This is a genomic window from Halomonas sp., assembly GCF_014859505.1.
In the GTDB taxonomy this organism is placed as follows: Bacteria; Pseudomonadota; Gammaproteobacteria; order Pseudomonadales; family Halomonadaceae; genus Halomonas.
This window is the reverse complement of record NZ_JACUUD010000002.1, coordinates 1-55,612: the sequence shown is the minus strand read 5'-3', so window position 1 is coordinate 55,612 and position 55,612 is coordinate 1. Positions and strand designations below refer to the sequence as shown.

Annotated in this window: 51 protein-coding genes and 1 riboswitch (1 of these 52 cut by a window edge); of the genes, 31 read left to right on the top strand and 20 right to left on the bottom strand. The window is 68.4% G+C overall.

Annotated features, from left to right (window positions below):
* Positions 1–108: riboswitch (TPP riboswitch) on the top strand (it extends 11 nt beyond the left edge of the window).
* The 15 genes from IBX53_RS00630 to IBX53_RS00560 all read left to right on the top strand — a co-directional run bounded on the left by IBX53_RS00630 (position 98) and on the right by IBX53_RS00560 (position 14,552).
* The gene (locus IBX53_RS00630) at positions 98–1,504 is read left to right on the top strand and encodes a sodium:solute symporter (protein WP_290903790.1); all 1,407 of its coding nucleotides are present in this window, start codon (positions 98–100) and stop codon (positions 1,502–1,504) included. Its footprint overlaps the riboswitch before it by 11 nt.
* Positions 1,501–2,196, top strand: a complete 696-nt coding sequence (locus IBX53_RS00625) for a TenA family protein (RefSeq protein WP_290903787.1) — start codon at positions 1,501–1,503, stop codon at positions 2,194–2,196. The genes IBX53_RS00630 and IBX53_RS00625 overlap by 4 nt, the downstream gene beginning before the upstream one ends.
* Positions 2,197–2,303: 107 nt before the next feature.
* Positions 2,304–3,989, top strand: coding sequence for a dihydroxy-acid dehydratase (gene ilvD, locus IBX53_RS00620; RefSeq protein ID WP_290903785.1), 1,686 nt, complete (start codon positions 2,304–2,306; stop codon positions 3,987–3,989).
* A gap of 265 nt (positions 3,990–4,254) precedes the next feature.
* Positions 4,255–5,646, top strand: coding sequence for a F0F1 ATP synthase subunit beta (gene atpD, locus IBX53_RS00615; protein ID WP_290903836.1), 1,392 nt, complete (start codon positions 4,255–4,257; stop codon positions 5,644–5,646).
* Between the two features lie 14 nt (positions 5,647–5,660).
* The gene (locus IBX53_RS00610; RefSeq protein ID WP_290903782.1) at positions 5,661–6,056 is read left to right on the top strand and encodes a F0F1 ATP synthase subunit epsilon; all 396 of its coding nucleotides are present in this window, start codon (positions 5,661–5,663) and stop codon (positions 6,054–6,056) included.
* A complete protein-coding gene (locus tag IBX53_RS00605; protein ID WP_290903780.1) occupies positions 6,053–6,361 on the top strand; it encodes an AtpZ/AtpI family protein in 309 nt (102 codons plus the stop codon). The genes IBX53_RS00610 and IBX53_RS00605 overlap by 4 nt, the downstream gene beginning before the upstream one ends.
* Positions 6,351–6,653 carry an ATP synthase subunit I gene (locus IBX53_RS00600; RefSeq protein ID WP_290903778.1) on the top strand — a complete coding sequence of 101 codons (303 nt, stop codon included), beginning with the start codon at positions 6,351–6,353 and terminating at the stop codon, positions 6,651–6,653. Before IBX53_RS00605 ends, IBX53_RS00600 begins: the two co-directional genes overlap by 11 nt.
* Positions 6,644–7,366 (top strand): F0F1 ATP synthase subunit A, encoded by a 723-nt coding sequence (locus tag IBX53_RS00595; RefSeq protein ID WP_290903776.1) that lies wholly within the window; start codon positions 6,644–6,646, stop codon positions 7,364–7,366. Before IBX53_RS00600 ends, IBX53_RS00595 begins: the two co-directional genes overlap by 10 nt.
* Positions 7,363–7,650, top strand: a complete 288-nt coding sequence (locus IBX53_RS00590; protein WP_290903774.1) for a F0F1 ATP synthase subunit C — start codon at positions 7,363–7,365, stop codon at positions 7,648–7,650. The genes IBX53_RS00595 and IBX53_RS00590 overlap by 4 nt, the downstream gene beginning before the upstream one ends.
* Positions 7,651–7,653: 3 nt before the next feature.
* A complete protein-coding gene (locus tag IBX53_RS00585) occupies positions 7,654–8,424 on the top strand; it encodes a F0F1 ATP synthase subunit delta (protein WP_290903772.1) in 771 nt (256 codons plus the stop codon).
* Entirely contained in the window at positions 8,414–9,946 is a 1,533-nt protein-coding gene (locus IBX53_RS00580; protein WP_290903770.1) for a F0F1 ATP synthase subunit alpha, read from the top strand. The genes IBX53_RS00585 and IBX53_RS00580 overlap by 11 nt, the downstream gene beginning before the upstream one ends.
* A complete protein-coding gene (locus tag IBX53_RS00575) occupies positions 9,930–10,826 on the top strand; it encodes a FoF1 ATP synthase subunit gamma (RefSeq protein ID WP_290903768.1) in 897 nt (298 codons plus the stop codon). The genes IBX53_RS00580 and IBX53_RS00575 overlap by 17 nt, the downstream gene beginning before the upstream one ends.
* 195 nt (positions 10,827–11,021) lie before the next feature.
* Entirely contained in the window at positions 11,022–11,798 is a 777-nt protein-coding gene (locus IBX53_RS00570) for a fumarate reductase cytochrome b subunit (RefSeq protein ID WP_290903765.1), read from the top strand.
* Positions 11,795–13,783, top strand: a complete 1,989-nt coding sequence (locus IBX53_RS00565; RefSeq protein ID WP_290903763.1) for a fumarate reductase flavoprotein subunit — start codon at positions 11,795–11,797, stop codon at positions 13,781–13,783. The genes IBX53_RS00570 and IBX53_RS00565 overlap by 4 nt, the downstream gene beginning before the upstream one ends.
* 64 nt (positions 13,784–13,847) lie before the next feature.
* Positions 13,848–14,552 carry a fumarate reductase iron-sulfur subunit gene (locus IBX53_RS00560; protein ID WP_290903761.1) on the top strand — a complete coding sequence of 235 codons (705 nt, stop codon included), beginning with the start codon at positions 13,848–13,850 and terminating at the stop codon, positions 14,550–14,552.
* A gap of 105 nt (positions 14,553–14,657) precedes the next feature.
* On the opposite strand, the gene IBX53_RS00555 is transcribed toward IBX53_RS00560, so the two are convergent.
* The 4 genes from IBX53_RS00555 to senA form a co-directional block, all read right to left on the bottom strand.
* Positions 14,658–16,145 carry an ABC transporter permease gene (locus IBX53_RS00555; protein WP_290903759.1) on the bottom strand — a complete coding sequence of 496 codons (1,488 nt, stop codon included), beginning with the start codon at positions 16,143–16,145 and terminating at the stop codon, positions 14,658–14,660.
* Positions 16,145–16,798 (bottom strand): ATP-binding cassette domain-containing protein, encoded by a 654-nt coding sequence (locus tag IBX53_RS00550; RefSeq protein WP_290903757.1) that lies wholly within the window; start codon positions 16,796–16,798, stop codon positions 16,145–16,147. The genes IBX53_RS00555 and IBX53_RS00550 overlap by 1 nt, the downstream gene beginning before the upstream one ends.
* Positions 16,798–17,670, bottom strand: a complete 873-nt coding sequence (locus IBX53_RS00545) for a putative selenate ABC transporter substrate-binding protein (protein WP_290903755.1) — start codon at positions 17,668–17,670, stop codon at positions 16,798–16,800. The genes IBX53_RS00550 and IBX53_RS00545 overlap by 1 nt, the downstream gene beginning before the upstream one ends.
* Before the next feature lie 78 nt (positions 17,671–17,748).
* A complete protein-coding gene (gene senA / locus IBX53_RS00540) occupies positions 17,749–19,110 on the bottom strand; it encodes a selenoneine synthase SenA (protein WP_290903752.1) in 1,362 nt (453 codons plus the stop codon).
* 32 nt (positions 19,111–19,142) lie between these two features.
* Here senA and senB point away from each other — a divergent pair, with 32 nt between their 5' ends.
* Positions 19,143–20,138, top strand: coding sequence for a selenoneine biosynthesis selenosugar synthase SenB (gene senB, locus IBX53_RS00535; RefSeq protein ID WP_290903750.1), 996 nt, complete (start codon positions 19,143–19,145; stop codon positions 20,136–20,138).
* Here senB and selD read toward each other — a convergent pair.
* Positions 20,128–22,476 carry a selenide, water dikinase SelD gene (gene selD, locus IBX53_RS00530; RefSeq protein ID WP_290903748.1) on the bottom strand — a complete coding sequence of 783 codons (2,349 nt, stop codon included), beginning with the start codon at positions 22,474–22,476 and terminating at the stop codon, positions 20,128–20,130. The two genes, senB and selD, sit on opposite strands and share 11 nt — an antisense overlap.
* 137 nt (positions 22,477–22,613) lie before the next feature.
* On the opposite strand from selD, the gene egtD reads away from it, so the two are divergent.
* The gene (egtD, locus tag IBX53_RS00525) at positions 22,614–23,576 is read left to right on the top strand and encodes an L-histidine N(alpha)-methyltransferase (protein WP_290903745.1); all 963 of its coding nucleotides are present in this window, start codon (positions 22,614–22,616) and stop codon (positions 23,574–23,576) included.
* A gap of 39 nt (positions 23,577–23,615) precedes the next feature.
* Here egtD and IBX53_RS00520 read toward each other — a convergent pair whose 3' ends face one another.
* From IBX53_RS00520 to dsrO, 3 genes are read right to left on the bottom strand one after another with little or no spacing between them, the layout of a single operon-like run.
* The gene (locus IBX53_RS00520; RefSeq protein WP_290903743.1) at positions 23,616–26,711 is read right to left on the bottom strand and encodes a molybdopterin dinucleotide binding domain-containing protein; all 3,096 of its coding nucleotides are present in this window, start codon (positions 26,709–26,711) and stop codon (positions 23,616–23,618) included.
* A complete protein-coding gene (gene nrfD, locus IBX53_RS00515) occupies positions 26,704–27,900 on the bottom strand; it encodes an NrfD/PsrC family molybdoenzyme membrane anchor subunit (RefSeq protein ID WP_290903741.1) in 1,197 nt (398 codons plus the stop codon). The genes IBX53_RS00520 and nrfD overlap by 8 nt, the downstream gene beginning before the upstream one ends.
* The gene (gene dsrO / locus IBX53_RS00510; RefSeq protein WP_290903739.1) at positions 27,881–28,660 is read right to left on the bottom strand and encodes a sulfate reduction electron transfer complex DsrMKJOP subunit DsrO; all 780 of its coding nucleotides are present in this window, start codon (positions 28,658–28,660) and stop codon (positions 27,881–27,883) included. The genes nrfD and dsrO overlap by 20 nt, the downstream gene beginning before the upstream one ends.
* Positions 28,661–28,889: 229 nt before the next feature.
* Between dsrO and IBX53_RS00505 the strand changes: the two genes are divergently transcribed.
* The 3 genes from IBX53_RS00505 (at position 28,890) to IBX53_RS00495 (ending at position 32,470) form a co-directional block, all read left to right on the top strand.
* On the top strand, positions 28,890–29,567 hold the full coding sequence (locus IBX53_RS00505) for a response regulator transcription factor (protein WP_290903733.1): 678 nt from the start codon (positions 28,890–28,892) through the stop codon (positions 29,565–29,567).
* 6 nt (positions 29,568–29,573) lie between these two features.
* Positions 29,574–30,905, top strand: coding sequence for a HAMP domain-containing sensor histidine kinase (locus tag IBX53_RS00500; RefSeq protein ID WP_290903731.1), 1,332 nt, complete (start codon positions 29,574–29,576; stop codon positions 30,903–30,905).
* A gap of 83 nt (positions 30,906–30,988) precedes the next feature.
* Entirely contained in the window at positions 30,989–32,470 is a 1,482-nt protein-coding gene (locus IBX53_RS00495; RefSeq protein ID WP_290903729.1) for a hypothetical protein, read from the top strand.
* 96 nt (positions 32,471–32,566) lie between these two features.
* Here the strand turns inward: IBX53_RS00495 and IBX53_RS16230 are convergent, their stop codons facing one another.
* On the bottom strand, positions 32,567–32,845 hold the full coding sequence (locus IBX53_RS16230) for an XRE family transcriptional regulator (protein WP_367171528.1): 279 nt from the start codon (positions 32,843–32,845) through the stop codon (positions 32,567–32,569).
* 501 nt (positions 32,846–33,346) lie between these two features.
* Between IBX53_RS16230 and IBX53_RS00485 the strand changes: the two genes are divergently transcribed.
* The 7 genes from IBX53_RS00485 (at position 33,347) to IBX53_RS00455 (ending at position 40,334) form a co-directional block, all read left to right on the top strand.
* Positions 33,347–33,625, top strand: a complete 279-nt coding sequence (locus IBX53_RS00485) for a carbon starvation induced protein CsiD (RefSeq protein WP_290903834.1) — start codon at positions 33,347–33,349, stop codon at positions 33,623–33,625.
* A gap of 84 nt (positions 33,626–33,709) precedes the next feature.
* The gene (gene lhgO / locus IBX53_RS00480) at positions 33,710–34,906 is read left to right on the top strand and encodes an L-2-hydroxyglutarate oxidase (protein WP_290903725.1); all 1,197 of its coding nucleotides are present in this window, start codon (positions 33,710–33,712) and stop codon (positions 34,904–34,906) included.
* Positions 34,907–35,070: 164 nt separating this feature from the next.
* Positions 35,071–36,030, top strand: coding sequence for a TAXI family TRAP transporter solute-binding subunit (locus IBX53_RS00475; RefSeq protein WP_290903723.1), 960 nt, complete (start codon positions 35,071–35,073; stop codon positions 36,028–36,030).
* 32 nt (positions 36,031–36,062) lie between these two features.
* Complete coding sequence (locus IBX53_RS00470) at positions 36,063–36,560, top strand: DUF1850 domain-containing protein (protein WP_290903721.1); 498 nt, start codon at positions 36,063–36,065, stop codon at positions 36,558–36,560.
* 10 nt (positions 36,561–36,570) lie between these two features.
* A complete protein-coding gene (locus tag IBX53_RS00465) occupies positions 36,571–38,595 on the top strand; it encodes a TRAP transporter permease (RefSeq protein ID WP_290903719.1) in 2,025 nt (674 codons plus the stop codon).
* Between the two features lie 91 nt (positions 38,596–38,686).
* Complete coding sequence (gene purE, locus IBX53_RS00460) at positions 38,687–39,196, top strand: 5-(carboxyamino)imidazole ribonucleotide mutase (RefSeq protein WP_290903717.1); 510 nt, start codon at positions 38,687–38,689, stop codon at positions 39,194–39,196.
* Positions 39,197–39,218: 22 nt separating this feature from the next.
* Positions 39,219–40,334 carry a 5-(carboxyamino)imidazole ribonucleotide synthase gene (locus tag IBX53_RS00455; protein WP_290903715.1) on the top strand — a complete coding sequence of 372 codons (1,116 nt, stop codon included), beginning with the start codon at positions 39,219–39,221 and terminating at the stop codon, positions 40,332–40,334.
* Between the two features lie 100 nt (positions 40,335–40,434).
* On the opposite strand, the gene IBX53_RS00450 is transcribed toward IBX53_RS00455, so the two are convergent.
* From IBX53_RS00450 to IBX53_RS00440, 3 genes are all read right to left on the bottom strand, one after another.
* Positions 40,435–42,459 carry a PhoX family phosphatase gene (locus tag IBX53_RS00450; protein ID WP_290903713.1) on the bottom strand — a complete coding sequence of 675 codons (2,025 nt, stop codon included), beginning with the start codon at positions 42,457–42,459 and terminating at the stop codon, positions 40,435–40,437.
* 160 nt (positions 42,460–42,619) lie between these two features.
* Positions 42,620–43,171, bottom strand: a complete 552-nt coding sequence (locus tag IBX53_RS00445) for a DUF2231 domain-containing protein (protein ID WP_290903711.1) — start codon at positions 43,169–43,171, stop codon at positions 42,620–42,622.
* A complete protein-coding gene (locus IBX53_RS00440) occupies positions 43,168–44,568 on the bottom strand; it encodes an ethylbenzene dehydrogenase-related protein (protein ID WP_290903708.1) in 1,401 nt (466 codons plus the stop codon). The genes IBX53_RS00445 and IBX53_RS00440 overlap by 4 nt, the downstream gene beginning before the upstream one ends.
* Positions 44,569–44,733: 165 nt before the next feature.
* Between IBX53_RS00440 and IBX53_RS00435 the strand changes: the two genes are divergently transcribed.
* Entirely contained in the window at positions 44,734–46,029 is a 1,296-nt protein-coding gene (locus IBX53_RS00435) for a ferredoxin reductase family protein (RefSeq protein WP_290903706.1), read from the top strand.
* Positions 46,026–46,874 carry a cytochrome b5-like heme/steroid binding domain-containing protein gene (locus IBX53_RS00430; RefSeq protein ID WP_290903704.1) on the top strand — a complete coding sequence of 283 codons (849 nt, stop codon included), beginning with the start codon at positions 46,026–46,028 and terminating at the stop codon, positions 46,872–46,874. Before IBX53_RS00435 ends, IBX53_RS00430 begins: the two co-directional genes overlap by 4 nt.
* A 9-nt stretch (positions 46,875–46,883) precedes the next feature.
* Here the strand turns inward: IBX53_RS00430 and IBX53_RS00425 are convergent, their stop codons facing one another.
* The 7 genes from IBX53_RS00425 to IBX53_RS00395 form a co-directional block, all read right to left on the bottom strand.
* Positions 46,884–47,651 (bottom strand): transporter substrate-binding domain-containing protein, encoded by a 768-nt coding sequence (locus IBX53_RS00425; protein ID WP_290903702.1) that lies wholly within the window; start codon positions 47,649–47,651, stop codon positions 46,884–46,886.
* Positions 47,652–47,793: 142 nt separating this feature from the next.
* On the bottom strand, positions 47,794–48,522 hold the full coding sequence (locus tag IBX53_RS00420; RefSeq protein WP_290903700.1) for an ABC transporter permease: 729 nt from the start codon (positions 48,520–48,522) through the stop codon (positions 47,794–47,796).
* A gap of 1 nt (position 48,523) precedes the next feature.
* Positions 48,524–49,225 carry an ABC transporter permease gene (locus IBX53_RS00415; protein ID WP_290903698.1) on the bottom strand — a complete coding sequence of 234 codons (702 nt, stop codon included), beginning with the start codon at positions 49,223–49,225 and terminating at the stop codon, positions 48,524–48,526.
* A gap of 13 nt (positions 49,226–49,238) precedes the next feature.
* Entirely contained in the window at positions 49,239–50,009 is a 771-nt protein-coding gene (locus IBX53_RS00410) for an ABC transporter ATP-binding protein (RefSeq protein ID WP_290903696.1), read from the bottom strand.
* A 235-nt stretch (positions 50,010–50,244) separates the two neighbouring features.
* Positions 50,245–51,264: a succinylglutamate desuccinylase gene (locus IBX53_RS00405; RefSeq protein WP_290903693.1), complete on the bottom strand. Its 1,020-nt coding sequence runs from the start codon at positions 51,262–51,264 to the stop codon at positions 50,245–50,247.
* A gap of 1 nt (position 51,265) precedes the next feature.
* On the bottom strand, positions 51,266–51,823 hold the full coding sequence (locus IBX53_RS00400) for a lipocalin family protein (protein ID WP_290903691.1): 558 nt from the start codon (positions 51,821–51,823) through the stop codon (positions 51,266–51,268).
* A 37-nt stretch (positions 51,824–51,860) separates the two neighbouring features.
* Positions 51,861–52,943 (bottom strand): tartrate dehydrogenase, encoded by a 1,083-nt coding sequence (locus IBX53_RS00395; RefSeq protein ID WP_290903689.1) that lies wholly within the window; start codon positions 52,941–52,943, stop codon positions 51,861–51,863.
* Positions 52,944–53,058: 115 nt separating this feature from the next.
* Here IBX53_RS00395 and IBX53_RS00390 point away from each other — a divergent pair, with 115 nt between their 5' ends.
* Positions 53,059–53,970: a LysR family transcriptional regulator gene (locus IBX53_RS00390; protein ID WP_290903687.1), complete on the top strand. Its 912-nt coding sequence runs from the start codon at positions 53,059–53,061 to the stop codon at positions 53,968–53,970.
* A gap of 110 nt (positions 53,971–54,080) precedes the next feature.
* Positions 54,081–54,848: a hypothetical protein gene (locus tag IBX53_RS00385; RefSeq protein WP_290903685.1), complete on the top strand. Its 768-nt coding sequence runs from the start codon at positions 54,081–54,083 to the stop codon at positions 54,846–54,848.
* A gap of 26 nt (positions 54,849–54,874) precedes the next feature.
* Here IBX53_RS00385 and IBX53_RS00380 read toward each other — a convergent pair.
* Positions 54,875–55,612: zinc-dependent peptidase (locus IBX53_RS00380; RefSeq protein ID WP_290903683.1), on the bottom strand; the 738-nt coding region annotated here is incomplete at its 5' end.

Sequence of the window (55,612 nt, the reverse complement as noted above, 5' to 3'; positions counted from 1 at the left end):
GGGGAGTCCCGCCGCATCCGCCGCATCCGCGGGGGCTGAGAGGGCCAAGCGCCGACCCTGGACCTGATCCGGTTCATACCGGCGGAGGAAGCGCGACATGCCCTACCTGACGTCTGCCGTGCTCGGCGCGGCGCTGCTCTGCTTTGCTTTCCTGGGCCTGCGAGCCCGCCGGGCCGACGGCCTGCTAGATGACTACGTCACCGCTCGCAACTCCCAGGGCGCCCAGGCCATCGGCCTGTCGTTCCTGGCCTCCAGCATGGGGGCCTGGATCCTCTTCGCGCCACCGGAGATCGGTGCCTTCGTGGGGCCGGTGGCGCTGGCCGGCTACGCCATCGGCTCGTCGCTGCCCTTCATCGTGCTGGGGCTCTACGGCCCGGCGATCCGCCGCTACCTGCCGGAAGGGCGCAGCATCGGCGAGTTCGCCGAGTCTTGCTACGGCGCCGGGGTGCGGCGCTGGGTCTCCTTCGTCTCGGTGGCCTACATGGCGATCTTCCTGGCCGCCGAGCTGACCGCCATCGGTGCCATCGCTGCGCTGCTCTCGGACGTGCCGCCGGCGCTGGTGATCCTCGGGGTGGCGGTGGTCACCCTGGTGTACACCACCCTGGGCGGGCTGCGGGCGAGCCTCGCCACCGACCGCTGGCAGGCCTGGCTGCTGCTGGCCCTGCTGGTGCTGGTGGGCGGCGTGGCCTGGTGGTGGCTGCCGCCGATGCCGGCCGGGGCGGTGATGCCCTCGATTCCTGCCGGCAGCGCGCTCTCCGTGGCGCTCACCCTGGTGATCGCCGTCACCGCAGCCAACCTCTTTCACCAGGGCTACTGGCAGCGCATCTGGGCCGCCCAGAACGACCGCGCCCTGGGCCGCGGGGCGCTGCTGGGTGCGGCAAGCAGCCTGCTGGTGGTGATGGCCATCGGGGGGCTCGGCATGCTGGCGGCGATGCACGCGCTGCCCCTGGGCGAGCCGCCGATTCCCTTCTTCGCGCTGCTCTCCGCGGCGCCGGCCTGGCTGGGCCTGCCGGCCCTGGTGCTGGCGGTGACCCTGGTGGCCTCCAGCGTGGACACCCTGCAGAACGCCATCGCTTCCATGGCGGTGGCCAGTGCCGGCCGGCGCGGACTCTCGGTGCGGGGCGCACGCCTGGTCACGGTGGCGCTGATGCTGCCGGTGGTGTGGGTGGCCCTGCAGGGTTTCTCGGTGCTGCGCCTGTTCCTGATCGCCGACCTGCTGTGTGCCGCCATCGTGGTGCCGGTGCTGCTGGGCCTGTGGCGGCGCATGTCGCCGCTCGCCGCGGTGGCCGGTGGCGTGGCGGGCCTGCTCGGCGCGGTGCTGCCGGGCTGGATCACCCTGGGCAGCCTCTCCGCCGGGGTGCTGGCCGCCACCTTCCCGGACAGCATCCCGACGCTTCCGCCCTTCCTGGGGGCGCTGCTCGCCTCCACCCTGGCCAGCCTGCTGATCGCCGGACTGCGTCCGGGGCCGAGATTCCAACTGGCAAGTGACGGAGATGCCCGATGACCACTCGCGCCGACTGGAACGCCTGGGCCACGGCACAGGAAGCACCGCGCATCACCGACTGGCTGCGCGCGATCAGCGAGCCCGACTGGTCCGCCACCGTGAACCATCCGCTGTTCGATGCCATGGCCGAGGGGCGGCTTTCGGGTGACGACTTCGCCGCCTACATGGTGCAGGACTACGGCTTCGTGGACCCCTTCACCGCGCTGATCGGCTTCGCCATCGGCCGGGCGCCGAGCATGGAAGACCGGGTGGTGCTGGGGCAGTTCATGGGCATGCTGACCAGCGACGAGAACAGCACCTTCCAGCGCACCTTCGAGGCCTTCGAGGTGCCCGACGCCCGACGCGAGGCGCCGGACTACCTGCCCGAGACCCGCGCCTTCCAGGCGCTGCTGCGCGAGACCGGCCGCGCCGGCGGCTATGCGGAGATCCTCGCGGCCCTGGTAGTCACCGAGTGGATCTATCTGGCGTGGGCGCTGAGGATCACCCGCACCGAGGGCCTCCACCCGCTAGTGGGGGAGTGGATCGACCTGCACGACAACCCGGCCTTCCAGGACTTCGTGGCCTGGCTGCGCCGCCGCCTGGACGAGGAGGCGGAGACGCTCGATGAGGGCGCCTTCGCCCGCATGGCCGAGTGCTTTCGCGAGACGGTGGCGAAGGAGCGCGCCTTCCACGATGCGGTGATGCCACGCTGAGCGGGCCGGTTCGCATGGGTTGAAGTGATCTCGTGCCTTAGCGGTTGTCAGGCCCGGAAATGCGGGCCACCCTCTGAGGTTCTCGCCATCTTCACAGGAGCCCTGCCATGAGCGATACCCCGAAGGATCCCCGCCGCCACTCCGCCCCGGTGGTGGACGGCCCCGGCAAGGCGGCCAGCCGCGCCATGCTGCGTGCGGTCGGCTTCACCGACGAGGATTTCAGTAAGCCCCAGGTGGGCATCGCCTCCACCTGGAGCAACCTCACCCCCTGCAACAGCCATATCGACGAGCTGGCCCGCCACGCCAGCGACGGCGCGGACGCCGCCGGGGGCAAGGGGGTGATCTTCAACACCATCACCATCTCCGACGGCATCGCCAACGGCACCGAGGGCATGAAGTACTCCCTGGTCTCCCGGGAGGTGATTGCCGACTCCATCGAGACGGTGGCCGGCTGCGAGGGCTTCGACGGCCTGGTGGCCATCGGCGGCTGCGACAAGAACATGCCGGGCTGCCTGATGGGGCTGGCGCGGCTGAACCGGCCCAGCGTCTTCGTCTACGGCGGCACCATACTGCCCGGCAAGGGCCACACCGACATCGTCTCGGTGTTCGAGGCCATGGGCGCCCACAGCCGCGGCGACATCGACCTGATCGAGCTCAAGCAGATCGAGGAGACGGCGATCCCCGGGCCGGGCTCCTGCGGCGGCATGTACACCGCCAACACCATGGCCTCGGCCATCGAGGCGCTGGGCATGAGCCTGCCGGGCAGCTCGGCGCAGAACGCCGTCTCCCGGGACAAGCGCGATGACTGCGAGGCGGCGGGCGCGGCGGTGCTCAAGCTGCTCGAACATGACATCAAGCCCTCGGACATCATGACCCGCGAGGCCTTCGAGAATGCCATCACCGTGGTGATCGCGCTGGGCGGTTCCACCAACGCGGTGCTGCACCTGATCGGCATGGCCAGCACCATCGGTGTCGAGCTTTCCCTGGAGGACTTCACCCGCATCGGCAGGCGCGTGCCGGTGCTGGCCGACCTGCGCCCCAGCGGCCACTACATGATGAGCGAGCTGGTGGCTATCGGCGGCATCCAGCCGCTGATGAAGCTCCTGCTCGACGCCGGCCTCCTGCATGGCGATTGCCTGACGGTGACGGGGCAGACCCTGGCCGAGAACCTGGCCGAGGTGGCGCCTTACCCCGAGGATCAGAAGATCATCGCGGCGCTGGACAGCCCCATCAAGGCGGAGAGCCACCTGCGCATCCTGCACGGCAACCTGGCCCCCGAGGGGGCGGTGGCCAAGATCACCGGCAAGGAGGGCACGCGCTTCTCCGGCACCGCCAGGGTGTTCGGCTCCGAGGAGGAGGCCCAGGCGCGCATCAACGATGGCACCGTGGTGGCCGGGGACGTGGTGGTGATCCGCTATGAGGGCCCGAAGGGCGGGCCGGGCATGCGCGAGATGCTCACGCCGACCTCGGCGATCATGGGCCGGGGGCTCGGCAGCGAGGTGGCGCTGATCACCGACGGGCGCTTCTCCGGAGGCAGCCACGGCTTCGTGGTGGGCCACGTGACGCCGGAGGCCTTCGACGGCGGCCCCCTGGCGCTGGTGGAGGATGGCGATGTGATCACCATCGACGCCGAGGCCGATACCATCGTGGTCGATCTCTCCGACGAGGAGCTGATGCGCCGCCGCGCTGCCTGGCAGCAGCCGGCGCCACGCTACACCCGCGGCGTGCTGGCCAAGTACGCGAGGACCGTCAGCTCCGCTTCCACCGGGGCGGTGACCGACCTGCCGGAGTGACCTGTCACGCACTACCCTTCCCCCCCGCCGGTTGCCCACGTCTCCTGACCGGCGCCTGACACCTTGTTCCGCGTGGAAGCCATGCTTTCGCGCGGCCCCCTCGTCAGATCCTTGCCCCGCGGACTGCCTCCCCCGGCCATAGGTCTGAAACGGGACGGGGCATTCGCTGCGCCGGTTGAAATTCCTCACCCGGGCGCGGTTGGCTCAATGGCATGAGCTATCCTGTTATCGACGACATCGGACTAACGCACAGGACGTGATGATGATGCAGCAGGAAGCCCATATTCGGCCCGAGGGTGACTCCGGCACCGTTGTCGCCATTCGCGGTGGTGTCGTGGATGTCAGGTTCGCGAAGTCGGTACCCGCTATCCGGGAGCTCCTGTATGTCGGGAAGACGGCCCTGGAGGTTGCCGGCCTGGAGGACAGGGGCATCGTGCGTTGCATGGCGCTGGGGCCGGTCAGAGGGCTTGGGCTTGGCATGCCGGTGCGGGCCACCGGCGCTCCGATCAGCGTGCCGGTCGGCGATGCCGTATTGGGTCGCATGCTCAACATGTTTGGTGCGCCTATCGATCGCAGGCCCGCGCCGGTGACGGCGGAGCGCCGCGCCATTCACCAGGCTCCGCCTCGGCTTGAAGACCGCGTCGTTCGCAGCAGGATCCTGGAGACTGGCATCAAGGCCATTGACCTGCTGTCCCCCATCGAGCGAGGTGGCAAGACCGGCCTGTTCGGTGGCGCCGGTGTAGGCAAGACCGTGCTGATTACCGAACTGATCAACAACACGGTGCAGCAGTACAAGGGCGTGAGCCTCTTCTGCGGCATCGGCGAGCGCTCCCGCGAGGCAGAGGAGCTCTACCGTGAAATGGGCGAGGCCGGCGTGCGCGACAACACCGTGATGCTGTTCGGCCAGATGAACGAGGCACCCGGGGTGAGGTTCCTGGTCGGCAAGACCGCCCTGACCATGGCGGAGTATTTCCGCGACGAGCAACAGCGCGATGTGCTGCTGCTGATCGACAACATCTTTCGCTTCGTGCAGGCCGGCTCCGAGGTCTCCGGGCTGCTGGGGCGCATGCCCTCCCGGGTGGGGTATCAGCCGACGCTGGCGACCGAACTGGCGGAGCTGGAGGAACGCATCACCTCCACCCGCCAGGCCGCCATCACCTCGGTCCAGGCCGTCTATGTGCCGGCCGACGACTTCACCGACCCCGCGGCCGCCCATATCTTCTCCCACCTGTCGGGCTCGGTCGTGCTTTCCCGCAAGCGTGCCAGCGAAGGCCTGTATCCGGCCATCGATCCGCTGGCCTCCTCCTCGGTGATGCTCACGCCCTCGGTGGTGGGACAGCGTCATTACGACATCGCCCGGGCGGTGCGCCGCACACTGGCCGAATACGAGGAGCTGCGCGACATCATCGCCATGCTGGGCATCGAGGAGCTGTCGGCCGCCGACCGGGCAACCGTTGCCCGCGCCCGCCGGCTGGAACGCTTCCTGACCCAGCCCTTCTTCACCACGGCGGCCTTTACCGGAACCGACGGCCGGCGCGTGACCACCGCCGATACCCTGGAGGGTTGTGAAACCATCCTGAGCCAGACTCATTTCGAGCGTAACGAAGGCGACTATTACATGATCGGCGCACTCTCCGATCTGGAGGCGGTGGCATGACCCAGTCGACGGAGATGCAGGTGACCCTGCGACTACCGACCAGGACCCTGCATCAGGGCCCGGCAAGTCGGCTGTTTGCCGAGGCGGAGAACGGAGCCTTTGGGATGCTGCCGAACCATGTCGATTTCGTCGCCGCTCTGGTTCCCTCGGTGTTGATCCTGACCCTGGCGGACGGCGGGGAGCATATCTTCGGCATCGACGAGGGGATTCTGGTGAAGAAGGGCCATCGTGTGGATGTCGCCATCCGGCGGGGTGTCCGGGGAGCGGATCTGGCCTCGCTGAGGGAAACCGTGCAGAGAAACTTCATCGAGATCGATGAGGATGAGCGTGTGGCCCGCTCCGCTCTGTCACGTCTGGAGGCGGGCATCGTGCGGCGGTTTGCCGACCTGCAGCGACCCAGAACGCCATGACCCGGCGGCGGAAGTCTCCGGTGGAGGACATCGGCCGTCGTGCCCGGCGCCTGAAGAGGGCACGGGATGACCCCGGAGCAAGCCCGCTGCGGGGGCTCGGGGTCTTCGGCATGATCGGGTGGTCCGTCGCGGTGCCCACGGTGGGCGGCGCCTTTCTTGGATTGTGGCTGGATCGTCGCATGCCACAGGATTTTCAGTGGACCCTCGCCCTGATCCTGGGGGGCGTGGCTCTGGGCAGCTTCATTGCCTGGGCCTGGGCCAGCAAGGAAGTCAAGGACAACGGGAGTGAGCATCATGACGATTGACTGGCATGTCCTGGTCACCGGCTTCGGCACCGGTGTCGCCGTCAGTATCCTCTACTTCGTGGGCCTGGCGCTGAGTGTCCGCCTGGCACTGCGCCTGGCCCGGCCCGTCTCGGTCCTGCTGCCCAGTGCCGCGCTGCGTATCGGCCTGCTGCTGTCGGCCGGGTGGCTGGTGACCGAGGGGGGAACCCTGGGCTGGGCGTTCGCCGGCTATGCGCTCGCCTTCTTCCTGGTGCGCTTCATCGCCACCCTGGTGGCGCGGTTACCCCGGCCAAAGGAGGCAGGATGCAACTGACACCCGACGAGACGACGGTCTTCACGCTCTGGGGCCTCGGCATCAACGAGACCGTGGTCAATACCTGGGTCGTCATGGCCGCGCTGACCGTCGCCTCGATGCTCGTGACCCGGAAACTGCGGCCGGACGTGCCGCCGAATCGCTGGCGAACGACCCTGGAGGTGATCGTCACCGGGATCCAGCGGCAGGTCGAGGAGATCTCGCCGCATTCGTCGCGCCATGTCCTCTACTTCTCGGGCACGCTGTTCCTGTTCATCGCCCTGTCGAACCTGCTGCTGGTCGTGCCGGGCTTCTCGCCACCCACGGCCTCGCTGTCGACCACCGCGGCCCTGGCCCTGTCGGTGCTGATCGCCGTCCCGCTCTTCGGCATCAGCCGGCAGGGCATCGGCGGCTACCTGAAGACCTATATCCAGCCCTCCATCGTCATGCTGCCCTTCAACATCATCAGTGAGTTCTCCCGGGGCATCTCCCTGGCCATCCGCCTCTACGGCAACGTGATGAGCGGCGCGGTGATCGCCGGGATCCTGCTGGGCCTGGCGCCGTTCTTCTTTCCCGTGGTGATGGACGTGCTGGGGCTGCTGACCGGCCTGATCCAGGCCTACATCTTCGCCATCCTGGCGACCGTCTATATCTCGTCGGCCACGGCCGTCATCAACAAGCCCGGCCAGGATCTCGACAGCGCACGTGAACATCATAAGGAGCAAGACCGATGACCGATGCAGCCATGATTGCAGCCATTTCCATCCTCACTGCGGGATTGACGGTGTCGTTCGGTGCGCTGGGCCCGGCGCTGGGGGAGGGGCGCGCCGCGGCCGCCGCCCTGAGCGCCATCGCCCAGCAGCCGGACTCGGCCTCCACCCTGTCGCGGACCCTGTTCGTCAGCCTGGCGATGATCGAATCCACCGCGATCTACTGTTTCGTGGTGGCGATGATCGTGCTGTTCGCCAATCCGTTCATGGACGCCTTCCTGCAAGCCACCCAGCCGGCGGCAGGCTGAGCCATGTCGATCGACTGGGTCACGGTCCTTGCACAGATCGCCAACTTCCTGGTGCTGGTCTGGCTGCTGAAGCGCTTTCTCTACAAGCCGATCCTCAAGGGCATCGATTCCCGCGAGGCCGAGATTGCCGAACGGATGGGGGAGGCGGCGCGCGCCCAGCAGAAGGCGGCCGTCGCCGAGGCGGACTTCGTGGCCCAGAGACAGCAGCTGCAGGCCGATCAGGCCGCCCTGACGGAACGGGTACACGAGGAAGCGAAGCAGCAGCGGGACGCCCTGCTGGCCGAGGCCCGCGAGAAGCTGGCGCAGGAGCGGCAGGACACGCAGGCGCACCTGGCCCGTGAACGGGAGCGCTTCACGACGGAACTCTACAAGGCGAGTGCCGAGACGCTCTACCAGCTGGCGGGCCGGGCGCTGCACGACCTGGCCGACGAGCGCCTGGAGGAGCACATCGCCCGGCATGTGGTCAGCCGGCTGGCGCCGCTGTCGGACGAGCTGGCCGCGGCGGCCGACAACGCCGAGGAAGCGGTGGTCACCACCCATGCCCCGCTGCCGGAGGGCGCTCGGCAGGAGGTGAAGGCCGCACTCCAGGCCCGGCTGCCCGGGCTTACCGTGCGCTTTGCCACGGATGACGACCAGTCCCCCGGGCTGGTGCTGCGCATCGGCAGCATCCAGCTCGACTGGACGGTGGACACCTACACCGACGAACTGGTCGGCCTGCTGGAAGAGCGCCTGACCAGCGGCGTGTCGGGCAGGGTGAACGATCATGGTGGATGAATCGCGGCGGCCCGACGCCCGGGACTTCATCGACCTCCTGCTGGATAGTCCGCCCCCGTCGCCGGTGCTGGCCGAGGTGGGCACGGTGGCGGCGGTGGGGGATGGCATCGCCGTGGTATCCGGGCTGGGGCGTGCCCTGGCGGACGAGCTGCTGGTCTTTGCCTCGGGGGTTCGCGGCGTGGTGCTGGACCTCGAGCCGGGCCGGTTGGGTGTCGTGCTGCTGGGTCCGTCGGAGCGGGTGAGCGCCGGCGAGGACGTGTGGCGCACCCACAAAGTGATCAGTGTGCCGGTGGGGCCGGGCCTGGTCGGCCGCGTGATCGATGCCACCGGCCAGCCCCGGGACGGCCGGGGCAAGGTGTCCGCCGTGGCCGAGCGGCCGGTGGAGGCCCGGGCGCCGGACATCCTCGCCCGCGCGGCCGTCAGTCGCCCGCTGGCGACGGGCCTCAAGGCGATCGATGCCGCGGTGCCGGTCGGCCTGGGGCAGCGGGAGCTGATCATCGGTGATCGGCAGACCGGCAAGACCTCCATCGCCGTGGATACCATCCTCAACCAGGCCCGGTCGGAGGTCCTCAGTATCTATTGCGCCATCGGCCAGCGCGGGGATGCGGTGGCCAGGGTCATCGAGACGCTCAGGGAGAGCGGGCAGCTGGCGAAGACCATCGTGGTGGTCGCCGGCGATGAAGACGCGCCGGGCCTCGCGTATATCGCCCCCTATGCGGCGATGACGATGGCGGAGTACTTCGCCGACCAGGCCCGGGACGTGCTGGTCGTCTTCGACGACCTCACCCACCACGCCCGCTCCTATCGGGAACTCTCGCTGCTGCTGCGGCGCCCGCCGGGGCGCGAGGCGTTTCCCGGCGACATCTTCTACGTGCACGCCCGGCTGCTGGAGCGGGCCGGCCAGTTCACCGAGGAGGCCGGGGGCGGTTCGATCACCGCCCTGCCCGTGGTGGAGACCCAGGCGGAAAACCTGTCGGCTTATATCCCGACCAACCTCATCTCGATCACCGACGGCCAGATCTACCTGTCGCCCCGGCTGGTGCGCAAGAACCAGTTCCCGGCGGTGGACCTCGGGGTGTCGGTGTCGCGGGTGGGCGGCAAGGCCCAGCATCGCGCGTTCCGGGATGTCGCCGGCAACCTGCGCGTCGCCCTCTCCCAGTTCGAGGAATTGGAGGACTTTGCCCGCTTCGGCACCCGGCTGGATGATGCCACCCGAGCGAGACTGAGCCGGGGCGCGGCGGTCCGGGCGGCACTGCGACAGCCCGAGCGGGAGCCGGTGCCGGCGGTGGAGCAGCTGCTGGTGCTGCTGGCGGCGATGGAGGGCATGTTCGACGGGCTGTCGGAGACCCAGGTGGTGGCCGCCATGGCACAGGCCAGGGCGTCGGTGGGCGACGCCCTGGCAGGGGTCGCGACGCGTATCGCAGACAACCAGCCCCTGGGCGACGAGGATCGCGCCGCGATCCTCGCGGTGGCCCGCAGCGCCCTGGGGATATCGGAGGATGGCCGTGACGCAGACACTTGAGGTCCTGTCCCGCCGCCTTGATACGCTGACCAGCATCCGCGGGATCGTGCACACCATGAAGACCATCTCGGCCATCAACGCCGTGCCCTATGAGCGCGCCGCCAGGTCCGTCGAGGCCTATCATCGGACGGTGCGAAGCGGACTCCGGGCCTTCGTCGCCAGAACCGGCCCCATCGCCTTGCCGCAAGCGGAACCGACCGAGAGCATCGCGGTGGTGTTCGGCTCCGACCATGGCCTGTGCGGCAACTACAACGAGCTGCTCGCCGAGAAGGTGCAGGCGGAACTCGCGCCGATGACGCCCGAAGGCTGTGCGCTTCGGGTGCTGTGTGTCGGCGTCCAGATGAATGATGCCCTGGCGGGGCAGGGACTCCGCCCCGAGAGCGTTTTCCTGCCACCGGCCTCGGCGGATGGCATCGGGCGCCTGGCGGGCAGCATCGTCACCCGGCTGGACGACATCGGGCTCGGTGAGCCTCACAACCGGGAGGTCGCGCTGGCCTTTACCCGGCGCGCCGGTCGCGGGCAGCACGAACCGGTAGTGGTGCCGCTGCTGCCCCTCGGGCAGGCGTTCCTGGCGGAACTCGCCGACCGGCCATGGCAATCCCGCTCCCTGCCCGACTATTCGATGCCCAGCGCCGAGCTATTTGCCGCGCTGTTGCGCAGCCATATCTTCGCCAGTGTCTTTCGCGCCTCGGCGGAGGCCATGGTCACCGAGAATGCCGCACGGCTGGCCCTGATGCAGCAGGCCGAGCAGTCGGTGGACGAGCGCCTGGACGAGGTGAAGGGGCAACTGAGGTCGGTGCGCCAGGATGAGATCACCACCGAGCTGCTGGACGTCATCATCGGCTTCGAGGCCTTGCGCAACAAGCCGCGCAGGACCTGAACCCGGGTCTCGCGCCACATCGGTGCTGCATGTCCGGTCGAGGATGGAGACAGCATTCACCTTGACATCGCTACCGCATGTATTTCCTGGGCTACACTTGACCAATATCAAGCCGATACCCAGCTTTAAGGGTTATTTTGAGTTGGCGTTCCGGAGGAAAAGTCCGGTCATCAATAACACCGTGAGGCCTGGTAGATGAAATCGATCACGAAGGCGAAAAGCAGGATGCCTGCCCGGCTCGATCTGTTGCAGAGCCTCAGCGGGCTTGTGCTGGCGCTGTTCATGTGGTTCCACATGTTCTTCGTCGCTTCGATCCTGCTCGGCGCCGATGCCTTCGATCGGGTAGCGGGCTGGATGGAGGGCTCGCTGATCTTCGAGCAGACCTATCCCGTCATTGTCTCCATGGCGGCCATGGGAGTCTTTGCGCTGTTCGTGCTGCATGCGCTTCTGGCGCTGCGCAAGTTTCCCTCCAGCTACCGCCAGTACCGCACCTTCCATGATCACATGAAGCGCATGGGGCATGAGGATACGACGCTCTGGTTCGTCCAGGTCTTCACCGGATTCGCCATGTTCTTTCTCGGGTCGGTTCATCTCTACATCATGATGACTCGCCCCGACACCATCGGCGCCTATGGCTCGGCCAATCGGGTGGTCTCCGAATGGATGTGGCCGCTGTACCTCCTGCTGCTGCTGGCCGTGGAATTGCACGGTTCCATCGGCCTCTACCGCCTGGCGGTCAAGTGGGGCTTTCTGACCGGCAGCAACCCCGTCGAGAGTCGCAGGAAGCTCAAGCGTGCCAAGTGGGGGGTCACGGTCTTTTTCCTGGCGCTCGGGCTGGCCTCCCTGGCCGCCTTCATCAAGATCGGCCTGACCCAGCAGGATCACTTTGGGCAGCCGGTCTTGTCATGGGCGTCATCAGTGCCGGCGGAGCACCCGATGCTGCCTGTCCCCCCCCTCGGAGAATTGTCATGAAGCTGGTCTATACCGATGTCCTCGTCATCGGCGGTGGCCTGGCGGGAATGCGCACCGCCATCGGCGTCAAGCAGCGTGGCCAGGATGTGATCGTGCTCAGCCTGGTGCCGGCCAAACGCTCGCACTCGGCCGCGGCCCAGGGGGGCATGCAGGCGAGCCTCGGCAGCAACGCCATGGGCAGGGGCGACAATGAGGATGTGCATTTCGGTGACACGGTGCGTGGCAGCGACTGGGGAGCCGATCAGCAAGTCGTGCGGATGTTCACCCATGTCGCGCCCAAGGCGATCCGCGAACTGGCCGGCTGGGGAGTGCCCTGGAACCGCGTACAGAAGGGCGACCGCGAGAGCGTGATCAATGCCGAGCGGGTGGTGATCACCGAGAGCGAGGCCGCCCACGGCCTGATCACCGCCCGGGATTTCGGTGGCACCAAGAAATGGCGGACCTGCTACACCTCCGATGGTACCGGCCATGCCATGCTGTTCACCCTGGGGGATCAGACCGTCGCCAATGGCATTCCGGTGATGGAGCGGATGGAGGCCCTGGCGCTGATCCATGACGCCGGCCGCTGCTATGGCGCCATCGTCCGCGACCTGATCACCGGCGAGCTCACCGCCTTCGTTTCCCGGGCCACCGTCATCGCTACCGGCGGATACGGGCGTATCTACAAGGTCTCGACCAACGGCATCATCTGCGAGGGCACCGGCGTGGCCCTGGCACTGGAAACCGGCCGAGCGGCCCTCGGCAACATGGAGGCGGTCCAGTTCCATCCCACCGCCATCGTTCCCGCGGGTATCCTTACCACCGAAGGCTGCCGCGGCGACGGTGGCATCCTGCGCGACGTGGACGGCTATCGCTTCATGCCCGACTACGAGCCCGAAAAGAAGGAGCTGGCCTCGCGGGACGTGGTGTCGCGGCGCATGACCGAGCACATCCGCAAGGGCAAGGGGGTCAAGTCGCCCTACGGCGACCATCTCTGGCTGGACATCACCGTGCTCGGTCGTGCCCATGTGGAGAAGAATCTGCGTGAGGTCACCGACATCTGCCGCTACTTCCTGGGCATCGACCCCGCCGTGGACTGGATCCCGGTTCGGCCCACCCAGCATTACTCCATGGGCGGGATCCGCACCGACCATACCGGCCAAAGCCAGACCCTCAAGGGGCTGTTTGCCTGCGGGGAATCCGCCTGCTGGGACATGCACGGCTTCAACCGCCTGGGGGGCAACTCAGTCGCAGAGACGGTGGTCGCGGGCATGATCGTTGCGGAATTCATCGCCGATTTCTGTGCCTCGTCTGCCAGCGACATCGATATCTCCACCAGCCTGGTCCGCGACTTTCTGGGTCGCGAGCAGGGCAAGCTGGATGCGCTGATGAAGACGTCAGGCACCGAGAGTGTCGTGGCCATCCGCAAGCGCATGGAAGAGATCATGATCGACAAGGTGGGCATCTTCCGCACCGGTGACGAACTCGCCGAGGCCGTGGACGAGCTCGAGCAGCTGCTGGAGAAGAGCCGCCATATCGGGGTGGCCTCGCAGGAGCCTGGTGCCAACCCGGAGCTGGTGGCGGCCTATCGCCTGCCGAAGATGCTCAAGGTGGCGCTCTGCGTGGCCCTGGGGGCGCGGGAGCGCAAGGAGAGTCGCGGCGCCCACTTCCGTGAGGACTACCCGCAGCGCAACGATCGCGATTGGCTGAAGCGGACCCTGGCGACCTGGCCCGACGAGGCCGACAGCCTGCCGCACCTGGATTACGAGGCCATCGATGTGATGGGCATGGAGATGCCGCCGGGATTCCGCGGCTATGGGGTCCGCAATCACATCGATCACCCCGACACCCCGGAACGCGCGGCCGAGGTCGAGCGCGTTCAGGCGGAACATGCCGATGCGGACCGTGTCGAGCTGCAGCGGGCGTTGATGCCCTTCGAAGAACTGCTGCCACCCAGGTACCGAGGCCCCAACCAACGGCTCGAGGATGACACCCATGAGCACTGATTCCCCAGTGGATTCCACCTCTCTTTCGACCTCTCATTCATCCCGGGTGGCATCAGGGCGTCGATTGACGTTCAAGATCCTGCGCCACAATCCCCGGGACCCGGATAGCCATCCCCACATGGCGACCTTCGAACTGGATGAGACGCCGGGAATGACGCTCTTCATCGCCCTGAATGCCATTCGCGATGAGTACGCGCCCTCCCTGCAGTTCGATTTCGTCTGCCGGGCGGGCATCTGCGGCAGCTGCGGCATGCTGATCGACGGGCGCCCCGGTCTGGCCTGCCGGACCCTGACCCAGACCCTCGGCGAGGAGATCACCCTGGCCCCGCTGCCGGCGTTCAAGCTGATCGGCGATCTGTCGGTGGATACCGGCCAGTGGATGCGAGGCATGAGCGAACGCCTGGAGACCTGGGTCCATGGCCAGCAAGAGATCGATCCGGATCGCCTCGAGGAACGGATGGAGCCATCGCTTGCCGAGGAAATCTACGAGCTCGACCGCTGCATCGAGTGCGGCTGCTGCGTGGCCGCCTGCGGGACCGCCCTGATGCGCGAGGATTTCGTCGGCGCCGTGGGGCTCAACAAGATCGCCCGCTTCCGCCTGGACCCCCGTGACGATCGCACCGATGCGGACTATTACGAACTCATCGGCGACGACGACGGGGTGTTTGGCTGCATGACCCTGCTCGGCTGCCAGGATGTCTGTCCCAAGGACCTCACCCTGCAGACCCAGATCGCCTTCCTGCGGCGGCGAATGATCGCCACGGGATAAGCGATATGGCCCGGGAGGCCTTCGACTGAGCCTGCTCGCGGCTGATTGGGAGGCAACAGCGCCCCCGCCGGTATCGGCGGGGGCGCGTGCCTGTCCCGGGGGCGATCAGGGCTCGCTCCGGGCGGTGTGGCTCAGGCGCAGGTGGGCGCGCAGCCGGCGAGCCAGGATGTCCACCGCGATATTGAGCAGCGCGGTGATCAGGATGAGCACCATGGCGCGGTCGAAGCGCAGCTCCTGGATGGCGCTGTCGACGTAGAAGCCCAGGGTGGCGATCCCGAGAATCCCCAATATCGCCGTCTCGCGCATGATGATCTCCCAGCGGTAGAAGAGCAGCGCCAGGAAGGGACCGTAGACCCGCGGTGCCACCTCGTAGGCGTAGCGGTTGATGCCGCCCGGGGCGTCCTGGCGCAGGTGGATCTCGTTGCTGCGGCGTCCGACCAGGTGGCCGATGATGCCGCCGTTGTGCAGCGCCAGGGCGACCACCGCCGGCAGCATCGAGGGCCCCCACAGCTGCAGCAGGATGAAGGCCAGCAGGTACTCGGGGGTGGAGCGCATCACCACCAGCACCCCATGTCCCATGGCGCCGCGCACTCGGCCGGTGAGGTGGCGCCCCGTGAAATGATGGGAGATCAGGGGAAACAGCGTCATCGCCAGGATGCCCGTCAGCACCAGGGCGATCTGGGTCAGCAGCAGGGTGTTCCAGATGCCGGGCAGGGCCTGGCCGAGCAGGAGGTCGCCGAACCAGGGCCAGAGGCCCGCCAGGCCCTCGCCGTTGCGCAGCGGGGCCGGCACGATGTCCTCGGTGAAGAAGCGCGAGACATTGCTCCACATGATCGGTAGCCCGGTACCCAGCAGGAAGGGGGAGGCCGCCAGGTAGAGGGGCAGCAGCCGTGGCCGCGCCCAGAGCCGCAGGGAGGCGATCAGGGCGTAGAAGAGCAGCAGCAGTGCGCCAACCGTGCTGTAGTGGCCCTGGGCGAAGGCGCCTGCCAGATGAAACCCCAGGGTCGGCATGCCGACGAAGCCGATCACCGCGCTCGAGCGCAGGCCGCATTCGAGTCGATAGGCGGTATAGCTGACCAGGTGTGGCCAGGCCTGGCTGATGCGGGTATAGACCAGCGCCGATAGCCGCCCGGCGCGCTGTGGCAGGCTGCGTTCCGGCTGCGGGTCGCACTCGTCGAGGATCTCGGCATAGACCTTGGCGAAGGTGCCGGCGTAGGGAATGGCGATGGCCAGCACCCCGGTGATCGGGTGCAGGCCGAAGCTCTGCAGGAAGATCAGCGCCCAGAACAGCTCATGGATGGCGCGGATGAAGGCGCAGAAGGTACGCACCCAGGCATGCCGGAAGAGCAGGGCCAGCAGCATGCCCGCCGCCGAGCCGAGCCCCACGCCGACGAAGGCAAAGGCCACGGTTCGCAGCAGGGCCTCGCCGAGGAAGTCGACGCGGGAGAAGTCGGGCTGGACCAGCCCCATGAACAGGCGGCCCAGTGCCTGCCAGGGGTCATGGGTACTGATCTCGAAATCGCCGAACAGCAGGCACACCGCGGCCGCAAGGATCAGCCCCAGGGTGACGCGACGGGTGGCGGTCAACGGCATCAGTAGAGCGGCAGCAGGTCAGTGGCGGCCAGCCTCTGGCTGGGCTGGTCGATGGCGATGGCGCCATCCTGGATGCCGATCACCCGGGTGCAGTAGCGCAGCGCCAGTTCCACATCGTGCATGGCCAGTACCGCGGTGGGGTAGGCGTCGGTCAGCGCGGTCAGGACCACCTCGGAGAGGGGACCATCGAGTGCCGAGACCGGCTCATCGGCGAGCAGCATGCCGCCGCCCTGGTGGATAACCCGCGCCGCGGCAACGCGCTGCCGCTGCCCGCCGGAGAGTTCGCCGCAGGGTGTCCAGCGCTTGTCGTCCAGGCCGAGCCGGCCGAGCAGGGCGTCGATCTCCGCCACGTCACGTCGCCGCGGGCGCACCAGGGTCAGCAGGTTGCGCCACCAGGGGTGGCGGTCGAGCCGGCCCATGTAGACGTTGTGGAACACCGAGAGTGTCGACACGAGCCCCAGGTCCTGGGGCATCAGGGCGGCTCCCTGGTCGCGCCAGCGGTCGTACATCACCGACAGCAGCGTCGACTTCCCGGCGCCGCTGCGACCGACCAGCGCCACACGTTCGCCGGGTGCCAGCGTCAGGCTCAGGGGCCCGAGCACGCGCACCTCGCCATAGGTGGCGACGGCATCCTTCAGCGCCAGCACGGTCATCAGTCGAGCAGCCCCAGGGACTGCGCAACCTCGAGGATTTCCCGGTAATCGTCGTTATCGGCCGGGATGAAGCCCGAGCGGGGGAAGCTGGCCAGCAGGTCGGGGTCGTCCATGTCGAGCAGCGCCTGCTGAAGGCGCTCGGTGAAGCCCTTTCCGAAGCGCTCGTCGACATCGCCACGCACCGTCCATTGATAGTCGGGGTAGGGCGGCGTCTCCCAGATCACCTGGACCTGGTCGAGGTCGATGTTGCCTGCCTCGAGTTCGTTCTCCCACGCCTTGTAGCTGACCACGCCGGCCTGGTAGGCGCCGGACTGCACCACCGAGATGGTTCGGCTGTGGTTGCCGCTGAAGCCGACCCGGGCGAACAGCTCGTCGGGCGAGGCGCCGAGGTGCTCGCGCAGGAAGTATTCCGGCAGCAGCCTGCCCGAGGTCGAGCTCCGGGAGCCGAAGCTGAAGGTCAGGCCGCGCAGCCCCTCGGGGGCGCTGTCACCGTCGTGGGGCGCGAGGCCGGTGGCCTGGTTGGCGATGAAGTAGCTCTTGTAGTCGGGGTCTTCCACTCCCTGGGCGATGGCGCGGGAGCCCGGCACCAGCTGGCGTGCCTGCACGCCGGTGAAGCCGCCGAACCAGGCCAGCTGCACCTGGTTGTTGCGAAAGGCGGTGACCGAGGCGGCATAGGAGGTAACCGGAATGAAGCGCACCTCGACGTCGAGTGTCTCGGCGAGGTAGTCGGCCACGGACTGGAAGCGCTGCTGCAGGCGCGTTTCGTCCTCGTCGGGAATGGCGGTGAAGACCAGGGGGGCGGCGGCCGCCACGGCAGGGGTGACGAGAGTGCCGAGGAGCAGGACCAGGGCCAGCGGCGGGCATCGGAACATGTCGGGAGTCCTTTCGGTGTGAGAAACCTGGGGCGGCGAGAACAGGTAATGATACCCAATCGGGCGAACGGTTTCGTGTCAGGGGGCGCAGGTACGGAAACCGGCGAGGATATCCCGGCGCTCCGGGGTAAAGAAGTTACGGTAGCCGTTGTGGATCAGCCGTGACCGCGTGGCCCAGGCACCGCCACGCAGTACGTAGCGGCCCTCCTTGAACCAGGGCGCCGAGTAGTCGCGGTAGAGCTCGGGCGCGAAGCCCGGGAAGGGGCCGAAGGGTGAGGCCGTCCATTCCCAGACGTTGCCCAGCATCTGGCGGCAGCCGAAGGCGCTGTCGCCCTCGGGCAGTGATGCCACGTCCAGCGGTGCCAGGCGCCAGCCGTCCAGGTTGGCCAGCCGGGCAACCGGTGGCGTGTCGCCCCAGGGGAAGAGGCGCTTGCCCGGTGCCAGGGAGCGGCCGTCTGAGCTTGGCTCCCGGCTGGCGGCGACCTCCCACTCGGCTTCGCTGGGCAGGCGGCGCCCGGCCCAGCGGCACCAGGCGTCGGCCTCGAACCAGCTGACATGCACCACCGGCTGGTGGGGGGGCAGCGGCAACCAGCGGTCGAAGCGGCGCTCCTCCCAGCAGCCGTCGTCGCCCTTGCGCCAGTAGACCGGTGCCTGCAGGCCCTGTTGCCCGCGCCAGCGCCAGCCGGCCTCGCTCCACAGCTCGCATCGTGCATAGCCGCCGTCGTCGACGAAGTCGGCGAATTCGGTGTTGGTCACCGGCGCCCGGGCGATCGAGAAGGGCGCCACCTCGACCTCCATGGGGGGCTTCTCATTGTCGAAGCGGAAGGGAACGGTCTCGTCGGAGCCCAGTTGATGGCACCCGCCGGGGATGTCGACATCCCCGGGCAGGGCCCCGGCGAGGAGCTCGGTGGCGGACTCTGTCAGGCAGCCCCCCCGCGTTGGCATGCCCAGCGCGGGCGGCGGGTCGCCCAGGGTCTGGCGGGTGTAGAGGAAGGCCTCGCCGTGCATGTCCTCGTGCAGCGTGGTGAGCTGGTAGACATAGCTCTGGGCAGCACTGGCCTCGCCGTCGGGAAGGCGCTCGAGCATGGCCTCCTGCACCCGTGCCAGGTAGTCCAGGGTGGCCTCGCGCGACGGCAGCGGTAGCGACCAACGGTCGTCATGGGCGATGCTGCTGGAATCGAACAGTCGATCGGCGCCGGCGAGCCGGTAGTCGGGCAGGCCATACAGGCCGCGCAGGGCGAAATGGTCGTGGAAGTAGCCCAGGTGGCCGAGTTCCCACAGCGGGGGATTGACGATCGCCAGCCGCGGGCCGAGTTCGCGGGACGCGAGGGTGTCCCGCATCAGCGCCAGGCTGCGCTCGCGGGCATCGGTGAGCATCGACGCCAATTCGTCGGCGGCACGGGGCGGGGTAGGCGGTGTGGTGAAAGGTGTGGGGAGCATGCCGTCCTCGCAAGGGAAGTGCTGGAGGTACCATGGCATTGAACATAGCCCTGATCACGCCGGCGGGTCGAGGGTCGCATGCCGGCAATCGGGCCACGGCGACCCGCTGGGCGGGGCTGCTGCGAGAGCTGGGCTGCCGTGTCCGCCTGGTGGGGTCCGAGGACGGCCCCGATGCCTGCCGCCTTGCCGGCCAGCCACCGGACCTGGTGCTGGCGCTCCATGCGGTGCGCAGCCATGCGGCCATTCGTGCCTGTCGCGCTGCCTTTCCGGCGTGCCCGCTGGTGGTGGTGCTGACCGGGACCGACGTCTACCGCTTCCAGTACAGCCATCCCGAGCCGTTCCTCGACAGCCTCGCCGCGAGCGATGCCCTGATCGGCCTGCATGATTGCCTGGCCGAGGACCTCCCGGCGCGCTTCCTGTCGCGTCTGCATGTCGTCCACCAGTCGGCCCTCCCCCTGCCGCTCCGTGCCCCGGGGCCCATCCGTCGCCGCTTCGAGGTGCTGGTCGCCGGCCACCTGCGCGAGGAGAAGGACTCGCTGCGCGCGGCCCTGGCCGTGCGCGAGCTGCCATCGACGTCGCGATTGTGCGTGGTGCAGCTCGGCGGCGCCCATAGCCCGGAGTGGGCCGAGGCCGCCCGCGAGGAGATGGCGTGCAACGGGCGTTACCGCTGGCTCGACGACCTGCCTCGCTGGCGGGTGCGCCAGTGGATGGCCCGGGCACGGCTGATGGTGATCAGCTCGCGCATGGAAGGAGGCGCCAATGTGGTCAGCGAGGCCTGCGTGGCCGGCCTGCCGGTGCTGGCCTCGGCGATCCCCGGTAACCGCGGCCTGCTGGGCGAGGACTACGCCGGCTACTTCCCGGTGGCCGATACCGCGGCCCTGCGGGAACGGCTGCTGCAGGCCGAGGCCGAGCCGGCGTTCGTCGATCGTCTCCGCCGGCAGGTGCTGGCGCGGGCGCCGAGGTTCCGTCCCGAGGCCGAACGGGCGGGGCTGGCGCGGGTCATTGCCGCCTGCGGCCTCACGTCTTAGCGCCATCCGTCAGATGGATGGGTTCCAGCGAGTCGCTGGGCTCGAGGACGCGGCCGATGACGGCGGCCCTGGCGTACCCCAGGGCGTGCAGGGCCGCGAGGCAGGCGTCGGCGCGCTCGGCGGGCACGCTGGCCAGCAGGCCGCCGGCGGTCTGGGGATCGAACAGCAGCGGATAGCGGGGGTGCTCGACCCAGGCCGCCTGGTCGCGGATGGCCCGGCGCAGGCGCACGTTGGCGGGCTGCAGCGAGCTCAGGATCCCGGCGGCGACGGTCTCCTCGGCGCCCTCGAGCAGCGGCAGCGCGGCCAGGTCGAGTTCGGCATCCACTTCCGAGGGGCGCGTCATCTCCACCAGATGGCCCAGCAGGCCGAAGCCGGTGAGGTCGGTACAGGCGGTGGCGCCGTACTCGCGCAGGCAGGCCGCGGCCTCGCGGCTGGACTGGCACATGCTGTCGAGGGCGGCGTCGATCCAGCGACCCCGGGCACCCAGCCGGGCATGGGCGGCGAACAGGGTGCCGGTGCCGATGGGCTTGGTCAGGATCAGCACCTGCCCCGCGCGCAGGCCGCCTTTCGTCAGGATACCGTCGTTCCGGATACCGTCGCCCTCGGCGTCGATCAGGCCGTTGACGGCGAAGCCCAGGGCCAGCTCGGCCCCCTCGCCGGTGTGGCCGCCGACCAGGGCGCAGTCGGCGGCATTGAGCACCTCGAGGGCGCCGGTCATCATCTGGAAGACGGTGTCCTCGACCTTGGCCTCGAGCCCCTGGGGGACCGTGGCGATCGCGGTGGCGGTCTGCGCCTCGGCCCCCATGGCGAAGATGTCGCCCAGGGCGTGGTTGGCGGCGACCTTGCCGAACACATAGGGGTCGTCGATGAAGGCGCGGAAGAAGTCGACGGTATGCACCATGGCCTTGCCCGGCGGCACCCGCACCACGGCGGCATCGTCCGGGGCGTGCAGGCCCACCAGCACCTCGTCCCGGTCCACCGGCTGCAGGGTCGAGAGGGCACGAGAGAGCACCGAGGCGCCGACCTTGGCGCCACAGCCGCCGCAGCGCATGGCGATGGCCGAGATTGCCTGGGCGTTCTCCTCCTCGTCGAGGACTACCTTGCTGGGCCGGGGCGCCTGCATGGCGCCGTGCTCCATCGGCGGCAGGTCGTTGAGCCGGGTTGTGAATCGGGCCATGAAACGCCGGTCGATGCCGTCCTTCCAGCGCCACACCCAGTCTCCCGCGAGAAAGAGCCCCCCGCGTGACGCCACGGCATGGCGGTCGCCGGTGCTGATCAGGGCCAGCCACCGCGCCTGGGGGCGGTAGGGTTTCAGGGGCTTGCCGGTCACCGCGGCACGCAGGTTGTCTGCCAGCGGACGTCCCTGGCGCACGGCGAAGACCCCGGCCTTCTCGCGGGGATGGTCGACCTGGCTGGCAATATCGCCAGCGGCGAAGATGCGCGGATCGGAGAGCGACTGAAGGGTGTCGCCGACCCGGATGAAGCCGTCGTCGTCGAGTGCCAGGCGGGTATCGCGCAGCCAGGCGGCCCCGCCGGCATTGGTGACCCAGATGATCTCGTCGGCGGCATGCCAGTTGCCGTCGGCGGTCTGCAGACGGCCCGCCTCGACATCGACCACGTCGGTGGCAGTGTGCACCTCGACGCCGCGCTGCCTGAGGGTGGCCTGGAAGTGGGCGCGTACCCGTGCGTTGTGAGTCGGCAGGATCTGCGCGCCACGGGTGAACAGGGAGAAGCGCAGCTCATTCGGGTCGCGGGCCTGGGCGCCGAGTTCGTTGCCCAGCCGGTGCTGCATGGCCAGCAGCAGCTCGACGCCGCCGGCGCCGCCGCCGACGACCGCGATGCGGGTCTGGCCCGGGTGCTGCCCGGCGTGTGGGTGCGTGAGACGCTCGAGCAGCCTCTGCCAGCGGTCGTTGAACTGATGGATAGGCTTGACCGGCACCGCATGCTCGCCGGCACCGCTGACCGAATTCATGCTGGGTGTCGAGCCGATATTGATCGACAGCCAGTCATAGGGCACCGGCGGGCGCGAGCGGCAGTGGATGGTCTGCGCATCGTGGTCGATGCCGATGGCCTCGTCGCGGAAGAAGCGTGCCCCGGCGTACTCCGCCAGGCGGCGCAGGTCGATATGCACGTCATCGTAGGTGTAGTGCCCGGCCACATAGCCCGGCAGCATGCCCGAGTAGGGGGTATGGGTGTCGCGGCAGATCATGGTGAGCCTGACGCCGGGCTCCGGGCGCATGGCAAAACGCTTGAGGACGCCGACGTGGGTGTGGCCGCCGCCGACCAGCACGATATCCCGTAACACTTGTAACCCCTGGGGCTGCTGCGGTTGCTGCATGGTCAGGCTCGCTCTAGATTGGTGAGACATTGGCGTTGGCGTCACAGTCTAAAGGTTAATCGACAACGCGACGCCATCTCGGTGTCGGCGTGTTGTCGACCTCTGCCGCCAGCCCCTTTCGCCAGCGAGGGTCCTTGATGTCCACAGCCGTCCATTTCCATGACCAGCATGTCGACGAAGCGGGGCCGTCGTTTGGCGACGACGTGATCGCCGGGCTGGGCCGCTCTCCCAAGGCCCTGTCGCCCAAGTACTTCTATGATGAACGGGGCTCCCTGCTGTTCGAATCGATCTGCCGCCAGCCCGAGTACTACCTGACCCGGACCGAGGAGGGCATCCTCGCCGCGGCCGCCGAGGAGATCGCATCGCTGGTCGGACCGGAGTCGCTGCTGGTCGAACTGGGCAGCGGGGCCAGCCGCAAGGTGCGCCTGCTGCTGGAGACGCTGCGCCCGAGTCGTTACCTGGGGGTGGATATCTCCCGCGACTTCCTGCTGCAGAGCACCCGTCGCCTGGCGGCCGACTATCCCTGGCTCGAGGTTCACGCGGCCTGGGCGGACTTCTCGGCCCGGTTGCGGTTGCCGACAGGGGTCGAGGGTCGGCGGGTGGTAGCCTTCTTTCCCGGCTCGAGCATCGGCAACTTCACGCCGGTCGAGGCCGAGGCCTTTCTCGCGCGGCTGCGCCGGGCCCTTCCCCCCGGCAGCGGCGTGCTGATCGGGGTCGATCTGGTCAAGGACACGAGTGCCCTCGAGGCGGCTTACAACGATGCCGCCGGTGTCACGGCGGCGTTCAATCTCAATCTGCTGGAGCGCATGCGCCGCGAACTGGGCGTTGCGGTGGAGCCCGGCAACTTCCGGCATCTCGCCTACTTCGATGCGGCGTCATCGCGCATCGAGATGCATCTGGTCAGCAGGTGCCGGCAGACCCTCGTCCTCGGTGAGTGCCGCTTCGATTTCGCCCGGGGCGAGACGCTGCACACGGAAAATTCCTGCAAGTACAGTCGCAAGGGGTTCCAGGCGTTGGCCAGGCGAGCCGGTTATCGGCCGAGCGCGGTCTGGAGCGACGCCGAGGCGTTGTTCAGCGTGCACTACCTTTCGAGCGACTGACTGTCGAGCGACTGATCGCTCGACAGGCACAGGATTGCCTCAGGCGCGGCGGACCCTCACCGGCAGGCCCTGGCGCACGCTGGCGCCGCTGATGGGCTCGAGCCAGGTGCCGTCCACGTTGCGGGTCGGGTCCCGGAAGCCCAGGTCGTTGATGTTGATGCCGGCGCGCAGCCAGGGCATGTCCGGCTGGGACTCCCCGTCGATCACGTGGGGCGTGGCGCCGAGATCCCGGTGGCCGTAGCCGTGCTCGATGCCGAGCGAGCCCGGCATCACGCTCTCGCTGACCAGCGCCAGGCCCACCACGCTGCCGCCGGGGCTGTCGATGCGGATGGTGTCGCCGTGGGCAATGCCGTAGCGCTCGGCGTCCTGGCGATGCATCTGCACCGGGTTGTAGGGCTTGATCATGCGCAGCCGCTCGTTGCCGATGGCGTAGGAGTTCATCAGGTTGGACTTGAACGAGAAGGCCAGCAGCGGCCACTCCTCCTCCGGGAACACCTCGCGCATGGTCTGCTTGTTGGCCAGCAGCGGCAGGCTGTGCCCGGGTACGCCGCGGTTGGTCTTGCCGGTCATGGTGTCGATGCTGGTGCCCACCACCTCGTTGTAGACGCACAGCGTGCGCCGCCAGGCGTTGGTCAGCCGTTCACCCCGGAAGTGGTCGCTGGCGTCCTGGAAGCGTCCGCCGCGGGCGTAGAGGTAGGCCACCCGGCCGCGCTCATCGGCCTTGAGGGTGCGCTCGAGGCGCGGCAGCAGCGGGGCGATGCCGCCGTGGGCGACGTCGCTCTCGTCGGCCTCGGGCAGCGGCTCGTCCATGAAGGCGATGTTGGCCGCGGCGCGCAGGTAGTAGTCCTCGGCGCGGTTGAGCGGGTGCAGGTTGCCGTCGGCATCCGGGATCGCCTCGTCGCCGAAGCCGGAAAGGCCCAGGCGTCTGGCCACGGCGATGAAGAAGCTGTCCATGGAGACCGGCTCGCCCTCGGCGGTCTTCTGCTGGCGCGGCTCCACCACCGGCCAGCAGGCGGTGGTCAGCTTGCCCAGCGCGCCCTTCCAGGCGCCGGTGAAGCCCCACACCTCGTACATCACCGAGTCGGGCACGATGTAGTCGGCGTAGCGGTTGGTCTCGTTGATGAAGCCGTCCACCGCCACGAAGAGCCCCAGGCGCTTCGGGTCCTTGAGCTTGTCGGCGATCATCGCCTCGAGCCCGGCCTGGCCGTAGATGGGGTTGGCCATGCAGCCGATCAGCGCCTTGATCGGGTAGGGGTAGCCGTCCAGCGCCGAGGGCAGGTGCTCGGTGAGGGTGGGCGGGGCGAAGGAGCGCCACGGCGCCTTGGCCGGGTAGGGATTCTCGCCGGCTTCTACCTTGCGGCGGTACTCCGAGGAGCGCTCGTAGGGGAAGCGCGAGCGGGAGAGGAAGACGCCCTGGGGGCCGCGCTTGCCGGGGAAGTTCACCAGGTCGTAGCGGGGGCCCTGGCTGAAGCCGTTGAACTGGCCCCCGCCCACGGCGCTGCCGCCCTTCATGTTGTAGTTGCCGGCCAGCAGGTTGAGCATCTGCACGCCGAAGGCGGCGTAGAAGCCGTTGCCCGACATCATGCCGCCGTGGCAGTTGACCACGGCGCGGCGGCCGTGGCTGGCGTAGCGGCGGGCCAGCTCGACGATGGTGGCCTCGGGGATGCCGCAGTGCTCGGCGTAGGTGGCCAGCTCAAACTCGTTGGCCGACTCCCGCAGCAGGGTCATGCTGCTCTTCACCCGCACGGCGCTCCCGTCGGCAAGCTCGACCTCGCGGTCGATGAAGAGCTCGGCCGCCATCGCCTCCTCGCCGTGAACGAGCTCGCCATCGACCACCACCATGGGGCCGTCGGCGTCGCTGTCGGGCTCCGCCAGGCCCAGGTCGCTGGCGCGCAGGAAGTGGCCGCGGCGCGGGTGGTCGGCGGTGTCGATCACCAGATGGGTGGCGTTGGAGTGGGTCGCCTCGCCGGCGGCGTCCGCGGCGGCCTTGCCCGGCAGCTCCAGGAACTCCCTGGCGTAGCCCTCGTTCTCGAGCAGCCACTGGATGATGGCCATGGCGAAGGCGCTGTCGGTGCCGGGGCGGATCGGCACCCAGCGGTTGTGGTCGGCGGCGTGGGAGGCGGAGGCGTTCAGCGCCGGGTCCACCACCACGTACTCCAGGGTGCCCTCGGCACGGGCCTTGGCGATCAGCCGGCCCTGGCGCTTGAACGGGTTGCCGGCCTGGCTCGGCGCGGTGCCGATATACATGATGAAGCGGGCGTTCTGGATATCCGGCTTGACGTGGGCGTTGGCGCCCAGGTCGTTCATCACGGCACCGGAGCCCATGCGGAAGGCCAGGCCGCAGTAGGAGCCGTGGTGGCCGTAGTTGCGGGTGGCGAAGCCGTTGAGGGTGAAGCGCTTGAGCAGCTCGGAGCGGCCGTAGTCGGTGGCCTCCATCACCATCAGCTGGTTGGCCTTCGGGCCAAACTCCGGGTTCTCCGGGTCGATCGGGGTGTCGTGGTCATGGATGGCGCGCAGGCCGTCCACCTGGCCCTCGCCGAACAGGTCGCCGCCCTCGCAGATCTCCTCGATCAGCTGCTCGAAGGAGATCTTCTGCCACTGGCGAGCGCCGCGCTCGCCCACCCGCTTGAGGCAGTGGTCGATGCGGAAGGGGCTCTCCAACTGGCTCATCATGGCGTTGCCGCGGGCGCAGGCGGTGGAGCGGTTGACCTGGCCCTGGCCGCCGTAGGCGCTGACGTGGCGCAGCGCCTCGGCCACCGGGGTGCGCATGGGCAGGTGGTCGTCGGCGGAGAGCGGGTGGTAGGGGTTGCCGGAGACGCGCAGCACCCGGTCGCTCTCGTTGTCGACGCGCACCCGCACGCCGCACTGGGTGGTGCAGCCGTAGCAGATGGTGAAGGCGGTGCGCTGGTCCGGGTTGAGGGTCAGCTCGCCGGTGTCGAGGTCGACCCGGTACTCCGGGGCCAGGGAGTTGCCGTGGATGCGGTCCTTCGGCTTCTCGCCGGCGCTGCCGGTGACGCCCTTGGCCATCTTGGCCAGGGGGTCGGAGTAGCCGGCGACGAAGGTGGCGGCACCGCCGGCGGCGACGGCACCCTTCATGAAGCGGCGGCGTGAGGTGTCGACGGGTGACTTAGCCATGGCTGGGCGCTCCTTCGACGGACTTGGCGTCGGGCTGTGCGTTGCTTTCGGAAGAGGAGACGTCGGCGGCGCTGCCGCCCTGACGCGCCTGGCGCCAGGGGATCAGCAGGTCGATCACCAGGGCCGCGGCGAGCCACAGGCCGAAGGTGCCGACGATGCCGAGGAGGCCGGAGGAGCCGGCGGGGATGCCGTAGTGGTGGAAGCCGGCGCTGTTGCGGGCCACGTGCTGCACGTCCATCAGCACCACCCAGCGGAACATCCAGCCCATGTGGATGGCCACCAGGCCCAGCACCCAGGCCCAGGCGAAGAGGGCCGGGTGGCGGGCGGCGGGGCGGGTGAGCAGGGTGAGCACGGCGCCGAACAGGGCCACCCCGGTCAGGCCGCCCCAGAGGGCGGTGCTGCGCCAGGAGGGGCTCGCCCGCACGGAATCGAGCGCCGCGGCCACCGAGCCGACGTTGGCGTTGATGCCGTCCAGGAACCAGCTGCCGGCTATGATGCCGGCCACCACGCAGGCGCCCAGCAGCACCCTGAGCATCTGGCCGCTGCTGGCCTGGTCTCGCAGGCCGCTGACCCGGTTGAGCACCAGGATCAGGCCGGCGGCGGCGATAAAGCCGGTGGTGACCAGCATCGGCGGCAGCCAGACGGTGTTCCACAGCGGACGCGCCTTGACCACGGCGAGCTCGGCGCCGGTGTAGAGCATGATGCCGGTGGAGAGCGCGAGTGTGCCCAGGCCCACCAGTACCAGCGCCGCGCGCGGGGTAGGGGCGGTACCGAACGACAGCAGGCGCGCCACCAGGCCCGGCAGGCCGGGCGCCTGGCGATTGGCCTGCAGGGCGGGGCGCCAGGCCAGCCAGGCGAGCAGCAGCACGCCCACCACGTAGAGCGGCAGCAGCAGGCTGCCGATGGACATCCAGGAGCTGGAGGTGGAGTAGGCGTAGAAGTGCCAGAAGCGCAGCGGCTGGTGCAGGTCGGCGAGCAGCGCCACCGGCGCCACCAGGGTGGTGGTCAGGCAGGCCAGCATGGCCAGGCGTGCGGTGGGCAGCCAGCGCTGCTGGCCGAACACCAGCGCCGGGGCTGCCAGCCACAGGGTGGCGTAGGAGATGGCGATCAGGAAGAAGTACTGCACCGCCCAGGGGTACCAGGCGATGGCGTAGCGGGGAGCGAGCAGCTCAATGGCCATGGAATTCATAACCCATCTCCTTGCCGTGGGGGTCGAGGACTTCCAGGGTTACCGGCTCGGCGAGCGGGCGCGTGATGAAGCGCTCGTCCATGCCGAGGTAGAAGACCTGGGGCAGGGTGTTCTTTTCGGGCTGCAGCACCATCAGCTCGTCGCGGTGATCATTGATCATGCGGCTGATCTGGCTCTCGGGGTCGCGCATGTCGCCGATGATCCGCGCGCCGCCCACGCAGCTCTCCACGCAGGCCGGCAGCAGGCCGGCTTCCAGGCGGTGGGCGCAGAAGGTGCACTTGTCGGCGGTCTGGGTCCTGTCGTTGATGAAGCGGGCGTCGTAGGGACAGGCGTTGACGCAGTAGGCGCAGCCCACGCAGCGGTCGCTGTCCACTACCACGATGCCGTCCTGGCGCTGGAAGGTGGCCTCCACCGGGCAGACCGGCACGCAGGGCGGGTTCTCGCAGTGGTTGCACAGGCGCGGCAGCATGAAGGTGGCCAGCTCGCCAGTCTCCTGATGCTCCACCTCGTACTGGGAGACGGTGGTGCGGAACTTGCCCATGGGGGCGTCGTTCTCGATATGGCACGACACGGTACAGGCCTGGCAGCCGATGCACTGGCGCAGGTCGATGAGCATGCCGTAGCGCTTGGTGGGGTCGCCTTCTCGGCGCGGCGGCTGGCTGTTGATGCCGGCGCTGGCAACGCTCGAGAGCGGTATCAGGGCGGCACCCGCGCTGAGGCGGGCCAGCTGGCCGAGAAGGGAGCGGCGAAGGTGGTCCATGGCGCCTCCGGTAGCCTGGGTGTCGCGGGGGATCGCCCTGCGACAGGAAGAAAGGGGGTGACACCGGAAAGCCTACCTGCGACCAAGGTCGATGGGGTTGATATGCATCAAGAGAATGTTAGCCGGCTCTTAATACTTCCTTAATCCTTGGGCTAGACTATTGTATTTCTTCACGTTTTGCATGAGCCTCGAAAGGCGATATCGTGCTGGATGCGACAGGGAGTTGAGGGTGTATCTGCTGCTGGTGGATGACGACGAGCGCCTGACGCGGCTGCTGGACCACCTGCTTCGCCAGGCGGGGCACACCGTGGACGTGGCCCACGATGGGCGGATGGCGGCGGCGCTGATGGCCCAGGGTGACTACGACCTGCTGGTGCTGGACTGGATGCTGCCCCACGAGGAGGGTGTCTCGCTGTGCGAGCGGGCCCGCGCCGATGGCTTCGAGGGCGGCATCCTGATGCTGACCGGCCGGGACGCCCTGGAGGATCGGCTCGAGGGCTTTGCCGCCGGGGCCGACGACTACCTGCTCAAGCCCTTCGAGCCCGAGGAGCTGCTGGCTCGGCTCGAGGCGCTGGGGCGTCGTGCCAGTCGTCCTCTGAGCGACCGCCGCCTGCAGGTCGGGGCCTGGACCCTGGAGTGTGACGAGCGGCGCGTCGCCCATGGTGGCCGCACGGTCTTGCTGACCCAGCGGGAGTTCCAGCTGCTCGAGCTGTTGATGCGTCGCGCCGGCCACAGCGTGCCCCGGGAGCTGATCTACGAACGCCTGTGGGGACATGACCAGGCGGTTACCGATAACGCCCTGGACGCCACCCTGCGCCTGCTGCGCCGCAAGCTGGAACGCGTCGCTGCCCGCCAGCCCATCGTGACCCTGCGCGGCCTGGGCTACCGCTTCGCCGACGAGGCCTGAGGCCCCATGTCCCGACCGTCAGCTTCCCTCCACGATCTCGCTCACCTCGACGCCTGCCGGCGGCGCCTCGCCTGGCGTTACGCCCTGGGCATGGCGCTGGGGCTCTGTGCGGTGCTGCTGGTGGGCTACCTGATGCACTCGGCCCTGGTGAAGCAGTCACTGAAGAGCGAGCTGGTTCAGCTCGCCCAGCGCGAGGCGGAAGTCCACCAGCCGGATCTGGAGGCCTGGGTGGCCGGCCGGCGTGGCCCCGAGGACGTCACCATCGGCTTTCGCCCCCATCGCACCGCTTTCTACTACGTGCTGGGTCCTGATTCGCGACTGGTGCACGGCAACGAGACGCGCCCCTCGCTGCGCGACGAGGTGCTGGCGCTGCTCAAGAGTAACGCCCTGCCCCGCGATCAGGTGGTCTTCGAGGAGATCCTCGCGGACGAGGAAGGAGTCCTCCAGTTGGCCCTGTTGCGCCATCCGGTGAAGGACGCAGAAGGGCGCTATCTCGGCAGCGTCTATGCCGCCACCGACGTGGGCGGCAGCCTGGCTCACCTGGAACAGCTGCTGGTGCTGCTGCTGCTCCTGGCGCTGGGTTTCGTGGTGCTGGCGGGCCTCGGCGGCTGGTGGATGGCAGACCGCAGCCTGCAGCCGCTGCAGCAGGCCCTGCGCCAGCAGCGGGAGTTCATCGCCAGCGCCTCCCATGAGTTGCGCGCGCCGCTGACGGTAATGAACACCGCCCTGGCCCTGGTGGAGCGGGAGGGCCGCGAGCGCCTGGACGACTTCCACCACCAGACCCTGGTGGATGCCCGGGACGAAGTGCGTCGCCTTGGGCGGCTGGCGGAGGCGCTGCTGCTGCTGGCCAGGATGGATGCCGGCGGGCTGTCGCTGCGCCGGGAGCGCCTGGCCCTGGGTGAGGTGGTGGATCGCCAGCTCCGCCTGCGGCGTCCCCGGATCGAGGCGCATCGGCAGTCGCTCACCTCGCACCTGGCCGAGGGGCTTCGGGTGGTGGGCGACGCCGACCTGCTGGCCCGCCTGGTGGGGGCGGGACTGGATAACGCCGCGGACTATACCCCGTCGGGAGGTGCCATCAGCGTCAGCCTGCTGGCCGAGGCGGGCCGGGCACGCCTGGAGATCGCCGACAGCGGTCCCGGGATGAGCGAACAGCAGTGCCGGCGCGCCTTCGAGCGTTTCTACCGCGGGGACCCCTCCCGCCAGCGCCACCAGGGGGGCGCCGGGCTCGGGCTTGCCATCATCGACGAGGTGGCGCGCCAGCACGGCGGCGAGGCCCGGCTGTTCTCCGCCCCGGGGGAGGGAACCCGGCTGGTGGTGACCCTGCCCCTGGCCCCGTGAACGCCTTTCAGTTGGATTTCAGGAAGGGGCGCTAGGGTGAGGGCTCGGCATCGTGTGATGTCATGGCCAACAAGGAGAGTCCGATGATCCTTACCTCACGCTTTACCCCATCCCTGCTGCGCCGTGCCGTGGCGGCCGGCATGGGTGGCCTGGCACTGGCCAGCCTACCGGCGCTGGCCAACTACGACACCCTGCCCGAGGCTTCCGGGGTCGACCTGCCGATCCCTGCCCAGGTGGGCGATGATGGCGAGGCGCTCTTCTACCAGGAGGCGTTCTACCATCGCGACCTCTCGGCGGTTCAGCATGCCATGGCCAGCGTCGGGCGCATCATGCGTGACAGCGAGATGGGCCACGAGGGCTACGATGCCAACCTGGCCGAGGCGCCCATGGCGGCCCAGGGGCAGGCCTGGCTCGACCTCCAGCAGCAGGCGGCGGCCTTCTTCACCGACGAGGGTGCGGTGGGCACCATGGTGCAGGAAGAGGGCGAATGGGTGCCGGGACGCGAGATGAACCTGGCCGATCTGGCCCAGGCCGCCTTCAGCTACCACATGCATCACAGCGCCGGCCGCTGGGCCGACCACGGCCTGGAGGAGGCCATCACCTTCGGCCCGGCGGGCTATCTGGGGGCCATCACCCAGCGACTCACCCAGAGCCACTATGGTCAGCGCGGCTTCCAGGACGTGGAGAGCGAGCGGGACGCCGCCAGCCTGGCCCACGGCCTGGATGTGCTGCACAGCCAGGCCTACTCCTGGGTGCGCTGGGACAAGCCGGGCGGCGCCGACGACATGGGCCAGCTCAGCGAGGAGCGCATGGAGGCGGCCCACGGCATCAGCCTGGAGCGCCTGGTCGAGATCAGCCGCAACCTGGCCGGCACCCTGGACGCGGCCTGGGACGGCGAGCGCCGGATCTACGACCTGGACAACGACGGCGCCTACCACCTGGATACCCTGGGCAGCCTGGTGCGCGGCCACAAGGCCCTCTACGAGATCCTGTACGTGTTCGGGGAGGAGGATGACCGCGATCTGGCAGCACAGCTCTTCGAGCGCAAGGCGGACATGACGCTGGCACTGCTGGACAGTGACCAGGCGCTCCGCGACTGGGGCCTGGCCGAGCGGGTCGTCTTCACCGGGGAGGGTGTGAAGGCCGACGGCGAGCGGATCGATACCGAGAGCCAGTGGCGTTTCCTCAACCACCTGACCGGGGGCTTCGGCACCCTGCGCGAGCGTGACGGCACCTCCAGCTTCCTGGAGACCCGCCCCGAGCTTGGCGAGGGCATCGGCGAGCTTAGCGACCGCCTGCTCCAGGCCGCCCTCGACTACCAGCTGGGTGACGACGGCCTGATGCAGCGCCGCCTGGCGGTGGCGGATGGCGAGGTGATCGACGAGCGCCACCAGGTCGCCGCCATCGCCTGGTTCGCCACCGCGGCGGGCAACGCCTATCGCAGCGGCGAGGCCTTCGAGCGCCCCGGCGACTGGGGTGACGATACCGAGCTCGAGGCGCGCAGCCGTGCGCTGTACGACGCCATCCGGGCCAACAACGACTGGCTGCTGACCCTGCTCGACTGAGGTGATGTCAGCCGCAGATACGCGAAGAGCGCCCCGCGGGGCGCTCTTCGCATGTTAGGTCATCGATCTATCACGCTGACTCGCGTCAGCACTGCCTCAGTGGGCCGTCGGCTGGGGGTCGATGGTGCGGTAGAGAATCTGCAGCTCCTCGACGGAGAGATGCTCCAGTCGGCCGGAGAGCAGATCGCTGACCTTCTGGGCCGGCAGGCCTGCGCGTCGAGCGATCTCTCGGCAGCCGAGGTCCGAGACCGCGATCAGCCTGCTCACGATGCGCATGAGGCGTGAACGTTTTTCCAGGTCCCTGACGTCGAGGTCAGGGCTTCTTCGCGGGGGGTCGGAAGGATCCACGCTGAGGGTGTTACGTGCAGTACTCATGGTGCTCCAGTGGGCGATTTCGACAAGCACACTATGGCGGCTGTCCGGCGATTTTGCCAGTGGCGATTCCATGATGCTTTCGTTGCATTTGGGCGATCGGGTGCGCACGCGATCACTGGTCCCTGGCGTCCATAATATCGAGCTTGATGCCTGTGCCGGATCTGCCCTGGCCCGTGCTGGATGAGTTTGACGTGAAATGAATATAAAGCACTGAATTATATAATTTTACGAGGATTTTTTGACGGCTGGAGAGAGGTGTCAGGGAGGTCGGTGACCAAGGTCTGGCATAAAGTATATCGAACGACACTTCATCATTTATTCTTCGTTATCTATTTTTGTCGATGTTCTGGAGAAAAATTTTCATCAAGGCAACAACTACAACGAAGAGAGGGCGACATGAGCCAAGATTCCTCGTCGCAGGGGCAGCTGACCCGCGTACTGGCCGGCAAGGATGTACTCGCCCTGGCCTTCGGCGCCATGATCGGCTGGGGCTGGATCGTGTTGACCGGCAGCTGGATCCAGTCCGCCGACATCCGCGGCTTCACCCTGGCGCCGTCCGCGGCCTCGCCGCGGCTGCTGCAGCTGACCGTCTCCCGCGAGGTGGTCGAGGCCTTCCTGGCGGCCGTGGCCGAGTGGCCCGTCCAGGCGCTGGAGTACAAGTCGATGCCGCGCTTCCGGGTGGCAAAGGTCCTCGATGACCTGTGCGGCAACACCCTCCAGCCGGTGCTGGTGAACACCCTCACCCACGCCAAGACCCTTCGCAATCCGCGCCAGGTCTGAGGGAAACGCCGCAAGGGGTGAGTTATCCTGACCAGGCCACGCCGCGACCACGGCGTGGCGTCTCATTGCAGGAGCGAGGAAGGCATGTACGATTTCGTCATCGTGGGCGGTGGCATCCTGGGGATGTCCACCGCCATGCAGCTCAAGCAGGCCTACCCGGAGCGGCGCATGCTGCTGCTGGAGAAGGAAGCCACACCGGCCATGCACCAGACCGGCCACAACAGCGGCGTGATCCACGCCGGGGTCTACTACACCCCGGGCAGCCTCAAGGCGCGCTTCTGCCTCGAGGGCAACCGGGCCACCAAGGCCTTCTGCGACGTCCACGACATTCCCTATGACACCTGCGGCAAGCTGCTGGTGGCCACCAGCGAGCTCGAGATGGAGCGCATGACCGCGCTGTGGGAGCGCACCGCGGCCAATGGCCTGGAGCGCGAGTGGCTCTCCGCCGAGGCGCTGGCCGAGCGCGAGCCCAATATCACCGGGGTCGGCGGCATCTTCGTGCCCTCCAGCGGCATCGTCGACTATGCCGCGGTGACCCGCGCCATGGCCGCCGAGTTCGAGCGGATGGGCGGCGAGATCCGCTACGGCTGCGAGGTGACGGGCCTCGAGGAGCGCCGCCATGAAGTGGTGGTGACCACCGGCGCCGGCGAGTTCACCGGCCGCTATCTGGTGACCTGCTCGGGACTCATGGCCGACCGGGTGATCCGCCTGCTGGGCCAGGATCCGGGCTTCACCATCTGCCCCTTCCGCGGCGAGTACTACCGGCTACCGGCGAAGCACAATGCCATCGTCAACCACCTGATCTACCCGATTCCCGACCCCTCGATGCCCTTCCTGGGCGTGCACCTGACGCGTATGATCGACGGCAGCGTCACCGTCGGTCCCAACGCGGTGCTGGCGCTCAAGCGCGAGGGCTACCACAAGCGCGATATCTCGCTCACCGACATGGCGCGGATGTTCACCAACCCCGGCATCCTCAAGGTACTGGGCAAGAACCTGCGCCCGGGCCTCGTGGAGATGAAGAACTCCCTCTACAAGCGGGGGTACCTGGAGCTGGTGCGCAAGTACTGCCCGAGCCTGACCCTCGAGGACCTCGAGCCCTACCCGGCCGGGGTGCGCGCCCAGGCGGTCTCCCGGGACGGCAAGCTGGTGGACGACTTCCTGTTCGTGAACACCCGGCGCACCCTCAACGTGGGCAATGCCCCGTCGCCCGCGGCGACCTCGGCGATTCCCATCGGGGCCCATATCGTCGAGCAGGTGAAGGTGATGGCAGAGGGCTGAGCGAGCGGGGCGACCTTGGTGGAATTGCCGAAAGAATCCAGAAACGTAGAAATATGACCGTTGGCCACCCACGCAGGGGCCATGCTAGGTTTCCTGCAGGCGCGACCACCTCTGCGCCGATAACAACCCCACAAGTTAATCGGGTTCCAGCCCGGAGGATTGCCATGAACGCCATGAAGTACGCCATCGCCGCTTCGCTGCTCGCCACGGCCCCGCTGGCCGCCGCCCAGCAGCTCTCCATCGCCACCGGCGGTACCGGCGGGGTCTACTACCCGCTGGGCGGCGGCCTGGCCGAGATGATCAACAAGCATATCGAGGGGGCCAGCGCCGTGGCCGAGGTCACCGGCGCCTCGGTGGAGAACATGGGGCTGGTGTGGCGCGGGGATTCCGACCTGGCGCTGGCGCTGGCGGATACCGTCTACCAGGCCTACAACGGCACCGGTGACTTCGAGGGCCGCGCGCTCGATAACATGCGTGCCCTGGCCTCGGTCTACCCCAACGCCGTGCAGCTGGTGACCCTGGCCGACTCCGACGTCCATACCCTCGAGGACCTGCGCGGCAAGCGCGTCTCGGTGGGGGCCCCGGGTAGCGGCACCGAGCTCAACGCCCGCGCCCTGCTGGAAGCCAACGGCATCACCTACGACGACTTCACCCCCCAGCGCCTGAACTTCAACGAGACCGCCGACGCCATCCGCGACGGCGACATCGATGCCGGCTTCTGGAGCGTGGGCCCGCCCACCAGCTCGATCCTCAACCTGGCCACCACCCGCGATATCCGCCTGGTCGGCTTCTCCGACGAGCAAGTTGCCAACGCCCGCGAGGCGGAGCCCGTGTTCGCGCCCTACGACCTGCGCGCCGGCATGTACGACGGCATGGACGAGGCGGTGCACACCATCAGCATTCCCAACGTGCTGGCGGTGAGCAGTGAGATGGACGAGGAGCTGGCCTACCAGATCACCAAGCTGCTGTTCGATAACACCGACGAGCTGATCGCGGTGCACCCGGCGGCCAACGACACCACCGTGGAGTTCAGCATCGACTCCACCCCGATCCCCTTCCATGACGGCGCGCTGCGCTACTATGAGGAGATCGGCGTCGAGGTCCAGGACCACCAGCGCCCGTAACGCGACCCGAACCGGGCACCCCGATGCCTTCCATGATCCATGCTGTCAGCCGCCGTGCCCTCGGGCCGGCGGCCTTTGCGCTGTGTCTGCTGCTTGCCCTGGCGAGCGAGGCCAGCGGCGAGGGCTGGCTCGAGGTCACCGCCGACAACGGCCGGCGGATCGCCTCGCTGCCGATGCCCGAGGGCGAGGCCTGGTGCCTGGAGTGGAACCACTCGGTCACCGGGATCCGCGTGCAGGACTGCTATCGCCACCGCGAGGGCCTGATGGTGCTGGAGCGCAGCCACCAACCCGACTTCGCCGCGGGCCTCGGCCATGTGCCCGGCCGGGGGCGGCAGGTCTCCGACGGCGAGGGCGGCTACTGGATCGAGGAGATCGACGAGCCGGTGCCCGGCAACCGCTATCGCCTCCGGGTCGGATCCCCGGAGGTCAACCATCGACTGCTGCACGAGGGGCGTCGGCTGAGCCTGAGCGACCAGGCCGCCGGCGAGCGGGTGATGATCCACCTGCGCACCTCGGCATCCACATCCTGACGAGACGCCCATGAGCGAACCTGCCAAGTCCACCGCCACCGCGCCCGAGGTCACCGTGCCCGGGGGCAACGCCATCCAGGCGCGTCCTATCCTCTGGTTGATCACCCTGGTGGCCGTGGGGCTCTCCCTGTTCCAGCTCTATTCGGCCGGCATCCAGCCGCTGGGGCTCTTCTACCAGCGCAGCATTCACCTGATGCTGATCATGCTGCTGGCCTTCCTGATCTTTCCGGTCTTCGGCCCCCACCGCAAACGCGGCGTGCTGGGCTGGACCATCGACTGCCTGTTCCTGGCCGGGGCCCTGCTGACCGGCGGTTACCTCGTGATCTACCTGGACGAGATCTTCCTCCGTGCCGGGTTCTGGAGCCAGACCGACATCATCGTCGGCTGTATCGCCACCGTGACCGTGCTGGAGGCCAGCCGCCGCGCGGTGGGCCTGGGCATGACCATCATCGGTGCCGTCGCCATCCTCTATGCCTTCGCCGGCCCCCGGGGCGAGCTGCCCTGGCTGGGGCAGTGGCTGCCCGGCATCCTGGAGCATCGCGGTTACAACATCGACCGCGTGGTGGGCCAGCTCTACCTGGGACAGGAGGGGATCTTCGGCCTGCCGCTGGGGGTGGCGGCCACCTACATCTTCATCTTCGTGCTGTTCGGCGCCTTCCTCGAGATCACCGGCGCCGGCAAGTTCTTCATCGACCTGGCCTACGCGGCCACCGGGCGCCAGCGCGGTGGGCCGGCGAAGGCGGCGGTCATCGCCTCGGCGGGTATGGGCTCGATCTCCGGCAGCGCCATCGCCAACGTGGTCACCACCGGGGCCTTCACCATCCCGCTGATGAAGCGCCTGGGCTTCCAGCCGAGGCAGGCCGGCGGCATCGAGGCGGCCGCCTCCACCGGCGGGCAGATCATGCCGCCGCTGATGGGCGCCGGGGCCTTCCTGATCGCCGAGTACACCGGCGTCTCCTACCTGGAGGTGGTCAAGGTCAGCGTGCTGCCGGCCATCATGTACTTCGCCACCGTCTATCTCTTCGTGCATATCATCGCCCTCAAGCAGGGCATGCAGGGCATGGCCAAGAGCGAGCTGCCCCAGGTGCGCGAGGTGATGAAGGAGGGCTGGCACTTCCTGCTGCCGCTTGGCGTGCTGGTGTGGCTGCTGGTGATGCACATGTCGCCGATGCGGGTGGGCTTCTATGCAGTGGTCACCATGCTCGCCGTGGCGGTGCTGCGCTATGCGGTGTGGTTCCTGTTCGTCGCGCCTCGCCAGGGCCAGCAGGTGACCCTGGCCAGCATCGGTACGACGCTGTGGGCCGGCTGGAAGAAGCTGGTGCAGGGCCTGGAGCTCGGCGCCCGCAACGCCGTGGCGGTCTCCATGGCCTGTGCCGTGGCCGGCATCATCGTCGGCATCGTGGGCCTGACCGGCCTCGGCCTGAAATTCTCCTCCATGATGCTGGCCTTCTCCGGCGGCAATATCGTGCTGGCGCTGGTCATGGTGCTGCTGGCCAGCCTGGTGCTGGGCATGGGCCTGCCGGTCACTGCGAGCTACATCGTGCTGATCGTGCTGGTGGGGCCGGCGCTGACCGCCGAGTTCGGTATCCCGCTGCTGATCGCCCACCTGGTGGTGTTCTGGTACTCCCAGGACTCCAACGTGACCCCACCGATCGCGCTGGCCGGCTTCGCCGGGGCGGCCATCGCCGGCTCCAAGCCCATGGAAACCGGCTTCCAGGCTTGGAAGTTCGCCAAGGGGCTCTACCTGATCCCGCTGTTCATGGTCTTCAACCCGGAGATCATCGTGGGTGGCCCCTGGGCGGTGGTGGCCTGGAACGGCCTGATCGCGATCCTGGCCCTGGGGGCCTTCGCTGCGGCCCTGGAGGGCTATCTCTTCACGCGGATGTCGTGGCTCCCGCGCATCGCCATCGCCGGCGCCATCGTGGCGGTGTTCTGGCCGAACTTCCTGGTGGAGGCTATCGGGGTGGCGGTGATGGTCGTGGCCATCGGCGGCAACTGGCTGGCCAGCCGGCGCGAGGCCGAGCTGTCCGGATAGTCAAGGTGACGGGGGAGGGCCGCGCGGCTAGAATGTGCGGCTTTCCTTTCCGCACTCTTTTCCGTACAGAGGCCGTTGCCGAGGAGCATCCATGCAGTCCGAACAGTCGCCGAAGGTTGGCGTGATCATGGGGTCGAAGTCCGACTGGCCGGTGATGGAACACGCCGTGGTGATGCTCGAGCGCCTGGGCGTTCCCTGCGAGACCCGCGTCGTTTCCGCCCACCGCACGCCGGACCTGCTGTTCGACTACGCCAGGTCCGCCGCCGAGCGGGGCCTGCAGGTGATAGTCGCCGGCGCCGGCGGGGCGGCTCACCTGCCGGGCATGGTGGCCTCCCAGACCGCGCTGCCGGTGCTCGGAGTGCCGGTGGAATCCAAGGCGCTCAAGGGCCTGGATTCGCTGCTCTCCATCGTGCAGATGCCCGGAGGCATCGCCGTGGGCACGCTCGCCATCGGCAAGGCCGGCGCCACCAACGCGGGCCTGCTGGCGGCGCAGATCGTCGGCCTGCAGGACGCGACGGTGCGCGCCGCCGTGGAGGCGTTCCGCGCCGAGCAGACACAGACGGTGCTCGATAATCCTGATCCCCGGCCCGACAGTGAGTGAGGAGAAGGTTATGGAAAAAACCATGAATATCGGTGTCCTGGGTGCCGGCCAGCTCGGCCGCATGCTGGCCCTGGCCGGCTACCCCCTGGCCAACCGCTTCACCTTCCTCGATACCACCGGCCACCCCAGCGCCGGCATCGGTGATGTCATGATCCATACGGACCAGCACCATCTGCTGGAGGACTTCCTGGCCAGGGTGGACCTCGTCACCTACGAGTTCGAGCACCTGCCGGTCTCGCTGGTGCAGGCCATCGAGGAGGTCAGGCCGGTCTACCCCTCCAGCGAGGCGATCCGGGTCTGCCAGAACCGCGCCGAGGAGAAGGCCCTGTTCGACCGGCTTGGGATCCCCACCCCGGCCTACCGCCTGGTGGAGCACGCCGACGAGCTTGCGGCCGCGGCCCGGGAGCTGGGCTGCCCGGTGGTGGCCAAGTCGGTGACCGAGGGCTACGACGGCAAGGGCCAGGCGGTGCTGCGTGACCCGGCCGAGGCCGCGGAAGCCTGGCGCGCCATCGGCCATCCGCGACTGATCGTGGAGTCCTTCGTGGAGTTCGTGCGCGAGGTGTCGATCATCGCCGTGCGTGGCCGCGACGGCGAGGTGGTCTTCTACCCCATGGCCGAGAACCAGCACGTGGATGGCATCCTGCGCTACTCCGTGGCCCCCATGCCGGACCTGGACGACAGCGTGCAGCAGATCGCCGACGGCTATATCCGCGCGTTGCTCGACGAGCTCGACTACGTGGGGGTACTGACCCTGGAGCTCTTCCAGTGCGCCGACGGCAGCCTGCTGGCCAACGAGATGGCGCCCCGGGTGCACAACTCCGGGCACTGGACCATGGACGGCGCGGTGACCAGCCAGTTCGAGAACCACCTGCGCGCCATCCAGGGCCTGCCGCTGGGCGACACCGCCGCGCGACTGCCCACCTGCATGGTCAACGTGATCGGCCGCGAGGGCGACCCGGCGGCGATCCTCGCCCTGCCGGACGCCCACCTGCATCGCTACGACAAGAGCGAGCGCCCCGGGCGCAAGCTGGCCCACGTCAATCTGGTGGCGCCGACCCACGAGGCGCTGATGGAGCGGGTGCGTGCCTGCGCGGCTCTGCTGCCCGAGGCCCCCAAGCCCCGCTTCAGCTTCGAATAGGCCGGTGCCACGGCGCGGTTCATGCGCCGTTTCCTGTCAGGCTCCACGCAAGCGGCCCCGCCAGATGGCGGGGCCGCTTGCGTTCGGGGGAGGTGAGCCGTCAGGCGCCGATGATGCCGCCGTCCTCCCGGGTGATCACCAGGGTTGCCGAGCGCGGGATGGCGCTGCCGCCCTCCGGCCAGTGGCTCACCAGCTCGCCCGCGGCGAAGGCCTCGGCCGAGGTGGTGGCGCCCGGGTGCTGGACGTTGACGAACATGGTGCGACGGTCCGGGGTGGTCACCACGCCGGTGATCTCCTGGCCGACGGGGCCGGTCAGGAAGCGCCGGATCTCACCGGTTTCGGGATTGGCGGCCAGTATCTGGTTGTTGCCGAACACCTCATAGATGCCGGTGTTCATCACTCGCTCGCTGATATCGGTCTGGATCCATACCCGACGATCGGCGTCGATCCACAGGCCGTCGGGGTTGGCGAAGATCGCCTCCTGATCCAGCGGCTCGCCGGCCAGGTCGCGGCTGTCGTCGCCGTCACCGGCCAGCACGAAGAGGTCCCAGGCGAAGCGCGTGCCGGCATGGCTGCCCTCTTCCTGCCAGCGGATGATATGCCCGAAGCTGTTGTCGGCGCGGGGGTTGGCGGCGTCCTCGTCGCCCGCCTCGCGGCGGGTGTTATTGGTCAGGGTGAAGTAGACCTGGCCGGTGATCGGGTCCACCGCGCCCCACTCGGGGCGGTCCATCTTCGTGGCGCCCGCCTGGTCGGCGGCGGCGCGGGTGTTGACCAGGATGTCGGCCAGGTCCACGAAGCCGTTCTCCGGCGTCAGGCCGTTCTCGCCCGGGGCCAGGGCCAGCCACTCGCCGCGGCCATCCTCGTGGAACCTGGCCACGTAGAGAGTGCCCTCGTCGAGCAGGGAGCCGTCGGCAGTGGCGGCGTGGTAGGGGCGGGCGGAGACGAACTTGTAGATGTACTCGAAGCGGGCATCGTCGCCGGAGTAGGCCACCACCGGCTGGCCCTCCACCGCGGGGGCGAAGATCACCCCCTCGTGGGCGAAGCGGCCCAGGTGGGAGCGCTTGATCGGCGTGGCCGCCGGGTCCATGGGGTCGATCTCTACCATCCAGCCGAAGGCGTGGGGCTCGTTGCGGTAGTCCTCGGCGGGGGAGGCGCCGCGGGTGCTGGCATCGAAGCGCACGTACTCGTCGGCACCGCTCTGCGCCCGGTGCCACTGGTAGCGGCCGGTGTCGCGGGTCTCGATGCCGTAACGGGCCTGGCGACGATCGATCTCGGTGTCCGTGTTGGCGAAGTAGCCGGCCCAGTTTTCCTCAGCGGCCAGGTAGGTGTTCCAGGGGGTGACGCCGTGGGCGCAGTTGTTGAGGGTGCCGCGGGTCATGGTGCCGTCCGGGCTGTACTTCGTCACCACATGCTCGGTACCGGCCACCGGCCCGGCCAGGCGCATCGGCGTGAGGCCGGTGACGCGACGGTTGCGGGCGTCCTCCACCACCTGCCACTGGCCAGTGTCATCCTCGCGGATGCGCACGAGGGTCACGCCATGGGCGTTGAGTTCCTTGAGCACCTGGTCGTCGTCGCGGCTGCCATCGGCGTTCTGCGGGAAGCCGCTGCGGTCCAGCGCCAGGCCGGCGGCCGCGGCATGCAGGAAGCGCGGCTCGATATACTCGTGGTTCATCACCAGCAGGCCGTCACGGGAGCTGCCCTCCAGCGGGAAGAAGTGCATGCCGTCGTGGTGGCTGCCCACCTGGTGGCCCTGGGCCTCGCCGCTGGCGCTCGGGGACCAGGCGGGCATGGCGCCGCTGACCGGGGTGCCCATGGGCAGGATGGCGCTGACCCGGTAGCCCTCCGGCACCACCACGCTGTCGGCGGCGCTGACCGGCACGGCCTTGAAGCCGAGGCTCGGCGCCGGGGCGCTGGCGCCGGTGGCGGCGAAGGCGCTGCCGAAGGGCAGCTGGGTGGCCATGGCGCCGGTAACGGCGGCGGCGAGGCTGCCGCGCAGCATGGCGCGGCGGCTGATGCGGGCCTCGAGGATGTCGCCGAAGTAGCCGTTGGCGGAGGGGTTGCTCATGGGCTCGTCGCCGGCGGAAAGAATGGAGTCGACGTGGCCGGGGTGCTGGTGTTGGGGCATGGGGGCTCTCCAGGGACAGGTTGAGTATCTTGGTGGAAGAGATTGCCCCGGCGGGGTGACATCAGCGTGTATGAATAGAGTTACTTCGGTGACAGGGGCGTAAACGACAAGGGCCCCGCCGAAGCGGGGCCCTTGCCGGTTACGGGAAGCGAGAAGGGAATCAGTCGCTGCTGCGCTGTCCCTTCAGGCCGAGCACTGCGGCCACGAGGCCGATGATCACCATGACGGCAGCGACCCACAGCGGGCTATAGAAGGTGGTGTAGACCTCCCAGCCCATCAGGCCGAGCACCTGGGAAAAGGCGGTGCTGGAGCCTGCCAGGTGGCCGCCCAGGGTGCCGGCAGAGGAGAACATCAGGCCGCCGGTCAGTGCCAGGATCACCAGCGCCCAGCGACGGTTGCCCTCGAAGGCGGAATCGCCGGCCCGCCATACCAGCACGGTGAGCATGGTGTAGATACCCAGCGACCAGAAGGCCATGAGCATATGGTTACGCGTCAGTGGGCTGGCCAGGTTGGCTTCCATGGGCCAGACAATAAGCCCGATGGCAATGGCGGCCAGAGCGCCCAACAGACTGAGTACCAGCACTGGCAGCAGGGCCGCACGGCTGATCTCGGCCAAGCGGCCGGTCATGAAGGCGCCGACCAGGATCATCAGGGTAGAAAGTGCCCAGAAGCCCACCGGGAAGTGGGAGAGCATGGCATGGGTGCCGTTCATGAGCGGTCTCCTTGACGAGTGGCACGGAAGCTTGGCAGCAGGGCGAGGGTGACGCCGAGCATGGCGAGCAGCCCGGCGAAGAGGGTCAGGCCCCACTGGCGGGTAATGGCGTCTCTGAACTCCATCTCCACCCCGTAGAGGGCGAGCTGCTTCTCGCTGTGACGCGGGCGTACCGGCTTGCCCTCGGCGATGTCCTCGGCGCCGGCATGGGCGCGGCTGACCAGCAGCGGCCAGTTGACCTGACCCGGATAGAACAGGGTCACTTCTTTCCAGTCATTGGACCAATTAGGCGAGCGGCCCTGAAATTTGTTGGCAGTCAGGTCTGCATCTTCGCGTCCCAGCCCCAGGGAGTAGGGATGCGAGACCTGGTGCCAGCGCCCGCCGGTTGCGTTGCGGTGAACCGCGAAGGCTACCGAGTAGAGGCCCTGGTCGCTCAGGATCTTGTCATCCAGCGGGCTGCCGGTGTCCAGCGCCCGGGCCAGGGTCACGTCCCAGTAACCGTCGGCCCAGCGGCCCTCGCCGTGGACCCGGATGCTGCCCCGGGAGCCGGCCGGCTCGCGCAGCAGGCGACGCGGAATCACGTCGCCCTCCTGCCAGTCATGCTCCGGATCGAAGGGAACCGCGAAGCTTTCCGCCAGGTAGTAGCGGCTGTCGAAGTCCAGGGCGCCGGATTCGATGTCCTCCCAGCGCATGGCAGTCATGTCGGTGAGCTCTGGCGAGAACATCCACAGCGGCTCGCCGGCATCGCCGTCCCAGTTGGTGGAATAGGGACCCCGGCCTTCGTCGCTGCTGCGCGCTTCGCCTACCCACTGGTCGTCGGAGACATTTATCGGGTTGGAGCGATGACCGCGCCAGTGCCAGAGGTCGAGGAAGTAGCCGGCCTCGCGCTGGGCGTCGAGGACCGCCGGATCCTGACGGCTGGCCCAGTCACCCAGGTCCATGCGGGTCGCTGGCAGCGACTTGGTCACCTCCTCGGGCGCCTCGTTGGTGAAACCAGAGGCGCCGGCACCCACGGTCAGGTAGCCGCCGTAGCGGCCGAACTGGGGCACGCTGCCGTCATCCATCAGCATCGTGACGCGATCTTCGGCAAGACCATCGGGCTCGGAGCCGGGAACGCCCCTGCCCTTCCTTACCCACTTGCCACCCTCGTAGACCAGCATGTCGTGATGGATGCCGGGGCGTTCGGCCGGCCAACGGTACCTGAAGAAGATATCGTTATTGTTGTAGGCGGCCTGCACCTGCAGCGGCATGGTCAACTCTGCGGGAATCGAGATGTTGCGTTCGGGATCGTTCTCGACCACTCCGGTGCCCTGGGTGACCCAGGCCAGCCCGAGGGCGATCGGCACCCCCAGAGCCAGCCAGGGGCCTGTTCCCTTTCCCTTGTTATGCTGTTTCATATGATCTCCTGTGCCTGCGTACCATGATTGTTCACAAAAGCATTATGGACCAGCTTGATGAAAGTATCCTGATACAGATCAAACCGAAGGTGACAAGGCGCCGCACCCCTTGAAGACTAATACCGATTGACGACACTGTCAGGGTAGTCGTGGAATCAGGGAGGCATGATGCGACGATGGTTGAGGCCGGGCGATATCGCCCTGATTGCCCTGTTGCTGCTGCCGCTCGCGGTGGCGATGCCGCGCCTGGGCGGGATTGGTGGCCCCCCCGAGCTGTGGCTGACCTGGGTGGGGCGAGTGACCGGTATCCTGGGGCTTGCCATGATGCTGCTGGCCGGGGCGGTGAGCGTCCGGGTGCCGGGTTTCGATCGGCCCTTCGGTGGGCTGGCACGGCTCTGGCACCTGCATCACTGGCTGGGCTTCACCGCCTTCATCCTGGTGATGCTCCACGCCCTGGCGCTGGGGCTGGCGGCGGTGCCGACCTCACTGGATGCCGCGGTGGCCACCCTCTTTCCGCCGGTTTCCCATGCCAGTGTATGGCTCGGCTGGCTGGCCTGGGTGGCGTTGGTGGTGTTCCTGGCGCCCACCTTCGACTTCTTCGGCCAGCCCCACTACCAGCGCTGGAAGCGCCTTCACCTGGTCTCGGCGGCGGCGCTGCTGCTGGGGCTCTGGCACGCCCTGCTGCTGGCCGGTGAGGCATGGCCCTGGTGGCTGCTGGGCATCGCCGGGCTCGGCGCCATCGCCTGGCGCAAGGGGGTGGCGCCGGCTCGGCGCCACCCCTACCGGGTCGAGGAGTTGGTGCCGCTGGCCCGGGGCGTTGTGGAGCTGGTGTTGCGCCCCGAGGGTGGCGGTATCCGCCATGAGGCGGGGCAGTTCGTCTACCTCTCGCCGCTGGACGAGTCGCTTTCCGACGGGCGCGGCGAGGAGCACCCCTACACCATCGCCTCGGCGCCGTCGGATTCACGCCTGCGCATCGGCATCAAGGATCTGGGCGACGCCAGTCATGCCCTGCAGACGGTGACGCCGGAGACCCGGGTGCTGGTCGAGGGACCCTACGGGGAGTTCTTCGGGCGGCGCTTCCCCGAGCGCGACATGCTGTGGCTGGGTGGTGGCATCGGCATCACCCCCTTCGTCGGTGGCGCCCGCGACCTGGCCGTCGGGGCGGGAGCCGAGCGCCATGCCCATCTGTTCTATCTCGCCCACGACCCCGAACGCGCCTACTACCGTGAAGAGCTCGAGGGGATCGCCGAGACCCAGGAAGCGTTCGCCTTCACCCAGCACTACTCTAGAGAGCGAGGTCGGCTGGACGAGGCCTTCCTGCGCGAGCATTGCCCGGACTTCACCGAGCGGGAGATCTACCTTTGCGGCCCGCCGGCCATGAATGCCCACCTGCAGCGGCTGCTCACCGACCAGGGGGTGCCCGCCTCACGCATCCACAGCGAGGTCTTCGATTTCCTATGAACATGCACAAGATCGCCTACTCCGTCTTCATCGCCTTCGTGGCGAGCCTCCTCACTCTGGTCTCGGTCAGCGCTCTCTCGAGCAGCGAGCGCGACGCGGCCGACGATGAGGGACTGGACCCCATTACCCTGGGCGAGCTGGCCGAGCATGACGCCGCCGAGAGCTGCTGGAAGGCCATCCATGGCCGGGTCTACGACATTACCGACTATGTGTCCAACCATCCCACCGATCCGGCGGTGATCCTCGAGTGGTGTGGCCGGGAGGCAACCGAGGGCTGGGACAACAAGCGCCCCGGCGTACCCCACAGCGCGCGGGCCGAGGGGATGCTCGAGGCGTACCTGGTCGGACGCCTGGTGGACGAGGCGGGCGAGCCGGTCGAGCCCGAGGCCGCCGCCCGGAGCGACGAGGCGCGCAATGGAGAGGCCGCCGACGAGCCGGCACTTCTTTCGCCCGCCGAGGACGAGCGCCTGCATCGGGCGCTGCTGGGGTTGCCGCTGGACGGGCGCTACCGCGGCGTGTTCGGCGACGGCGGCGAGATGCAGGTCAACGTGCAGTTCGACCTGCGCGATGGTCGGCTGTCGAACGTGAGCTACCGACACCTGGCCTATCGCGGCGTCGACTACCGGACGCTGGACGATGACGAGGACCTCTACCCGGTGTGGGTGCAGCACCAGCAGCTGGCCGAGGCACTGGAGGACCAGCCGCTGACCGCCATCTTCGCCCTCTACGAGCCTGAGCGCCTGGCGGAGGACCTCGATGGTTACAGCGGCGCCACCCTGCGCGGCAACAAGGTCCATTCGGCCTTCCGTGATGCCCTCAATCGCGGCGTCTACAGCTGGCCCTGAGGGCTGGGATCACTCCTCGCCGAAATACCTCTCGTGGATCTCGTCGTAGGTGCCGTCTGCCTTCAGCGTGGCGAGGGCCTCGTTGAAGCGCTTGGCCAGGGCCTCGTCGCGCTGGCGGAAGGCGATGCCGAAGCCTTCGCCGAAGTACTCCGCGGGCTCGGTGACCATCTCGCCGACCACATGGTAGTCGCCCTCGTCGCTCTGCAGCAGGGTGGCCTGGCCGACCACGTACTCCAGGAAGACGATATCCAGGCGCTGAGCCTGCAGGTCCAGCACCATGTCGTCGGCGGTGGAGTAGCGGTTGACGGTGGCGATGCGGCCGTAGCTGTCGGTGGCGTAGCTGTCGTAGGTGGTGCCGCGCTGGACGCCGATGCTCTTGCCGGAGAGGGTCTCCTCGTTGATCTCGGAGAGCTCACTGCCCTCCGGGGCGAACCAGGCGCCGGGGATGGTGATGTAGGAATCGGAGAAGAGCACGGTCTGGCGGCGCTCGTCGTTGATCGACATGGAGGACATGATGGCGTCGTAGTTGCGCGCCAGCAGGCCCGGGATGATGCCGTCCCACTCCTGTTCGATCCACTCGCAGGTCACGCCGATCTCGGCGCACAGGGCGTTGCCCAGTTCGATGTCGAAGCCGGTCAGCTCGCCGTCGGCACCGCGATACTCCATGGGCTCGTAGGGCACGTCGACGCCGATACGCACGTGGTCGTAGTCGCGGGCCTGGGCGGTGCCGGCGGCCAAGGCCGCACCGAGGATCGAGATGGTCAGCAGTTTCTTCATGGAGGAGCTCCTGATGATGAGAAATGGCACCTTGCGGGTGCCTACCGGGCAGACTCTAGCCCAGCCGCCCCGGGCCCGAAAGCCCCGGGCGGCGGAATTGCCAACGGGCGTTTGACGCTGGCGCGGCGGCCGTTGCAGCGGCTCAGCTCTGGGGCCTCAAGTGGGCCAGCAGACGCTTCTCCAGCCAGCGGAAGAAATAGAGGATGGCGAAGGTCAGGCAGAGGTAGATGGCCGCCACGAACAGGAAGGCCTCGAAGGGGGCATAGTAGCGTGCGTAGATAAAGCGTGCCGCGCCGGTGAGGTCCATCAGGGTGACCACGCTGGCGATGGCGCTGGCATGAAGCATGAAGATCACCTCGTTGCCGTAGGCGGGGAGGGCGCGGCGGAAGGCGCTGGGCAGGATGATCCTGCGCATCATCAGACTATCCGACATGCCGTAGGCCCGGGCCGCCTCGATCTCCCCGCGGGCGGTGGCCTTGATGGCGCCGCGGAAGATCTCGGTGGTATAGGCGGCGGTATTGAGCGTGAAGGCGATCAGCGCGGGATAGAAGGCCTCGCGCAGCATCGGCCACAGGAAGGTCTCCTGGATGCCATCGAAGAACACCACCCCGTAGTAGATGATGTAGAGCTGGATCAGCAGCGGCGTGCCGCGGAAGACGTAGGTATAGACGTAAATCGGCAGGCTGATCCAGCGGCGGTCGGAGCTTCTGCCGATGGCGAGGGGCACCGCCAGTACCAGGCCGATCACCAGTGACAGGAACACCAACTGGGTGGTGGTCACCAGGCCGTCCCAGTAGTAGCCGATGGTCTGAGCGGTGAAGATGGCATTGCCGGCCATCAGGTCGTGGAACCAGGTCGTGAGGACATCCATGTCAATGCCCCCCGAAGCCGATGTTGTAGCGTTTCTGGAGCCAGGCGAAGAGCCACTCCGAGACGCTGGCGATCAGCAGGTAGGCCGCCGCCACCGGCAGCAGGAAGGTGAAGGGCTCATGGGTGGCCCGGGAGGCCTCGGCGGCCACCCGCACCATGTCGGAGAGCCCGATCACCGAGACCAGTGCGGTGGTCTTGAGCAGCACCATCCAGTTGTTGGAGATGCCGGGTAGTGCGTGGCGCATCATCTGCGGGAAGCGGATGCGCCGGAATACCAGCCAGGGCGACATGCCGTAGGCCTTGCCGGCCTCGATCTGGCCAGCGTCCACGGCCATGAAGGCGCCCCGGAAGGTCTCGCCCATGTAGGCGCCGAAGATGAAGCCGATGGTGATCACCCCGGCGGCGAAGGCGTTGAGGTTGACGTACCAGTCGACACCGAAGCGGTCATAGAGCGCATCGGTGATCACGTTGAGTGCCATCTGGCCGCCGAAGAACAGCAGCATCATCAGCACCAGGTCCGGCACGCCGCGGATGACCGTGGTGTAGAGGGTGGCGAGCCTCTGCAGCAGCCAGCCGCGGGACATCCTGGCGCTGGCGGTCGCCAGGCCCAGCAGGATCGCCAGCGCCAGCGACAGTACCGCCAGCTGCAGGGTGACGCCGGCGCCTTCCAACAGCCGTGGGCCGTAGCCATGAAGATCCAGCATGGTGTTCTCCCGCTCAGTACTTGGGGGCCAGGAACTGCTTCAGGCGCGGTGATTGCGGGTTGCCCAGCACCTGGTCAGGCGCGCCGGCCTCCTCGACCAGCCCCTGGTGCAGGTAGATCACCTGGCTGGAGACGTCCCGTGCGAAGCTCATCTCGTGGGTCACCACGATCATGGTGCGCCCCTCCTCGGCGAGTTCGTGCATCACCTTGAGGACGTCGCCGACCAGCTCCGGGTCCAGCGCCGAGGTGGGCTCGTCGAACAGCATCACCTCCGGGTCCATGGCCAGCGCCCGGGCGATGGCGCCTCGCTGCTGCTGGCCGCCGGACATCTGGGCCGGGTAGGCGTCGGCGCGGGCGGTCAGGCCCACCCGCTCGAGCAGCGCACGGGCCTGCTCGATGGCCTCCTTCTTCGGCTTGCCGAGCACATGCACCGGGGCCTCGATGATGTTCTCGAGCAGGGTCATGTGGGCCCAGAGGTTGAAGCCCTGGAAGACCATGGAGAGCTTGGCCCGCATGCGCACCACCTGCTTCCAGTCGGCGGGCTCGCGGCCGTGGCGGGTCTGCCTGAAGCGGACCTCCTCGCCGTGGACGATCAGGTCCCCCTCGTCGGGTTGCTCGAGCAGGTTCATGCAGCGCAGGAAGGTGCTCTTGCCGGAGCCGGAGGCGCCGATGAGGGTGATCACGTCCCCCTTGTGGGCAGAGAGCGATAGCCCCTTGAGGACTTCGGTATCGCCGAAGCGCTTCTTGATGTTGCGCACTTCCAGCGGAATCGGGGTTTCGGCCATGGAATGGGCTCCGGGTCAGGGTCGCCGCGGCGACGCGCCGTGGGCAAGCGGCGCTGCTCGGCAAGGGCGATACCAGCGACGCACCCACCCTCCGGTCGGTGCGGGAGGGCGAGATGAGGTGCGGCGCGGGTCCAGTGCTGATCGGCAAAGGGGCAAGATTTTACCCTCCCGTTGTGGTTGTTATAAGGGTTTTTCTGCTGCCGATGCTCCCCGGGGCCTCGGCGTGTCGCCGGCCTCAGCCCGACGGCGGTGGCTCGGGGTGTGCCAGCAGGGCGGCGCGGGCGCCGATCTCCACCCCGGCATTGGGAAAGACCACGGCCAGCGGCGTCTCGCCGACCCGGGTCTCCCCGGCCTGGTCATCCTCGGCGAGCAGGGTGCCGGTGGCGAAGGCCGTGAAGTTGGGCGTGTCGTCGGGAAAGGCCAGGCGAAACGCCTCTGACTCGCGCATCAGCTCATGCGCGACCCGGAAGAAGGCCATGCGCTCCGCTGGCGCCGCGGCTGGCTCGCGCCCTTCGAGCAGCGCCGCCAGCAGCGCGCCCATGGGCGCCAGCGGTGCCAGGTCATTGTGCCCGAAGGGCAGGGCGCGGCCCAGCTCCAGGGTGAAGGCCTGGGCGCCATGAGTGTGCTTGCTGTAGTGGGAGAAGGTCCAGCTGTGGCGGTGCTGGTGGAGCACCGCCTGGATGTCGGCGGCGGCGAGCCAGCGCCACTGTGCCGCCTCCACCGGCGTGCGCTCGGTGAAGGGGCTGACCACGAAGCGCGGGTAGCGGCTGTCGCGGATGGCGGTGTGCAGGTCGTAGTGCAGCCGCGCCAGGGCCCCGTGGCGGGCGAAAAAGGCGTCCACCGCCGCCATCAGCTCCCGCGCCCGGTCGGGCTCCATGCCCGTCTCGTCGAGCTCCCGGCGGAAGAGCCGGTTGAGGTTGGTGCCCACGTAGCGCATCCCCTGGCGGGTCGCCTCGGGGTTGCCGAGCAGCAGCAGGGTGGGCGCGCCGAGGCGCAGCTCCCCGCCCGCCAGGCGGGCGAGCACGCCCTCGAGCAGCTCCATGGGGGCGGTCTCGTTGCCGTGGATGCCCACCGAGAACACACAGGCCCGGGCCGCCGGCCCGGGCCGGTCGGGCTCAAGCGCCAGCACCCCGTGGCCGAGCCGGCGGAAGTGGCCGCCGGGGAGCCGGCCCTGCTCGGGAAAGTCCGCCTCCTCGATGCTGGCCGCAAGCCAGCTCGCAAGCCCGGGGGATTGGGTCATGTCGTGACTGGACACGCTATCGGGCCTCCTCGCGCCAGGGGTCGCAGGCCTCGCCCTGCTCCACCTTGATCAGCTCCTCCAGCGGAAAGGCCAGGCCCTCGGCGCGTTCCACCAGATCGCGGTAGGTGGCCTTCGGCAGGGTCGGGGTGCGGGCCAGGATCCACAGGTAGTCGCGGTCCGGGCCGGCCACCAGCGACCACTGATAGTCGTCGTCCAGGGCCAGCACGTTGTAGCCGCCGTAGAAGGGGCCGAAGAAGCTCACCTTGAGCCGGCCCACGTCCTCGTCGCCGATGAAGTAGGCGCGCCCCTCGGCCTCGCTGACCTCGCCCTCGGCGAGCTTCACGCCGCGGTTGAGCACCCGCACGCCGCCATCACTGCGCAGGCTGTAGTCGGCGGTGACGCAGTTCAGGCCGCGTTCGAAGGAGTGGTCGAGGCGGGCGATCTCGTACCACTGGCCCAGGTAGCGGTCGAGCTCGAAGCCGGTGACCGGCTCCGTGCCCTTGGGGATGCCGGTGCAGCCGGCCAGCAGCAGGGCGCTGGCGCCGAGCAGAGCAAGGGGAGAGGGGAATGGCATGGGGAGACTCCTTGTCGTGGTGCCGGTGCCGCTGGAGTTATCGAGAGGGGGGTGAGAGGCGTGCCGCGATGGCCCGGCCCAGGCTCTCGGTGGTGCCGTTGCCGCCTACGTCGGGGGTGAGCACGCTCCTGTCGCCCTCGGACAGCACCGCCTCGAAGGCGGCGACGACGGCATCCGAGGCCTCCTGATGGCCCAGGTGCTCGAGCATCATGGCGCCGGACCAGATCTGGCCGATGGGGTTGGCGATGCCCTTGCCGGCGATGTCCGGGGCGCTGCCGTGGACCGGCTCGAAGAGGCTCGGGAAGGTGCCCTCGGGATTGATGTTGGCGGAGGGCGCCACGCCGATGGTGCCGGTGCAGGCCGGGCCCAGGTCGGAGAGGATGTCGCCGAACAGGTTGCTGCCCACTACCACATCGAACCAGTCCGGGTGCAGCACGAAGTTGGCGGTGAGGATATCGATGTGGAACTTGTCCACGGCCACCTCGGGGTAGTGCTTGCCCATGGCGGCCACGCGCTCGTCCCACCAGGGCATGGTGATGGCGATGCCGTTGGACTTGGTGGCCGACGTCAGCTTCTTCCGGGGCCGCGACTGGGCCAGCTCATAGGCAAACTTCAGCACCCGGTCGGTGCCGTGGCGGGTCATCACCGTCTCCTGGATCACCACCTCGCGGTCGGTGCCCTCGAACATCTTGCCGCCGACGCTGGAGTACTCCCCCTCGGTGTTCTCGCGCACCACGTAGAAGTCGATATCGCCGGGCTCACGGCCGGCGAGCGGGCTTCTGATGCCGGGCAGCAGCCGGCAGGGGCGCAGGTTGACGTACTGGTCGAAGCGGCGGCGGAACTGCAGCAGCGAGCCCCACAGCGAGATGTGGTCGGGCACCGTCTCCGGCCAGCCCACGGCGCCGTAGAAGATGGCGTCGAACCCCTCGAGGGTCTCGAACCAGTCGTCGGGCAGCATCTGGCCGTGCTCGGCGTAGTAGTCGCAGCTGGCGAAGTCGAAGTGCGCAAGCTCCAGTTCGATGCCGAAGCGCTTGGCGGCGGCCTCGAGGGTGCGCAGTCCCTCGGGCATCACTTCCTTGCCGATGCCGTCACCGGGGATCACGGCGATTCTGTGGGTCATGTCGGGCTTCCTCGCTATCCGGGATGGGGATGGACTCTCCGCAGTCTAGCCCTCCTCATCTCGTCGATAATCGGGCTAGAATGCAATGTATTGTTGAGCAGGAGTGGAGAATCCGGTGGCCCAGCTCGATGACCTGGCCTTCTTCCAGCGCCTGGCCCAGGCCGGCAGCCTCACGGCCACGGCCCGGGAGCTCGGCCTGTCGCTGTCGGCGGTGAGCAAGCGGCTCAAGCAGCTCGAGGCCCGCCTGGGCGCGACCCTGGCCAGCCGTACCACCCGTCGCCTGACCCTGACCCCGGAGGGGGAGCGCTATCTCGTGCGCGGGGCGGCGATCCTCGAGGAGCTGGTCGAGCTGGAGGAGGCGCTGGGGGCGCAGCGCGCCGAGCTCTCCGGTCCGCTCAAGATCAACGCCACCTTCGGCTTCGGGCGACGCCACGTGGCGCCGCTGCTGTCGAGCTTCCGCACCCGTCACCCGGGGGTGGAGGCATCGCTGGAGCTCTCCAACTTCCCGCTGACCCCGGGGGAGCAGGGGGTGGATATCGGCATCCGGGTGGGGGAGCCCCCCGACTCGCGCCTGGTGGCCCGGCGCATCCTCGCCAACCGCCGGGTGCTGTGCGCCTCGCCCGGCTATGTCGAGGGAATGGCATCGCTGGCCGCGCCGGCGGACCTGGCGGCCCACCCCTGCCTGGTGCTGCGCGAGAACGACAGCGACTTCGCCCTGTGGCGCCTGGAGCGTCGCGGCGGGGAGCAGGCGGTCAAGGTGTCGGGGCCGCTGGCCAGCAACGACGGCGAGGTGATCGTGGGGCTGGCGCTGGACGGCCACGGCATCGCGCTGCGCTCCTGGTGGGATGTCCACGCCCACCTGACCACCGGCCGGCTCGTCGAATTGCTGCCCGGCTGGCAGGGGGTACGTGCCGACTTCCATGCGGTCTACCCCCAGCGCCGCCACGTGCCGGCGCGCGTCCGCGCCTTCGTCGACCACCTGGCCGAGGGCATGGTGGGGCGGGTACCGCCGCTTCCCGCGCCTTGACCGACCGGTCGCCGGGTCGCGGAATGGCGCCCATCCGCATGGCATGCAATAGTCATGGCCTGGCTGTCACCGACTCCGACGGCGACGCCTCCCAACCGGCGAGAGACCCCATGACACAACAAGACGATATCATCGAGCAGGTGTCCGGCCTGCTTGAACGGGCCTGGCTCAGCGGCGAGTGTCTGTCATCCCTGCCGGATGCCTGCCGCCCGGCGGATCAGGCCCAGGCCTATCGGATTCAGCGGCGCCTGGCCGAGCGGCTGGGGCCGACCGGCGGCTGGAAGGTCGGTGCCCCCTCGCCCGAGGGGGCTCCCCACTATGCACCTCTGCCCGCCCGCTTCCTGCAGCATGGCCCCACGACTTGTCGCCTGGATGAACTCGGCCGGGCCATCCTGGAGGCGGAGCTTGCCTTTGCGCTGAAGGAGGACCTGCCGCCTCGTGAGACCCCCTATGGCCGCGACGAGGTGCTCTCGGCCGTGGCCTCGGTGCATGCGGTGATCGAGATCGTCGACTCGCGCTTTCGCGACTGGCCCGAGGGCACCGACAAGCTAAGTCAACTGGCCGATCTGCAGAACTTCGGCCGGCTGATCGTGGGGGAGGGGCAGGCGGAGTGGTCGGCGCTTGACCTGGGCCGCGTGCCGGTCTCGCTGACGCTGGACGGGGCGCTCGAGGTCTCCGCGGTGGGCGGGAACCCGGCCGGTGATCCTGTTGCTCTGCTGGTGTGGCTGGCCAATGCGCTGCCGGCCACCGGGCAGTGGCTGCGGGCCGGTGAGGTGGTGACCTGCGGTTCCTGCACCGGCAAGACCCCGGTTGGCGAGCCGGTCCGGGCGACGGCGACCTTCGAGGGCGTCGGTCGTGCCGAGGTCGAACTGGTCTGACTCTCCTCCTGTGATGCGCCTCCCGGTCACTCCGTCGGCGTGGCGGCGTCTGGCGGTGGCTCGGGCAGCCGGGCCATTGGGTCCTGGCGGAAGTAGCGCTGCAGCAGCTCCAGCAGTGCCGGGTAGGCCTCATCCAGCAGGTCCGGGACGGTGAAGAAGGCCTCGCAGCAGACCGCGAAGCACTCGCCCGGGTGGGTGGCGGCGTAGTTGTCGATGGGCGTCTCCTCGCCGCGCTCGAGTCGCGCCTGGAGATCCTCCCAGACGCCCATGAAGACCCGATGCCATTCCCGCGGGTCGATGTCGGCGGGCAGCGGAGGGAAGCCGTCGACGTCCAGGGAGTTGCCCAGGTCGATCTTGTGGGCGAACTCGTGGATCAGCACATTGAAGCCGGTAAAGTCGCCGCTCTCCATCAGGTCGGGGAAGGCCACCACCACCGGGCCCTGGTGGGAGGTCTCGCCGGCGCGTTCGTCTTCGTACTCGTGCATCACCCCGAACTCGTCCATCTCCTCCACCTGGCGGCGGAAGGCGTCGGGCAGGATCAGCACCTCGTGGACGTTGGCGAAGGCCTCGAGATGCTCCTCGTGGCTCCAGCCCAGCGTCAGCAGGCAGGCCTGGGCGGCCAGGGCCAGCTGGGCGGCGAGGTCGAAGGGGGTGGACTCGGCCAGTTCCGGATGCAGGCTCAGGCGCTTGGCATGCAGGAACAGCCAGGCGCGCTCTCCCAGGCGCCGCGCCTCCTCGGCGGGCAGGGCGGCGAGCAGCGGCAG

Excerpts from the sequence above, each read along its gene's own strand:
- IBX53_RS00570 (WP_290903765.1), top strand. The coding sequence starts at position 11,022 with ATGAAATCGATCACGAAGGCGAAAAGCAGGATGCCTGCCCGGCTCGAT.
- IBX53_RS00440 (WP_290903708.1), bottom strand. The coding sequence starts at position 44,568 with ATGAAACAGCATAACAAGGGAAAGGGAACAGGCCCCTGGCTGGCTCTG.
- IBX53_RS00465 (WP_290903719.1), top strand. The coding sequence starts at position 36,571 with ATGAGCGAACCTGCCAAGTCCACCGCCACCGCGCCCGAGGTCACCGTG.
- IBX53_RS00555 (WP_290903759.1), bottom strand. The coding sequence starts at position 16,145 with ATGCCGTTGACCGCCACCCGTCGCGTCACCCTGGGGCTGATCCTTGCG.
- IBX53_RS00590 (WP_290903774.1), top strand. The coding sequence starts at position 7,363 with ATGACCGATGCAGCCATGATTGCAGCCATTTCCATCCTCACTGCGGGA.
- nrfD (WP_290903741.1), bottom strand. The coding sequence starts at position 27,900 with ATGAATTCCATGGCCATTGAGCTGCTCGCTCCCCGCTACGCCATCGCC.
- IBX53_RS00495 (WP_290903729.1), top strand. The coding sequence starts at position 30,989 with ATGATCCTTACCTCACGCTTTACCCCATCCCTGCTGCGCCGTGCCGTG.
- IBX53_RS00585 (WP_290903772.1), top strand. The coding sequence starts at position 7,654 with ATGTCGATCGACTGGGTCACGGTCCTTGCACAGATCGCCAACTTCCTG.
- IBX53_RS00610 (WP_290903782.1), top strand. The coding sequence starts at position 5,661 with ATGCAGGTGACCCTGCGACTACCGACCAGGACCCTGCATCAGGGCCCG.
- atpD (WP_290903836.1), top strand. The coding sequence starts at position 4,255 with ATGCAGCAGGAAGCCCATATTCGGCCCGAGGGTGACTCCGGCACCGTT.
- IBX53_RS00565 (WP_290903763.1), top strand. The coding sequence starts at position 11,795 with ATGAAGCTGGTCTATACCGATGTCCTCGTCATCGGCGGTGGCCTGGCG.
- selD (WP_290903748.1), bottom strand. The coding sequence starts at position 22,476 with ATGCAGCAACCGCAGCAGCCCCAGGGGTTACAAGTGTTACGGGATATC.
- IBX53_RS00450 (WP_290903713.1), bottom strand. The coding sequence starts at position 42,459 with ATGCCCCAACACCAGCACCCCGGCCACGTCGACTCCATTCTTTCCGCC.
- IBX53_RS00445 (WP_290903711.1), bottom strand. The coding sequence starts at position 43,171 with ATGAACGGCACCCATGCCATGCTCTCCCACTTCCCGGTGGGCTTCTGG.
- egtD (WP_290903745.1), top strand. The coding sequence starts at position 22,614 with ATGTCCACAGCCGTCCATTTCCATGACCAGCATGTCGACGAAGCGGGG.
- IBX53_RS00600 (WP_290903778.1), top strand. The coding sequence starts at position 6,351 with ATGACGATTGACTGGCATGTCCTGGTCACCGGCTTCGGCACCGGTGTC.
- IBX53_RS00545 (WP_290903755.1), bottom strand. The coding sequence starts at position 17,670 with ATGTTCCGATGCCCGCCGCTGGCCCTGGTCCTGCTCCTCGGCACTCTC.
- purE (WP_290903717.1), top strand. The coding sequence starts at position 38,687 with ATGCAGTCCGAACAGTCGCCGAAGGTTGGCGTGATCATGGGGTCGAAG.
- IBX53_RS00410 (WP_290903696.1), bottom strand. The coding sequence starts at position 50,009 with ATGGCCGAAACCCCGATTCCGCTGGAAGTGCGCAACATCAAGAAGCGC.
- senB (WP_290903750.1), top strand. The coding sequence starts at position 19,143 with ATGGCATTGAACATAGCCCTGATCACGCCGGCGGGTCGAGGGTCGCAT.
- IBX53_RS00430 (WP_290903704.1), top strand. The coding sequence starts at position 46,026 with ATGAACATGCACAAGATCGCCTACTCCGTCTTCATCGCCTTCGTGGCG.
- IBX53_RS00420 (WP_290903700.1), bottom strand. The coding sequence starts at position 48,522 with ATGGATGTCCTCACGACCTGGTTCCACGACCTGATGGCCGGCAATGCC.
- IBX53_RS00605 (WP_290903780.1), top strand. The coding sequence starts at position 6,053 with ATGACCCGGCGGCGGAAGTCTCCGGTGGAGGACATCGGCCGTCGTGCC.
- IBX53_RS00385 (WP_290903685.1), top strand. The coding sequence starts at position 54,081 with ATGACACAACAAGACGATATCATCGAGCAGGTGTCCGGCCTGCTTGAA.
- dsrO (WP_290903739.1), bottom strand. The coding sequence starts at position 28,660 with ATGGACCACCTTCGCCGCTCCCTTCTCGGCCAGCTGGCCCGCCTCAGC.
- IBX53_RS00630 (WP_290903790.1), top strand. The coding sequence starts at position 98 with ATGCCCTACCTGACGTCTGCCGTGCTCGGCGCGGCGCTGCTCTGCTTT.
- IBX53_RS00470 (WP_290903721.1), top strand. The coding sequence starts at position 36,063 with ATGATCCATGCTGTCAGCCGCCGTGCCCTCGGGCCGGCGGCCTTTGCG.
- IBX53_RS00500 (WP_290903731.1), top strand. The coding sequence starts at position 29,574 with ATGTCCCGACCGTCAGCTTCCCTCCACGATCTCGCTCACCTCGACGCC.
- IBX53_RS00625 (WP_290903787.1), top strand. The coding sequence starts at position 1,501 with ATGACCACTCGCGCCGACTGGAACGCCTGGGCCACGGCACAGGAAGCA.
- IBX53_RS00415 (WP_290903698.1), bottom strand. The coding sequence starts at position 49,225 with ATGCTGGATCTTCATGGCTACGGCCCACGGCTGTTGGAAGGCGCCGGC.
- senA (WP_290903752.1), bottom strand. The coding sequence starts at position 19,110 with ATGCTCCCCACACCTTTCACCACACCGCCTACCCCGCCCCGTGCCGCC.
- IBX53_RS00400 (WP_290903691.1), bottom strand. The coding sequence starts at position 51,823 with ATGCCATTCCCCTCTCCCCTTGCTCTGCTCGGCGCCAGCGCCCTGCTG.
- IBX53_RS00550 (WP_290903757.1), bottom strand. The coding sequence starts at position 16,798 with ATGACCGTGCTGGCGCTGAAGGATGCCGTCGCCACCTATGGCGAGGTG.
- IBX53_RS00520 (WP_290903743.1), bottom strand. The coding sequence starts at position 26,711 with ATGGCTAAGTCACCCGTCGACACCTCACGCCGCCGCTTCATGAAGGGT.
- IBX53_RS00455 (WP_290903715.1), top strand. The coding sequence starts at position 39,219 with ATGAATATCGGTGTCCTGGGTGCCGGCCAGCTCGGCCGCATGCTGGCC.
- IBX53_RS00595 (WP_290903776.1), top strand. The coding sequence starts at position 6,644 with ATGCAACTGACACCCGACGAGACGACGGTCTTCACGCTCTGGGGCCTC.
- IBX53_RS00580 (WP_290903770.1), top strand. The coding sequence starts at position 8,414 with ATGGTGGATGAATCGCGGCGGCCCGACGCCCGGGACTTCATCGACCTC.
- IBX53_RS00395 (WP_290903689.1), bottom strand. The coding sequence starts at position 52,943 with ATGACCCACAGAATCGCCGTGATCCCCGGTGACGGCATCGGCAAGGAA.
- IBX53_RS00475 (WP_290903723.1), top strand. The coding sequence starts at position 35,071 with ATGAACGCCATGAAGTACGCCATCGCCGCTTCGCTGCTCGCCACGGCC.
- IBX53_RS16230 (WP_367171528.1), bottom strand. The coding sequence starts at position 32,845 with ATGAGTACTGCACGTAACACCCTCAGCGTGGATCCTTCCGACCCCCCG.
- lhgO (WP_290903725.1), top strand. The coding sequence starts at position 33,710 with ATGTACGATTTCGTCATCGTGGGCGGTGGCATCCTGGGGATGTCCACC.
- IBX53_RS00435 (WP_290903706.1), top strand. The coding sequence starts at position 44,734 with ATGATGCGACGATGGTTGAGGCCGGGCGATATCGCCCTGATTGCCCTG.
- ilvD (WP_290903785.1), top strand. The coding sequence starts at position 2,304 with ATGAGCGATACCCCGAAGGATCCCCGCCGCCACTCCGCCCCGGTGGTG.
- IBX53_RS00425 (WP_290903702.1), bottom strand. The coding sequence starts at position 47,651 with ATGAAGAAACTGCTGACCATCTCGATCCTCGGTGCGGCCTTGGCCGCC.